At 59.8% G+C, this 57,520-nt stretch carries 51 protein-coding genes and 2 pseudogenes (1 of these 53 only partly in view); 27 read left to right on the forward strand and 26 right to left on the reverse strand.

Going from position 1 to position 57,520, the window contains the following annotated elements; all coding sequences use genetic code 11:
• Positions 1-216 precede the first annotated feature (216 nt).
• The 4 genes from AC5V87_RS09790 (at position 217) to AC5V87_RS09805 (ending at position 2,150) form a co-directional block, all read left to right on the forward strand.
• Entirely contained in the window at positions 217-525 is a 309-nt protein-coding gene (locus AC5V87_RS09790) for a hypothetical protein (RefSeq protein WP_495370815.1), read from the forward strand.
• Between the two features lie 265 nt (positions 526-790).
• On the forward strand, positions 791-946 hold the full coding sequence (locus AC5V87_RS09795; RefSeq protein WP_456840321.1) for a hypothetical protein: 156 nt from the start codon (positions 791-793) through the stop codon (positions 944-946).
• A 450-nt stretch (positions 947-1,396) separates the two neighbouring features.
• On the forward strand, positions 1,397-1,669 hold the full coding sequence (locus tag AC5V87_RS09800) for a hypothetical protein (RefSeq protein WP_456840320.1): 273 nt from the start codon (positions 1,397-1,399) through the stop codon (positions 1,667-1,669).
• A gap of 61 nt (positions 1,670-1,730) precedes the next feature.
• Positions 1,731-2,150: a hypothetical protein gene (locus AC5V87_RS09805; RefSeq protein ID WP_456840319.1), complete on the forward strand. Its 420-nt coding sequence runs from the start codon at positions 1,731-1,733 to the stop codon at positions 2,148-2,150.
• Between the two features lie 520 nt (positions 2,151-2,670).
• Here AC5V87_RS09805 and AC5V87_RS09810 read toward each other — a convergent pair.
• From AC5V87_RS09810 to AC5V87_RS09820, 3 genes are all read right to left on the reverse strand, one after another.
• Entirely contained in the window at positions 2,671-3,315 is a 645-nt protein-coding gene (locus AC5V87_RS09810) for a hypothetical protein (protein WP_456840317.1), read from the reverse strand.
• 15 nt (positions 3,316-3,330) lie between these two features.
• Positions 3,331-4,041, reverse strand: coding sequence for a metallophosphoesterase family protein (locus AC5V87_RS09815; RefSeq protein WP_456840316.1), 711 nt, complete (start codon positions 4,039-4,041; stop codon positions 3,331-3,333).
• Positions 4,042-4,396: 355 nt separating this feature from the next.
• The gene (locus AC5V87_RS09820) at positions 4,397-8,536 is read right to left on the reverse strand and encodes a hypothetical protein (protein WP_495370816.1); all 4,140 of its coding nucleotides are present in this window, start codon (positions 8,534-8,536) and stop codon (positions 4,397-4,399) included.
• Positions 8,537-9,162: 626 nt separating this feature from the next.
• Between AC5V87_RS09820 and AC5V87_RS09825 the strand changes: the two genes are divergently transcribed.
• Positions 9,163-9,774 carry a transglutaminase-like cysteine peptidase gene (locus AC5V87_RS09825; protein ID WP_495370817.1) on the forward strand — a complete coding sequence of 204 codons (612 nt, stop codon included), beginning with the start codon at positions 9,163-9,165 and terminating at the stop codon, positions 9,772-9,774.
• Here the strand turns inward: AC5V87_RS09825 and AC5V87_RS09830 are convergent.
• From AC5V87_RS09830 to AC5V87_RS09840, 3 genes are all read right to left on the reverse strand, one after another.
• A complete protein-coding gene (locus AC5V87_RS09830) occupies positions 9,732-11,078 on the reverse strand; it encodes a hypothetical protein (protein ID WP_495370818.1) in 1,347 nt (448 codons plus the stop codon). The genes AC5V87_RS09825 and AC5V87_RS09830 overlap by 43 nt on opposite strands.
• Positions 11,079-11,253: 175 nt before the next feature.
• Positions 11,254-11,556 (reverse strand): hypothetical protein, encoded by a 303-nt coding sequence (locus tag AC5V87_RS09835; protein ID WP_495370819.1) that lies wholly within the window; start codon positions 11,554-11,556, stop codon positions 11,254-11,256.
• A 68-nt stretch (positions 11,557-11,624) separates the two neighbouring features.
• Positions 11,625-12,233 (reverse strand): hypothetical protein, encoded by a 609-nt coding sequence (locus tag AC5V87_RS09840; RefSeq protein ID WP_495370820.1) that lies wholly within the window; start codon positions 12,231-12,233, stop codon positions 11,625-11,627.
• Between the two features lie 267 nt (positions 12,234-12,500).
• On the opposite strand from AC5V87_RS09840, the gene AC5V87_RS09845 reads away from it, so the two are divergent.
• Positions 12,501-13,949, forward strand: coding sequence for an undecaprenyl-phosphate glucose phosphotransferase (locus AC5V87_RS09845; protein ID WP_495370821.1), 1,449 nt, complete (start codon positions 12,501-12,503; stop codon positions 13,947-13,949).
• A gap of 304 nt (positions 13,950-14,253) precedes the next feature.
• Positions 14,254-15,324, forward strand: a complete 1,071-nt coding sequence (locus tag AC5V87_RS09850) for a polysaccharide biosynthesis/export family protein (RefSeq protein WP_495370822.1) — start codon at positions 14,254-14,256, stop codon at positions 15,322-15,324.
• A 143-nt stretch (positions 15,325-15,467) separates the two neighbouring features.
• Here AC5V87_RS09850 and AC5V87_RS09855 read toward each other — a convergent pair whose 3' ends face one another.
• Entirely contained in the window at positions 15,468-16,346 is an 879-nt protein-coding gene (locus tag AC5V87_RS09855; protein WP_495370823.1) for a hypothetical protein, read from the reverse strand.
• 221 nt (positions 16,347-16,567) lie between these two features.
• Positions 16,568-17,458, reverse strand: coding sequence for a glycosyltransferase (locus AC5V87_RS09860; protein ID WP_495370824.1), 891 nt, complete (start codon positions 17,456-17,458; stop codon positions 16,568-16,570).
• 138 nt (positions 17,459-17,596) lie between these two features.
• Between AC5V87_RS09860 and AC5V87_RS09865 the strand changes: the two genes are divergently transcribed.
• The 9 genes from AC5V87_RS09865 to AC5V87_RS09905 all read left to right on the forward strand — a co-directional run bounded on the left by AC5V87_RS09865 (position 17,597) and on the right by AC5V87_RS09905 (position 28,309).
• A complete protein-coding gene (locus AC5V87_RS09865; protein WP_495370825.1) occupies positions 17,597-18,829 on the forward strand; it encodes a glycosyltransferase in 1,233 nt (410 codons plus the stop codon).
• Positions 18,829-20,013, forward strand: a complete 1,185-nt coding sequence (locus tag AC5V87_RS09870; protein WP_495370826.1) for a glycosyltransferase family 2 protein — start codon at positions 18,829-18,831, stop codon at positions 20,011-20,013. The genes AC5V87_RS09865 and AC5V87_RS09870 overlap by 1 nt, the downstream gene beginning before the upstream one ends.
• On the forward strand, positions 20,000-21,163 hold the full coding sequence (locus tag AC5V87_RS09875) for a WecB/TagA/CpsF family glycosyltransferase (protein ID WP_495370827.1): 1,164 nt from the start codon (positions 20,000-20,002) through the stop codon (positions 21,161-21,163). The genes AC5V87_RS09870 and AC5V87_RS09875 overlap by 14 nt, the downstream gene beginning before the upstream one ends.
• Positions 21,164-21,272: 109 nt before the next feature.
• Complete coding sequence (locus AC5V87_RS09880; RefSeq protein ID WP_495370828.1) at positions 21,273-23,699, forward strand: polysaccharide biosynthesis tyrosine autokinase; 2,427 nt, start codon at positions 21,273-21,275, stop codon at positions 23,697-23,699.
• 9 nt (positions 23,700-23,708) lie between these two features.
• Positions 23,709-24,458, forward strand: coding sequence for a hypothetical protein (locus AC5V87_RS09885; RefSeq protein WP_495370829.1), 750 nt, complete (start codon positions 23,709-23,711; stop codon positions 24,456-24,458).
• Between the two features lie 113 nt (positions 24,459-24,571).
• Positions 24,572-24,991, forward strand: a complete 420-nt coding sequence (locus AC5V87_RS09890; RefSeq protein WP_495370830.1) for a hypothetical protein — start codon at positions 24,572-24,574, stop codon at positions 24,989-24,991.
• Between the two features lie 100 nt (positions 24,992-25,091).
• Complete coding sequence (locus AC5V87_RS09895; protein ID WP_495371871.1) at positions 25,092-26,108, forward strand: ABC transporter substrate-binding protein; 1,017 nt, start codon at positions 25,092-25,094, stop codon at positions 26,106-26,108.
• Between the two features lie 38 nt (positions 26,109-26,146).
• Positions 26,147-27,547, forward strand: a complete 1,401-nt coding sequence (locus tag AC5V87_RS09900; RefSeq protein WP_495370831.1) for an O-antigen ligase family protein — start codon at positions 26,147-26,149, stop codon at positions 27,545-27,547.
• Between the two features lie 138 nt (positions 27,548-27,685).
• Positions 27,686-28,309 carry a hypothetical protein gene (locus AC5V87_RS09905; protein WP_495370832.1) on the forward strand — a complete coding sequence of 208 codons (624 nt, stop codon included), beginning with the start codon at positions 27,686-27,688 and terminating at the stop codon, positions 28,307-28,309.
• A 191-nt stretch (positions 28,310-28,500) separates the two neighbouring features.
• Here the strand turns inward: AC5V87_RS09905 and AC5V87_RS09910 are convergent, their stop codons facing one another.
• Both AC5V87_RS09910 and AC5V87_RS09915 read right to left on the reverse strand, forming a co-directional pair.
• Entirely contained in the window at positions 28,501-29,502 is a 1,002-nt protein-coding gene (locus tag AC5V87_RS09910; protein WP_495370833.1) for a hypothetical protein, read from the reverse strand.
• An 80-nt stretch (positions 29,503-29,582) separates the two neighbouring features.
• Complete coding sequence (locus AC5V87_RS09915) at positions 29,583-30,857, reverse strand: O-antigen ligase family protein (protein ID WP_495370834.1); 1,275 nt, start codon at positions 30,855-30,857, stop codon at positions 29,583-29,585.
• A gap of 250 nt (positions 30,858-31,107) precedes the next feature.
• Here AC5V87_RS09915 and AC5V87_RS09920 point away from each other — a divergent pair, with 250 nt between their 5' ends.
• Positions 31,108-32,970 carry an acyltransferase family protein gene (locus AC5V87_RS09920; protein ID WP_495370835.1) on the forward strand — a complete coding sequence of 621 codons (1,863 nt, stop codon included), beginning with the start codon at positions 31,108-31,110 and terminating at the stop codon, positions 32,968-32,970.
• A 201-nt stretch (positions 32,971-33,171) separates the two neighbouring features.
• The gene (locus tag AC5V87_RS09925) at positions 33,172-34,497 is read left to right on the forward strand and encodes an oligosaccharide flippase family protein (RefSeq protein WP_495370836.1); all 1,326 of its coding nucleotides are present in this window, start codon (positions 33,172-33,174) and stop codon (positions 34,495-34,497) included.
• Positions 34,498-34,507: 10 nt separating this feature from the next.
• Here the strand turns inward: AC5V87_RS09925 and AC5V87_RS09930 are convergent, their stop codons facing one another.
• The 7 genes from AC5V87_RS09930 to AC5V87_RS09960 all read right to left on the reverse strand — a co-directional run bounded on the left by AC5V87_RS09930 (position 34,508) and on the right by AC5V87_RS09960 (position 41,261).
• Positions 34,508-35,191, reverse strand: a complete 684-nt coding sequence (locus tag AC5V87_RS09930; RefSeq protein ID WP_495370837.1) for a class I SAM-dependent methyltransferase — start codon at positions 35,189-35,191, stop codon at positions 34,508-34,510.
• Between the two features lie 101 nt (positions 35,192-35,292).
• Positions 35,293-36,336: a glycosyltransferase family 4 protein gene (locus tag AC5V87_RS09935; RefSeq protein WP_495370838.1), complete on the reverse strand. Its 1,044-nt coding sequence runs from the start codon at positions 36,334-36,336 to the stop codon at positions 35,293-35,295.
• A gap of 27 nt (positions 36,337-36,363) precedes the next feature.
• A complete protein-coding gene (gene rfbA / locus AC5V87_RS09940; protein WP_495370839.1) occupies positions 36,364-37,263 on the reverse strand; it encodes a glucose-1-phosphate thymidylyltransferase RfbA in 900 nt (299 codons plus the stop codon).
• A gap of 4 nt (positions 37,264-37,267) precedes the next feature.
• On the reverse strand, positions 37,268-38,167 hold the full coding sequence (gene rfbD / locus AC5V87_RS09945; protein WP_495370840.1) for a dTDP-4-dehydrorhamnose reductase: 900 nt from the start codon (positions 38,165-38,167) through the stop codon (positions 37,268-37,270).
• Positions 38,168-38,170: 3 nt separating this feature from the next.
• Positions 38,171-38,728, reverse strand: a complete 558-nt coding sequence (gene rfbC, locus AC5V87_RS09950) for a dTDP-4-dehydrorhamnose 3,5-epimerase (protein WP_495370841.1) — start codon at positions 38,726-38,728, stop codon at positions 38,171-38,173.
• A 23-nt stretch (positions 38,729-38,751) separates the two neighbouring features.
• Positions 38,752-39,858 carry a dTDP-glucose 4,6-dehydratase gene (gene rfbB, locus AC5V87_RS09955; protein WP_495370842.1) on the reverse strand — a complete coding sequence of 369 codons (1,107 nt, stop codon included), beginning with the start codon at positions 39,856-39,858 and terminating at the stop codon, positions 38,752-38,754.
• A gap of 338 nt (positions 39,859-40,196) precedes the next feature.
• Complete coding sequence (locus AC5V87_RS09960; protein ID WP_495370843.1) at positions 40,197-41,261, reverse strand: acyltransferase family protein; 1,065 nt, start codon at positions 41,259-41,261, stop codon at positions 40,197-40,199.
• A gap of 266 nt (positions 41,262-41,527) precedes the next feature.
• Between AC5V87_RS09960 and AC5V87_RS09965 the strand changes: the two genes are divergently transcribed.
• A complete protein-coding gene (locus tag AC5V87_RS09965; RefSeq protein ID WP_495370844.1) occupies positions 41,528-41,884 on the forward strand; it encodes a hypothetical protein in 357 nt (118 codons plus the stop codon).
• A gap of 80 nt (positions 41,885-41,964) precedes the next feature.
• On the opposite strand, the gene AC5V87_RS09970 is transcribed toward AC5V87_RS09965, so the two are convergent.
• The 3 genes from AC5V87_RS09970 to AC5V87_RS09980 form a co-directional block, all read right to left on the reverse strand.
• Positions 41,965-42,204, reverse strand: coding sequence for a hypothetical protein (locus tag AC5V87_RS09970; protein WP_495370845.1), 240 nt, complete (start codon positions 42,202-42,204; stop codon positions 41,965-41,967).
• Positions 42,205-42,280: 76 nt separating this feature from the next.
• A complete protein-coding gene (locus tag AC5V87_RS09975) occupies positions 42,281-43,435 on the reverse strand; it encodes a hypothetical protein (protein ID WP_495370846.1) in 1,155 nt (384 codons plus the stop codon).
• Between the two features lie 471 nt (positions 43,436-43,906).
• Positions 43,907-44,152, reverse strand: a complete 246-nt coding sequence (locus AC5V87_RS09980) for a hypothetical protein (RefSeq protein WP_495370847.1) — start codon at positions 44,150-44,152, stop codon at positions 43,907-43,909.
• 211 nt (positions 44,153-44,363) lie between these two features.
• On the opposite strand from AC5V87_RS09980, the gene AC5V87_RS09985 reads away from it, so the two are divergent.
• From AC5V87_RS09985 to AC5V87_RS09995, 3 genes are all read left to right on the forward strand, one after another.
• The gene (locus AC5V87_RS09985) at positions 44,364-44,771 is read left to right on the forward strand and encodes a hypothetical protein (protein WP_495370848.1); all 408 of its coding nucleotides are present in this window, start codon (positions 44,364-44,366) and stop codon (positions 44,769-44,771) included.
• 705 nt (positions 44,772-45,476) lie between these two features.
• Positions 45,477-46,019 carry an SGNH/GDSL hydrolase family protein gene (locus tag AC5V87_RS09990; protein WP_495370849.1) on the forward strand — a complete coding sequence of 181 codons (543 nt, stop codon included), beginning with the start codon at positions 45,477-45,479 and terminating at the stop codon, positions 46,017-46,019.
• Positions 46,020-46,275: 256 nt separating this feature from the next.
• The gene (locus tag AC5V87_RS09995; RefSeq protein ID WP_495370850.1) at positions 46,276-47,598 is read left to right on the forward strand and encodes a UDP-glucose dehydrogenase family protein; all 1,323 of its coding nucleotides are present in this window, start codon (positions 46,276-46,278) and stop codon (positions 47,596-47,598) included.
• Between the two features lie 670 nt (positions 47,599-48,268).
• On the opposite strand, the gene AC5V87_RS10000 is transcribed toward AC5V87_RS09995, so the two are convergent.
• From AC5V87_RS10000 to AC5V87_RS10010, 3 genes are all read right to left on the reverse strand, one after another.
• Complete coding sequence (locus AC5V87_RS10000; RefSeq protein WP_495370851.1) at positions 48,269-48,463, reverse strand: hypothetical protein; 195 nt, start codon at positions 48,461-48,463, stop codon at positions 48,269-48,271.
• A gap of 271 nt (positions 48,464-48,734) precedes the next feature.
• The gene (locus AC5V87_RS10005; protein ID WP_495370852.1) at positions 48,735-49,034 is read right to left on the reverse strand and encodes a hypothetical protein; all 300 of its coding nucleotides are present in this window, start codon (positions 49,032-49,034) and stop codon (positions 48,735-48,737) included.
• Between the two features lie 162 nt (positions 49,035-49,196).
• On the reverse strand, positions 49,197-49,850 hold the full coding sequence (locus tag AC5V87_RS10010) for a hypothetical protein (RefSeq protein WP_495370853.1): 654 nt from the start codon (positions 49,848-49,850) through the stop codon (positions 49,197-49,199).
• Between the two features lie 130 nt (positions 49,851-49,980).
• Between AC5V87_RS10010 and AC5V87_RS10015 the strand changes: the two genes are divergently transcribed.
• Together AC5V87_RS10015 and AC5V87_RS10020 are read left to right on the forward strand one after the other, a co-directional pair.
• Positions 49,981-50,337, forward strand: a complete 357-nt coding sequence (locus tag AC5V87_RS10015) for a hypothetical protein (protein WP_495370854.1) — start codon at positions 49,981-49,983, stop codon at positions 50,335-50,337.
• Positions 50,338-50,593: 256 nt separating this feature from the next.
• A complete protein-coding gene (locus AC5V87_RS10020; protein ID WP_495370855.1) occupies positions 50,594-51,484 on the forward strand; it encodes an aldose 1-epimerase family protein in 891 nt (296 codons plus the stop codon).
• A 147-nt stretch (positions 51,485-51,631) separates the two neighbouring features.
• Here the strand turns inward: AC5V87_RS10020 and AC5V87_RS10025 are convergent.
• Together AC5V87_RS10025 and AC5V87_RS10030 are read right to left on the reverse strand one after the other, a co-directional pair.
• Positions 51,632-51,874, reverse strand: a pseudogene (locus AC5V87_RS10025) (MBL fold metallo-hydrolase); the annotation flags it as partial.
• A gap of 78 nt (positions 51,875-51,952) precedes the next feature.
• Complete coding sequence (locus tag AC5V87_RS10030) at positions 51,953-53,113, reverse strand: acyltransferase family protein (protein WP_495370856.1); 1,161 nt, start codon at positions 53,111-53,113, stop codon at positions 51,953-51,955.
• Positions 53,114-53,318: 205 nt separating this feature from the next.
• Here AC5V87_RS10030 and AC5V87_RS10035 point away from each other — a divergent pair.
• Positions 53,319-53,408, forward strand: a pseudogene (locus tag AC5V87_RS10035) (DNA-binding response regulator); the annotation flags it as partial.
• An 82-nt stretch (positions 53,409-53,490) separates the two neighbouring features.
• On the opposite strand, the gene AC5V87_RS10040 reads toward AC5V87_RS10035, so the two are convergent.
• On the reverse strand, positions 53,491-54,294 hold the full coding sequence (locus AC5V87_RS10040) for a lytic transglycosylase domain-containing protein (protein WP_495370857.1): 804 nt from the start codon (positions 54,292-54,294) through the stop codon (positions 53,491-53,493).
• Between the two features lie 235 nt (positions 54,295-54,529).
• On the opposite strand from AC5V87_RS10040, the gene pgm reads away from it, so the two are divergent.
• Together pgm and AC5V87_RS10050 are read left to right on the forward strand one after the other, a co-directional pair.
• Positions 54,530-56,176 carry a phosphoglucomutase (alpha-D-glucose-1,6-bisphosphate-dependent) gene (pgm, locus tag AC5V87_RS10045; RefSeq protein WP_495370858.1) on the forward strand — a complete coding sequence of 549 codons (1,647 nt, stop codon included), beginning with the start codon at positions 54,530-54,532 and terminating at the stop codon, positions 56,174-56,176.
• A 305-nt stretch (positions 56,177-56,481) separates the two neighbouring features.
• A protein-coding gene (locus tag AC5V87_RS10050; protein WP_456840262.1) for an aromatic ring-hydroxylating dioxygenase subunit alpha crosses the window boundary here: on the forward strand, positions 56,482-57,520 show its 5' portion. 11 nt of this gene lie beyond the right edge of the window; 1,039 of the gene's 1,050 nt are visible here — the first part of the coding sequence; its start codon is at positions 56,482-56,484; the stop codon falls past the right edge of the window.

Here is a 57,520-nt window from a genome sequence, read left to right on the forward strand (position 1 = left end):
TTGATGTTCCAGGCCTCGCCGTCTTTGCTCTGTTGGCTCTCTACCGGTCGTTGCTGACACAGTCGCCCCGATGAACTACTCTGCGGTTCGAATAGTCAGACCATCGCAATGCTCGCTATGAGACCAGATTTCGGCGCCATGATTGCGTTGGTCGTGACGATCCATGCGTGGTGCGGTCAAGCTTGGGCCGGCGACGGGATATCAACGACTGGTTCGATGGCCGAAAGCCAGGCTAGTGATCCCGTCGCATCCCCCGATAGTCATATTTCCCGTCAAGATTGGAAGCGCCGGATCGAGCAAGCTCGCTCGCGGGCTGAGCAGGCACGACGGGAGTGGCGGCAAAATGCGCCGTTGCGAACGTTCGTGTCAGATCCGCCGGAGAAGATCGCCACTGAACGGGTGCTGAGCGATGACACGCTGCAGCCGGGCGACATCGTCTCGACGGACAAGGGCTTCTTTGTGTTTCTCGGGCGGTCGGGAGCCGACCGACAGGCTGCGGATTTCGCGCCGATAGCTCCGCGCTAGCTTGCTCGCGGCGAGATACATTTCTCGCTCGCACTCACGCCTTGCAACATCGTGCTGATCGAGACGAAGCGAATCATCGCGCGCGAAATCGTGACGCTCGTGTCCACTCTGGTTCACAATCGATCAACTCATGATGGGCGCATGCAACGTCATCCCCGGTGAATTCTCCCTCGATGGAGTCCTGCACCTCATCTCATGAGGACGCGTCACGAGATCGTCGAATTCATTCGCTTATGATCGTGCAAACAACAATGCGAACACGCAGATGCTTCAAAAAGCTTGGACGACGCTGCCTCTCACCAAGATCAAGGAACGGGCATTCGAAGGCGCGTTCTTCAGTGTTGTGCTGATCGCGATGGCCGGCTGGGTCTATTTCATCACGCTATTGCTGCTGAGATTGATCCTGTGGTTCGTCGGCTGACTGCATGCGGATGATCGATCCTCAAGCAGATGGCTGCCCAACATTTCTCGCGCGTGAGAACGAAATCAGCAGAGCTCATCATGATGTCGACAAATCTGAAGGATGAGAATCCTGCGTCTGGGACAAGGAAACGTTCCGCAAATGGAAAGATTTCCCAATGACATCGGTCTTGATCGTAGGCTTGATCTTCTTCGCCGGCTTCGGAGTTGGCTATCTCGCGCGTGCCTGGCGTTCGCGCAAGCGCAAGCACATGCGCCAACTTTACGCGCCCTATCGCGCGCCGACATCCCGGCCGGCCGCGCGGCGAGCATTTTGAGACTAGACAACTGGAAGACAGCTAGCGTGATGACAGCATCCGTACGGAGCGACTGGGCGGCGCCCGCGTGTGGGCCTATGGCTGCCGGCTTGGCACGCTAAGCGGACCGTGGATCTGGGAAGGGGCGGCGCGTCATGACTGATCTGAGGAACAATGCACCGCGGCGATATTGCGTGGATGCGGGCGGGCGACGAGTTTTGATTGGGCTGACCCTTGAAGAGACCTTCGAGTTCGAACGGCTGGACAGCAAACCGGTTGCCGACCTATCCGAGGGCCAAGTTCTCCGCGACGGGAAGGTCCCGTGGCCGGCAGCCGGCGAGCGGCGTTGGCAGGAGCTGTACGCCAAGCACGACGGAGCCTGGAAGGCGTGGTTGGTGCAGAACCGTGGTGAACGGGCCAGGCTTTAGGCTTTATTAACTATCCCGGACCCATTTTCTGGTCTGGCGCTTCCAATCGGAAAATGAACGCATGTTCCAGCTGTTCTTGCGGGGTCGCACCCACAACTTCTTGAGAGGCCATAGCCGGGGAGAGCAGGAGTTTCGTGCACGTTCGCCCGAACGCGACATGGAAACGGATCGCTCCCGGATCGGGGCCATCATGACAGCGATCGAAGATGCGCTGCACGCTGCCGAGCGTGAGCAGTCAGGCCTGAGCCGCCGCGTGGAAGACGTGCTCGCGCGGGCTGCCGTGACGTTCGGCAATGGCGATGACGAGTATCTGGAGCGCGAAGACCTGGACAATCACCATCAGGATCTCTTCGACAAGGAGATCCTGAACGGGCAGCGCAGGCTCAAGGAGCTGGGCTCCTCAATCGCGCACTTCAAATTCCTGAAGGCGGCAATGCTGAGCCGCTTTCCGGAGTTCAGGCCACCCACCGGCGCAAATTAGCTAGACTGCACCGCAGCCATTGAAGCCAACGGCAAATCGGAGCCCTGATAGCGCCTCAACCGGCGTCTGCGCTCAGGCAGCGAATCTGCGCGCCTTAGTATTGAAGTACGCGCTCCGGGAATGCGGGATTTGCATAGCGCGCGTATGTGCGAACGCGACCGTAGTAGTAGTGAGGCTCGTCCCGGGTTCGCGGATCAAAAGCGTAGGAATATGCCTGTCCGAGCGAACGATGCCGGACATGGACCACGATCGGGCAGCCGCAGCGCGGACCGCAATAAGGGTTGGGGCCGCGATCGATATAGGGAACAGCCGTAGCGTGACGAACGGCGACTGGCGGAACGGCGTAGTCGGCGGCGAGAGACGGTGAGGCGACGGCGGTCAGGCTCGTCGCAAGGGCGAGAAATCCGAAAAGAGATCGCATGGCTGTATTTCCCCAATTGGGACAATCTTAAACGTTCTCGTCCGAACCGGCAAGTTGGTCTCTGGACAGCCGGGTATCGTGCAATAAACGGACAAACTTCTAGCTGCGTAGCGCGCCGACAAAGGAGGGGTCGACCGCCTGCACGGCTTGCTCCAGGAAGACTTTGCCCTGCTTGGAGGCTTGCCGGTAGGCCCTAACGAGCGTCGCCCTCAATTCCGGGCGGCGCGTCAACATCAGGCGCACGTCGCCTCGCGCGAGGTCCGCAAGCTCAAGATCGAAAAGTGCATCGGCAGAGGTCGCGGTATAAAGCCGCAGCGGCATCAAACGAGCATCATTCGCCCCCGTGATGTAGGCCATCCTGAGCGCGCCGACCACCGCCGGACCACTGGGGTCACGTTGGGCTTCGAGAAGGGCTAGGGTCAGCCATAACTCGGCGTCATACGGCGTTACGGACAGGGCCGATATGACGCGCAATCGGGCATGATCGTTCCTCGGAGAGATTTTTCCATCCCGAATGGCATGTAGTGCTTCGATGAGCGTGTGATTGCTTTCGAGGTCCGATCTGAAGGGAATGCCACCGGGCCAACCGGGAGCTTCGTGCAGCTGTACCGACAGCTTGGGATCGTCAGGAAAAACGGGCCGCGCACTCGCAGCCAATTCCGCGGCGCCAGAGACGAAGCCGTAGCATCCTACGAGCAGCGACAAGGCAATCAGGCTGATCCGGAAGAGCATCGACGAACCCATGGCCGAGCATTGCGCTCAAAGCGCCAGGAGACTATGCCCTTGAATAGTCAACAACGTCAAATTGCCGGTTGCATAGGCGCCCGTGTCGATATTGATCCGGTTAGGACGGATATCGGGCTCCTGAACCGGTGTGTGTCCATGGACGACGTATTTGCCGAAAAAGGCTTCGCTTCGTAGAAATTCCTCTCGGATCCAGAGGAGGTCGTGCTCCTGCTGACGTGCCAGCGGGACGCCCGGTCTGACGCCGGCGTGAACGAAGAAGAAGTCCCCGCAGACAAAGCGAGGGCGCAGACCTTGAAAGAATCGATGCTGATGAAGCGGAATTCTTGCTGACAGCTCCTGGATGAGTTCGGCTTGTTCCGCTGCGCTGGGGTTGAGAGAGGGTTTGAGGCCGTAGGACGCCAGCGTCTGCAGGCCGCCGAACTGCTTCCATTGATCGAACTGGGCGGGGTCTTTCAGGACATCCAGCAGGAACTCCTCGTGATTGCCCTTGAGAAACACCGACTCATGCTTGCGGCCTCGTTCGATCAAAAGTTCGATGGTGCGGTACGAATCCGGGCCACGATCGATGTAGTCGCCGAGAAAGACATGGATCGGCCGCATCGAGCCGATCGTCGTGAGATCCTTGTCGATGACCGTAAACATCTGCTCGAGAAGATTGGCGCATCCGTGGACGTCGCTGATCGCATAGATGCGGATGCCATTCGGCAACCTCGGCTTCGGCATTTGCGCCTTCGAACGGGGCCATTTGATCATAGCGACTTGGGGACCTGTAACGCCTGCAGGTAATACGATTCGGATAACGCGACCGTACCTCCCATCCTAAACAGATTCAGTAAGCAATTGTGCCCAAGTGGTATGAGCCGGTCCTATAGAGGGTATCGGAAAGGGCGGGAAGTGCGCCAAACGTCTCATTCTCGAGCCGATGGGCAATCAATCTGGCGCTATCTTGCGGGCATCTACCGGGGGCGGTTTTCCGGTCTGTTCGTGCCGTGATCCGCGTGTCTGGCCGGCGGCGACAAGCATGCATCGCCGGCCATGAGCTTGATGTTCGCCCGGTCTTCATTCGCGTTTAGCGGCCCTACACCATCACCAGATGATCGCGGATCCAAGCGGCGTCGTGGCGTAAATCGGCCAGCTGCTGAGTGGTCGCTTCCTCGACCATGGCGATAGAGGCGGTGTGTCCGGCGGCGTCCACCACGTAGCCTCCATACTGCTGATAGGCTCTCGCAACCGCCAAGCCCTCCGGCGTCAGACCAGCGTGCTCGACATCAAGGTCGGTTGGCAGGGCGAAGTGGGCTCCGACCGGGATTGTACCCTTGTAGGTGTTGACGCTCCCGCCATCGGCCGCCACGGCAGGGAAGACGAACTGGTCGAGTTGGCTGGTCCCTGCCTTGAGTTGGGTCGGGTCCAGTTCGATGGCCATGGCGTGGTTGATCGAAAGGCTATTCAACTCGTCGGTCGTGATGAGGCCTCCGAGAAGAGACGCACCTGATGCGCGGACTCCCGCGCCGACGCCCACTGCGGTTCCCCATCCGGTGCCGTTCAGGTCACCTTCAACGAGGTAGCTCGCATGCCAGGTCTGGCTTGCCGAATCGTAGCTGGCTTTCCACGCCTCCCAATAGTGGATGCCGTCAGGATCGGCAAAGACGACCCAGCCGTCGCTGGCATGCGTCGGCGTCAAATTGGTCGGTGTCGTAATCTGCAGCGTTCCGTGCGACGAGAAGCCTCCACCCACGGTTGCCTGGTTCAGAACGTCAAATGTCCACTTCATGCTCGGCGCATCCGACGGCGTGGTGAAGAAGACGTTCTCCGATTGGACCCAGGTGTTGGCGAGACTGGTGCTTTTGAATTGCTGGTTCTGAATCGCGTTCGGATCGGAGTAGTGGACGTTCAGCTCGCTGATGGGCGTATTCCAGAGGCTGCCCGCCGAGAAGAAGTGGTGCCCGGAAAGCTCGAAATCCTGCTGATGAGATATCAAGTCGGCCTTGCTGAGCCCGGAGAATGTCAGCGTGTTGCCGTGCCCGTCGTCGATGACAGCGCCGGCGGCGGTGTCCGTCGTGTGATTCTGCAGCATGTCGGGCACGCTGGTAAAGGCGGTCGAGTCGATTTCAACATGATCGCTGCCGAAGTCAAAGGAGGCGATCGTGTCGTGACCGAAATCGAACTTGAAGACCAGCGTCTCGGACCCGCTGCTGGTGAAGCTCTCGTCGGCACCACTCGAGTAGACGGTTCGGGTATGCGTGCCGTCGAGAGCGACCTGGTCCTTTGACTTGAGAAAGCCGGTGGCGTCATACACGTCATGTTCGGAGACGTAGGGCGTCGCCGCTGCGTTCGTCAGGTAGACGTCCTTGCTGTTGTCCGCGTGAAGCACGGTCTCCTTGGTGAGTGTGGCCTGACCGTTCACCACCGTATAGAGCTTAGTGTCGGAGATGTCGGCCGAGCCTTTCGGATACGTCAAGACGTCGCTGCTCAGGACGGCATGGCTGGAGACATTCGCATAGGTTCGCGTGTCCGTAGTGCCGTTCGTGTCGATGGTTACCTCTGATTTGAGGACGCCTGTCGTGTCGAAATAGTCGATTATCTTGGTGCCGTCTGCACTCGAAACGTACGTGTAGTCGAGAGTGCCGTCGGCGTGGGTGCGCGCCGCGCTCATGAGGACACCGGCGGCGTTGTAGACGTCGTGCTCGGCGACGTAGGTCTTGCCGCTGATGTTGGACAGATAGACGTCCTTGCTCTTGTCGGTGTGTACGACGGTCTCGCTGGTGAGAACGCCGTTGGTGTAGGCAAGCGTATCCGAGGAGCCGTCTGCCTTCACAACGCTGCTGGACGTCAGCAGGCTGCCATTGGCGTTGTATTGAAGGGATGTCTTGGTGCCGTCTGCGTCCAGTGCGTAGGTGAAGTCGCGGGTGCCGTCGGCATGGGTGCGGATGGTGTTGGTGAGAACGCCGGCGGCGTTGTAGACGTCGTGCTCGGCGACGTAGATCTTGCCGGTGATGTTGGACAGATAGACGTCCTTGGTCTTGTCGACATGCACCACGGTCTCGCCCGTGAGGACGCCGTTGGTGTAGGCGAGCGTATCCGAGGAGCCATCCGCCTTCACGATCGAGCGGGACGTTATGGTGCTGCCGGCGGCGTTGTATTGGAGGATCGTCTTGGTGCCGTCTGCGCCCAGAGTGTAGGTGTAGTCGAGCGTGCCGTCTGCGTGGGTGCGCACCGAACTGGTGAGAGCGCCGGCCGCATCGAAGACGTCGTGTTGAGCGACGTAGGTCCTCCCGGCGATCTGCGAGTAGTAGACGTCTTTGCTCTTGTCGGCATGGATGACCGTTTCGCCGGTGACGACACCATTGGTGTAGGCGAGGGTGTCCGAGGAGCCGTCTGCCTTCACGACGATGCTGGACGTCAGCAGGCTGCCACTGGCGCTGTACTGCAGGGACGTCTTGGTCCCGTCCGCGCCCAGAGTGTAAGTGAAATCGCGGGTGCCGTCGGCATGGCTGCGCACAGCGCTGGTGAGCACGCCGGCGGCGTTGTACACGTCGTGCTCGGCAACGTAGGTCTTGCCGGTGATGTTGGAGAGATAGACGTCCTTGGTCTTGTCCGCATGCAACACCGTCTCGCTGGTCAGGACGCCTTTTGTGTAGGCGAAACTGTCCGACGAGCCGTCGGTCTTCGTGATCGTGCGGGACGTCAGCGCGCTGCCAGTGGCATCGTACTGTAGTGCTGTCTTGGTGCCGTCAGCGCCCAGGTTGAAGGTGTAGTCGAGCGTGCCGTCGGCGTGGTTGCGCACCGAGCTGGTGAGAATGCCGGCCGCGTTGAAGACGTCATGTTGAGCGACGTAGGTCCTGCCGGCGATCTGCGAGTAGTAGATGTCCTTGCTCTTGTCGGCATGGATGACCGTCTCGCCGGTGACGACACCGTTGGTGTAGACGAGGGTGTCCGAGGAACCGTCCGCCTTTGCAACGCTGCTGGACATCAGCAGGCCGCCATTTGCGTTGTACTGCAGGGATGTCTTGGTGCCGTCCGCACCCAGAGCGTAGGTGAAGTCGCGGGTGCCGTCGGCATGGGTACGCACCGTGCTGATAAGGACGCCGCCGGCGTTGTAGACGTCGTGCTCGGCGACATAGGTCTTCCCCGTGATGTTGGAGAGATAGATGTCTTTGCTCTTGTCGGCGTGGACGACCGTGTCGCTGGTGAGCACCCCATTGGAATAGACGGAAGTGTCGGACGAATTGTCCGCACGTACTATCGCACGGGACGCCAGGCTGCCGCTGGCATTGTATTGCAGCATGGTCTTGGTGCCATCTGCGCCTAAAACGTACGTGTAATCGAGAGTGCCGTCGGCATGGGTGCGCGCCGCGCTAACGAGCACACCGGCAGCGTTGTACACATCGTGCTCGGCGACGTAGGTCTTGCCGGTGATGCTGGACAGATAGACGTCCTTGCTCTTGTCGGTGTGTACGACGGCCTCACTGGTGAGAACGCCGTTGGTATAGGCGAGCGTGTCCGAGGAGCCGTCTGGCTTGGTGACCGCGCGGGAGGTTACGGCGCTGCCGGTGGCGTTGTATTGGAGAGCCGTCTTGGTGCCGTCGGCGCCCAGGCTAAAGGTGTAGTCGAGAGTGCCGTCGGCATGGGTGCGCACCGAGCTGGTGAGAACGCCTGCCGCATTGAAAACATCGTGCTGAGCGACGTAGGTCTTGCCGGCGATGTGGGAGTAGTAGACATCCTTGCTCTTGTCGGCATGGACGACCGTTTCGCCGGTGACCACACCGTTGGTGTAGATGAGCGTATCCGAGGAGCCGTCAGCTCCTACAATGCTGCTGGACGTCAGCAGACTGCCGTTTGCGTTGTATTGCAGTGACGCTTTGGTGCCGTCGGCGCTCAGCGTGTAGTTGAAGTCGAGGGTTCCGTCCGCATGGGTGCGGACCATGTTGGTGAGGACACCCGCAGCGTTGTAGACTTCGTGCTCGGCGACGTAGGTCTTGCCGGTGATGTTGGAGAGATAAACATCCTTGCTCTTGTCGGCATGCACTACGGTGTCGCTGGTGAGGACCGCCTGTCCATTGACCGTCGTATAGAGCTTCGTGTCGGACACGTTGGTCGAGCCGGCCGGATATTTGATCACGCTGCTGGAGAGAACGCCGTTCGTGTAGGTCTGGGTCTGCGTCGACCCGTCCGCGAGCTTGGTCGTTGTCGATATAACCGTAGGAGTAGTCGAGGCCATTGGAACCCACCCATGTGTCGAGGCTGATGGATGTGTAGGGCCGAAGACGTCTCTATCGCGCGAAGTCTATCGATGGGTTCTGATCGGTAGAAGCAACCAGACATTAATCGGAAACCGCCAGTCCCGTATTTTGCCCGGCAGTCGTAGTCTTGACTTGCACGATCGCTGCGCGCCGCAACATTGCGCTGGTGTGAGCCGCGCGTTCGAGCCACCAACCGATGCGCGCGCCGAAAAGAACTGCGTCCTATCGTTTTGCTCACATGGGGAACCGTTAGCGCACACTTGCCAAATGGCCGCCTCTCCCCGGGGAAAACGAGGTTCCTATCGCGCGCTCCGGGTTGCAAGGGTGTCTTGTTGACGGATCATGGTCCGTCTCGGAACGGCGGCAGCAGAATTCGTCAGGGTTACCGCATTCCAAAGCCCCGCCGAATTGGCGCCGAGTCTTCGATGGGCGACGACCGCGAGTATTTTCTCGATTTCGGTTCGTCTCGAGCTTGCAGTGGAGATTGGTAAATGACTCGTGTCGAAGAACGAGACCGTTTGATTCCATTTGATTGGTCGAACGGCGCAGAATCTCAAATCGTTCCATCTAGCGTGCTCCTCAAGAGTGTTGTGGGGAGTCAAGCATGCGTAAGATTTCAGCCTGGGTGGTCACGGGGGCCGCCGCGATCGCCCTCGGGTTTCAGCCGGTTCAAGCTGGTCTGTTGGGAATGCCGATGGGACTGCAGTCGGCTATCCAGCACATCAAATTCGAAGCCAATGCGTTGGCTCCGTTCGCGTACACGCAATTCTGTGCTCGATATGTCGATGAATGTCGCAAGCGCCCAATGTTCCGCGGCGGTCCGGTGAAGCTGACGGCCGAGCGATGGGACCAGCTCAACGAAGTCAATCGAGCGGTCAACAGGGACATCATCCCTGAGCGCAACGAGCTTGGACTAGCCGGCGAGACTTGGCTGATCGGTCCGGATCGTGGTGATTGCAACGACTATGCGGTCACGAAGCGCCATCAACTCCTGGCTCAGGGTTGGCCGGCCCGCGCTCTGCTCCTGAGCGAGGTGGTCACCAATTCCGGGGAGCATCATCTCGTTCTCGTCGTTCGCACGAAGAATGGCGATCTCGTGCTCGACAATTTGAGCCCGAGTATCAAGCCCTGGTCCCGCGCACCCTATCGCTGGGTTCGAATTCAGACGCCAGATCACAACAGATTGTGGGCCACGATCGCTTCGCGTCGGGTATGAGCCTTAGTTGCGGCGCTCGTGCGGCCCATGCTCTGCGCCACTCCGATCCCGATCGTGATGGTTGCGAGGATCTGAACGGCGGCATTCAGGAGACCGCTGTCGAGGAACGCCTCGCAAAGCAGGACAATCAGGCCGGCAGCAGCCGTGGAAGCATAACGCGAGTCGCGTCCGCGCCGAACGGCCCCTCGGAACATCACGCCAAAGACATAGGCAACCATCAGGACGATGAAAGCCAACGCCGGTTTGCCCCACTCGATTGCCATTGTGGCCGCGGCGGATGGCAGTTCGATAACCGGCGTTGCTTCGAAATCGCGATAGACGGGCTCGAGCGACTGGAACGTTCCGACCCCATTGCCGAGTTGCGGCGCGTCCGCCATCATGCGCTGCGCCATTGAACGCTGCGCTGCGTTCGCCGCCTGCGCCAAATCAACGATCGTCCACGACGCGATCCCCTGAAGGCGCGTGATCGCTGTTGCGGCCACGATCGCTGTGACGATCGCGAATAGAACGAGCGCGGGCCACCATCCGACCTCAAGATGGCGGCTCGCGGCCACGAGGATGAGTGAGACAACTCCCAGGGCCACTGCTGTCGTCAGACCAATGGAAGCAAGACTGGCCAAGGCGGCGAGTGAGATGCCGAGCCCAACGAGAACGAGTGCGAACTGGACCAGCACTGTCGTTGACACGCCTTGCGCTACGCCGCTGCCCCAATTCCTTCCGATCATCATGATGATCGTTGCTGCGTTCATGAGGACCGACAGTGCACCCGCTGCAGCGAAGGCGGAAGCTGCGCCGTCCGTCGACGGGATCAGGCCGGGAACGCCTCCAAAGCGCGAGATCAGCACCATCGCCGACATGAAGGTCGTTACCGTACTCAATGCATAGAACAGCGTTTCAGCCCGGTGCCGGTCTCGCGTGACAATCACCGTAGAAATAAAAAGCGAGAGCATGGCCAGGTAGACCATAAGGCTTCGTAGTGTGTCGTCCGGTGAAATGCTGACTCTCCCGGCGACGGGCTCGCCAAGGGCTACGGTCGCCATCCTCCAAATTGGATTGACGAGCGCAGGAAAGGGAAGGGGCGTCACCTGGAAGATCATCCATAAAGCGGGCAAGGCGAGCGAGAGCGCCAGCGGACTTATGAACCGAGCTGCACCGGATATCTCGGCCTGTTCTCTCGTGGCTGCGCATACGAGAATCATTGCAGCTGCAGCAGAAACGAGCTGCTCGACCAGAGAGATACGAATGGTTGCCAGCGCGGGGCATGCAGCCAGCACGATGATCAAAAGGCGAACGGAAATCTGCAAGCGAAAATTCTTCGTGCGAGAGTCGGGCAGACGCTATGGGCCGGTGCTTATCGCACATCGAGCGAGGTGTGCCAAATACGCGGATCAGATCCCGACCGATTGGCTTTCGGTTGCGACTCTGCGGATGTCGTGCGCGTCTAGACGTGGAGGGCAGCGCACCGCTCGAACGGAATGATCAGCGGTTTGGCCGCTGCCTGTACAACAGAGCGACGGCCGCAGTGCGCGATCTCGTCGCAGACGGCGTTCTCAATACGGCGAGGACGTGACGGCCGACCAAGCCGAAGCCGTAGCCGATTTGTGTGAGCGCGCCGGCCAAAAAGGCCTGCGACAATGTCGACGCGAAATCCTCGCCATGCAACAGCGCGAGCAGTGTGGCCGCCATGGCCGCGAGCAGAGTAACTGGCACGAGTATCCAGACGCGAAAGCGCCATGCGAGCACCGCACCTACCAGAAATGAAAATAAGGCGACCGGAACCATTTTTGTCTCCCGGCGACCACCTTTTCACCTGGTTCCCTAAGAATCCGTGAAGCTTGGCAAGAGGGCTTCTAGCGCAGCGCGCAGCTTGATCGCAGCGCCCGCATGGCATTGCCCAGTCCTGCGAGGGGAATGATCCCGCGGGTTGGCGTCGGCGTCGTTGCGATCTCTACGTTGAGCTCCGGAAACGTCTGCCAAGGGCCAGCAGCGAGTGCGGATGCGCTCTGCGGTAATACGATCGACTCTGCGCTTTGGTTGACTGTTGCCTCGAGTTGAACTCGATCAGATCCCGCGGCCAGGGTGACTTTTGGGTGGCTTGCGCGAGGCTGTTGTTCCAGCAGGGTCAGCATCACTTCCGTCCCGAACTCTGCGCAACGCAGGCTCAATCCGGCCAGATTCAGGTCCGATCTTGTCGTGTCGGCCGTGCGCATGATTGCGACGATATCCGCACCGCCATTTGGATTGCGCGTCTTGACCAACCGCCAACCTCCATCGAGAGACGTCAATTGGCTCGACGAGTTCAATTGCTGCGATACCGCATCGTCGCAGCGCTGACGCTGGTCTGGATCAGCACCGGGCACGCAACTTTGAGGAAGACGCGTTGAGTCAGCGGATGCAGAGCACGGGAGCGCGATCGCGACCACGAGAAACAATTCGCGGAACATCTTGAAGGTTTCCAACTTGAAGGCTTCGAACCAGACAATTGCCCATTGCGGGCCTTGGCCTTGACGAGCTGATGATCAATTTGGCAGTACTCGTATCATACAAACTTGATGCATTGCGCTGCGCAATCTTATTGCATTGCAGCAAAAAATGTTGTTTCTAACCGTAGTTAATCTCACGTTACGTCTTTGTTGCGGGAGGCGATCTTGATCCCCCACAGTCCGATGGAGCGGGACGCACGCGGGTGCGGGCCAGCGGAGCGTGCGGCCTTGGAGACCTCCGCAATGCAATACCAAACGTTGCCAGGGACGAATTCCGGAGGAGGGCGCGTCAAGATCCCTTACTCCGCCCTGCAATATCTGCTCGCGCTGGCCGACGCGTTCCTGATCGCGTCCGCTGCCGTCGTCGGCGGCGGCCTTTACCAGCTTGTCACGACCGGCGAGTTCAGGAACGCAGACCAGTTGCTTGGCGCTGGCCTTACAGCTGCGTTGCTCTATGTGCTGATTGGTCAATCCGGCGGCTTCTACGATTTGCGCATCGCATTCTCCAAGAGAAGTCGAGACGCCGGGCGCATTTTCGCGCAATGGTCCATGGTCGGCTTGCTGCTGACCCTGCTGGCGTTTCTGATGAAGACCGGGGCGGTTTTCTCACGCGGCTCGATCATCTGCTTCGGCTTGCTTGCCCTGGCGCTGCTTTTGGCCTGCCGCCGCTTTTCGAAACGATTCGTCGCAGCTGCTGTCGCCGACGGCCAGGTGCAGGGCAGGCGTGCCATCGTCATCGGAACGCGGGAAGAACTTGCCGCGCTTGGGGTCGAAGAATTGCTTGAACGCTTCGGTTTGACCGAGATGGCGCGCGTCGTCTTTTCATCGGATCGCAACGGCGGATTTGCGATGACCGAGGAAGAATCGTCGTTGCTCGATCGCGCGCTGGCAATTGGCCGCGAGTCGGCGGTCGACGAAATCGTATTGGCGCTGCCGTGGACCGATACGCGTAAGCTCGAATTGGTGCGGGACCGCCTGAGGGTGTCGCCTCTCCCGGTGCAGTTGGTGCCAGACAGGCGAATTCGTGCGCTGGCTGAGAATCCGTCCTATCGCCTGCGTCGATCTTTATCGATCGAAATCCAGCGCGGGCCGCTGTCGCGCGCGGAACAGTTTTCGAAACGAGTGGTCGACATTGTCGGCGCATCGCTCGGTCTGATCATTCTGGCGCCGCTCATGATTTTGAGCGCCATCGCGATCAAGCTAGATTCTGCCGGCCCCATTTTCTTCCGCCAGCGCCGCAATGGCTTCAACGCCAAGCAGTTTTCGATCTTCAAGTTTCGCACCATGACGGTGATGGAAGACGGGGCTGCGGTGGTTCAGGCCAAGCGCTTCGATCCTCGCGTGACCCGCGTCGGGCGTGTTCTGCGGCGGTCGAGCATCGACGAGGTCCCTCAGCTCTTGAACGTCCTCACCGGCGAAATGTCGCTGGTCGGACCTCGACCGCATGCGTTGGCGCACGACAACCATTACGGTGACCTGCTGGCGGAGTACGCATTCAGGCATCACGTGAAACCTGGAATAACCGGCTGGGCGCAAGTTCGCGGGTATCGCGGCGAGACCGCAAGGGTCGAGCAAATGAAAGGCCGGGTGGATTGCGATCTCTGGTACATCAACAACTGGAGTCTCGCGCTCGACCTGAAGATTTTGATGCTCACCTGCCTCGAGGTCACCCGTCGGGGTAACGCGTACTGACCACATAACAGGCAAAAAATGGGCTGCGCTTAGGCAACTTTTGTCTGAGCGCGATGACGGTCATCTGTGCGGCGTTGCCGATGTAGCTGCGGCGCAACAACCTCAATCCAATTAAAGCAGATCGATAGGGATTACGTTGACTCTGTTGAGGATTCAGCCCACTTCTCGGCCCGGATTACCATTGGGGTTGGGCGTGAGATCCAGCATTACTTTATCGGCATTGCTTTCGGTCGTTCTGCTGTGTTCGACAGGTTGCGCGATCATGCCCAGCTCTGGTCCCGAGGACCACGTCATCAAGAGCGAGGTGACGAAGGCGGGGCCTGAGTACGGGCTCGTCAAGCTCACGCCGACCGTCGTCGACATTCTGAAGGAATATGGTCCGGGCGCACTGGCCGGCACCTTCCCCGACAAGTCACCCCCGCGCAGCATCAAATTCGGTATTGGCGACGTCGTTTCGGTGACGATCTTCGAAGCGGCCGCCGGCGGTCTCTTCATCCCCGCTGAAGCGGGCGTCAGGCCCGGCAACTTCGTCCAGATTCCAAATCAGAACGTCGATACCGCCGGCAACATCACGGTGCCGTATGCCGGCGCCGTCAAGGCGGCCGGTCGTACGCCCAGCGAGATTCAGCAGGACATCGTCAAGGCGATCGGTAATCGAGCCATCGAGCCGCAGGTCGTGGTCGCCTTGATCACGCAAAACACGTCGCTCATCAGCGTGCTGGGCGAAGTCAACACGCCGGCCCGCCTGCAAGCGAACGCCGCTGGCGAGCGTGTGCTGGACGTGATCAGCCGCGCCGGCGGCCCGAAGGGGCAGGGCTGGGAGACCTGGGTCACGCTCGAGCGCAATGGCAAGCGTGCAACGGTGCCGTTCGGCGCTCTCGTGTATCAACCCGACAACAACGTGTGGGTCCACCCAGGCGATACCATTTACGTCTACCGCGAACCCCAGATCTTCCTGGCGTTCGGCGCGGCGGGACAGCAGGGGCAATTCCCGTTTGACATGTGGAAGATCACCATGGCGCAAGCCATGGCCAAGGCTGGCGGATTGCTTGATACGCAGGCCGAGCCCGCGGGTGTGTTCGTGTACCGCCGTGAACCCCGGGAGCTCGCCGAACGATTGGGCGTGGACTGCTCGAAGTATGTCGGCCCGCTGGTCCCGGTTGTCTACAATGTCGATTTCCGAGATCCCGCCGGCTTCTTCCTGGCGACCAAGTTCGACATGCGTGACAAGGACGTCCTGTTCGCGGCAAATGCCGCAACCTACGACACCGCGAAGTTCCTGCAGTTCGTGCGCCTGATCGTGGCGACCGCGAACGACACGGTCGTGACGGCTAACAACGTGCAAGTGCTCAGGATCAACTCGAAGGGACTCTGATCCCTTCGGGCGGCTCGAGTCTGAACTCCATCAGCGGCGATCGAATATCTTTCGGCAACAAAAAGCGCCGCCGACATTTGTCGGCGGCGCTTTTTGTTGAGCCTATCCGATTTCCTTCCTTCGGTCGGCCTCTCGAGGCGCCGCTAATGAAGCGGCTGCAGTTCGGAAGGTCGCGGTGCAATCCTCTCGCCGGGTCCTCCAACGTTGTCGGGGCCGCTGTTCGTGACCATCCGGAGCTGGGCCAGGATCTTCCGCTTGTCGCGTTGCAGATTGTCAGTCTGTTCCTTGCGGCATCCGGTTTCTGTGACGGCGATCATGTTGGTTCGAGCCGCAGCATCGACGACATAGCCCCCATAGGTCGCGTAGGCCCGCGCCAGGGCCATTCCCTCGGGCGACAGACCAAGCTTGTTAAGATCGACGGATTGAGGAATCGCAAAAAGAGCGCCCATCGGGACGCTGCCCGAATAGGTGTTGCGGCCATCATGGTCGGTCGTAGTCGCCGGCCACACTTTCTGCTCTGCGACGGTCGCGCCTCGCCGCAACTGGGTTGGGCTGATGACCATGGCCAATGCGTGCGGAATGATGCCTTGGTCGAGTTCATGGCAGCGAACGAGGCCACCTAACAGCGATCCGCCAAACGCCCGAATGCCTTCGGATGCGCCATCGCGGCTGGCTTTCCCCAAGCCGTACAAATCCGTCAGCACAACATAGTGAGCGCGATAGACGTTGGCCGCGGGATCATACGAACCCTTCCAGACTTCGTACGCGTAGTGCCCGTCCTCGGTAATGATCGCGGCATACCTGTCGGTCCCTCCCAGGAATTGAATATCACGAGGCGTTTTTAGCTCGAATGATCCTCCATTCACCGGCGACGAGAATAACCAGGGACCCGTCGCTGAGCGTCCCTTGTATTCCCATCGCATCACTTGATCGTCGGCCTTCTGTCTATCTATCTTGAGAAGGTCTACCCCGATCCAGGCGTAGGAGGCCGCATGACCGCCGACACTCTCATTCCTGATCATGGCGGTCTCAGTCTCTTGAGGATCCTGGAAGGAGGCTCCCTTTCCGAGAGGCGTATTCCAAAAACTCGCATTCGAGAAAGGCTGCAGTCTCGGATCTCGACCCGACCCGGCTCGTACCTCACCGTCGAGGAACGCGGCCGAAAAGCCGCAAACGAGCAGGACCGCACTCAAACCAAATCCAGATACTTCGCGTCGCATCGCTTGCCTCGACGTTGTTGGCCTTATGCAACGCTCTTTCGCGCATATCCGCGTGCCATGACCAAGGCGTTGCGGATTGTTGCGCGTAACATCTTCGCGAGAAGCGCAGGCGTGGCGCCCCATTGAATCATGCATCTCCAATCGCCGAAGCTCGGTATGGTGCCGTAGAAGGGAGAGAAGAGCTGCATGAAGAGATACGGTTTGAGATGGGCGGGGGCCTTGTCGTTCTTCTGCATTATTCTCTCGAAGGCCTCGTATCGCTTCTTGGCGTTCTTGGAGATGCGGTCGCGGCCGTCGTCGACGTAACAGACGTAGCTGCAATCAGGAACGAGACGTGCGGGTCCGTATCTTCTCACCAAGCGCATGAAAAGCTCGAGGTCCTGCAAGGCGGGCATATTTTCGTCAAACCCGCCGACTTCCGCGAGGTGCTGGGTAGGGCAGAAAATCTGGTTGCCGATGAAGTTGTGGTGGAAAAGATCTTCGTAGCTGACCTCGTCCTTGCGGTCGGTGGTTGGAGAAGACCATTTGCCGTCAGTCATCACGCTTTGCGTGAACAATCCCGAAATGCGGTTCGCTTGGTCGCCGAGATTGCTCCAGTAGTTCAGAAGAGTCTCGATCCGAGTCGGCGTGAATTCGTCGTCATCGTCCAATCCGGTGATAAATTGTCCGGTCGCGACGTTTATGGCGCGGTTTCGTGCGGCGGGCGCTCCTTTTGCCTTATCCGCGTGGATTACCGTGAGGCGAGGCTCGCTGGCCCGAAGACCGTCGAGATACGCGCGCGTGTCGTCCGTGGAGGCGTCGTTGACGACGATGATGTCAAGATCGCTGTGTGTCTGTTGTATGACAGATCTGAGCGCACGCTCGAGAAGCAATCTGCGATTGCGAGTTGGGATATATATGCTGACTTTAACCATCTTCAGGCACCGCAACGAGTTGCTCGCGCGCGCAAGCCGCGGCGATAACCAATTTCTAAGGAATCCGCCTTGATCCCGCAATGATTTGGTATTTTATCGCAGTGCGAGAAGCCTCGGTCGACGAAGGGATTTTGAAGCGTGCCTGAACTGAAGTCGCCGCTCCGGAAGCGTGTGGCGTATCTAACAAGCCAATATCCCAAAGTCAGTCACAGTTTCATCCGGCGTGAAATTCTCGCGCTTGAGCGGTTGGGCTGGGAGGTCCATCGATTTGCCTTGCGTGGTTGGGATGCGGAACTGCCGGACGTTGACGATCGGGCGGAACTGGAGCGCACTGCTTACGTTTTGAACAAGGGCGCGTTGTCCATTGCATGGGCAGTTGTGGCGATGATGCTTGCTGCGCCCGGCGGATTCTGGCGATCTTTGACGATGGCAGTGGCCTTGATGCGGCGAAGCGATCGTCCCTTCTTTCTTCACGCCATATATTTGGCCGAGGCGTGCTGGTTGGCGCGGGAACTTGCAAGACTTCAGCTTTCGCATCTTCACACCCATTTCGGCACCAATCCCACTGACGTCGCATTGCTCGTCAATTGCCTCACAGGAATCTCTTTCAGCTTTACCGTGCATGGCCCCGAGGAGTTCGACCGGATTGTTGGGATCAACCTGAAAACCAAGGTCGAGCGGGCGAAATTCGTCGTTGCAATCAGCTCGTTCGGACGCGGCCAGCTGATGCGTCTTATTCACCCGAGTGGGTGGGATAGGATCAAAGTGGTTCACTGCGGGGTCGACGAGCGTTTCTTGATCAGCTCTGTGCTGGCCAACGGCGCGAACAGATTGGTGTGCGTGGGACGACTCTGCGAGCAGAAGGGGCAGGCGCTACTGGTGTCAGCAGCTGCACGATTGGCAGGCAGGGGTGCCAGCTTTGAGCTCGTGCTCGTTGGGGACGGGGAGAATCGCCCGATCATCGAGCAGTTGATCAGGGATCACCAGTTGCAAGGCAAAGTTCGTATCATTGGCTGGGCGGATGGTGAGGCCGTGCGTCGCGAGATACTTGATGCCCGTGCGTTCGTTCTGCCGAGCTTCGCGGAAGGGCTTGCGGTTGTCCTGATGGAGGCGATGGCGCTCGGTCGCCCTGTTTTGACGACGTACATTGCTGGTAATCCTGAACTTGTCGTCCACGAAGAAAATGGCTGGCTGTTTCCTGCCGGCAGCGAGGACGAACTGGCCGATGCCATGCACCGTTGTCTGAATGCGCCCCTATCGATCCTTCAAGCCATGGGCGAGCGAGGCGCTCGCGCCGTTGCCGAGCAGCACAACGTGCAGACAGAAGCGGGGAAGCTGAGCGCGCTGTTCGCCCACGCTCTGGAAACATGATGTCCGTACTCATCGTCTGCGCGAGCGTTGCGATAGCGGTTGCTATCGCCGTTCCGATCCTCGTTTTTGCCATCCAGATCTTCGCTGCCGCTGGAACAGGGCAATTGTCTCCGCGAGAAGCCGATCGCGCGGGTTTCGCCGTCATCGTCCCCGCGCACGACGAGGAACAAGGAATTGCGTCAACCTTGCAGTCGATCCGTCGAGAGCTGACAGATCTGGACCGCTTGGTGGTTGTCGCAGATAACTGCTCTGATCGAACCGCCGAAATCGCGGCCGCGGCGGGCGCGGAGGTCACCTCTCGCAATGACCCGATGCATCGTGGCAAGGGATTTGCTCTGGATCACGGTTTGCAGTTTCTGACGCGAACCGGAGCTCCCGAGGTGGTGATCATTGTTGATGCGGATTGTCAGGTCGCGGACGGAGCGCTTTCGCGCATCGCGGCACTTGCAGCGTCAACAGGGAGGCCGGTGCAGGCGGCCTATCTGATGACGCCCACGCGGAGCGGCGATCTTTCCCCAATCCGGAATCTTGCCTGGTTCACGAAGAATTATGTGAGGCCACTCGGCTGGTTGCAGCTCGGCTTGCCGACACAGCTAACAGGATCCGGTATGTCGTTCCCGACGCATCTGCTTGGGCCAGTCAGCCTGGCAACCGATGAATTGGTCGAAGATCTCACCTTGGGACTCAAACTGGCACTGCTGGGGCGCGCGCCCTTGTTCTGTCCCGAAGCCGTTGTGACGAGCCAATTTCCGGAAGACATACGCGCAGAAAAATCACAGCGGACGCGCTGGGAACACGGGTATCTTCATTCGATTATAACGCACGCGCCGCGGCTGTTCGGCGACGCGATCAAGCGCCGCGACTTGAACCTCCTTGGCTTGGCGCTGGACCTGATCGTGCCGCCGCTGTCGCTGTTGATGGTTTTGACAGTGGCATCGCTGCTCCAGGGAACCCTGGTATTCTTCTGGACCGGCACTGCCGCACCATTCGCCGTCAGCTTTGTCTCGACAGCCGTTTTCGTGCTTGCCGTCATGCTGTTGTGGTCTCGCTTCGGGAGGGACTTCTGCTCACTCGAGGATTTGCTGAAAGTGCCAATCTATGTCGTGGCGAAGATACCGCTATACCTGAAGTTCATTTTGAATCGTCAGCGCGTCTGGGTAAGAACCGATCGTGACTCAAGATAGCCGCAAAATTGCAGATGTGTCGGAACGCGACCTCAATCCGGTGCGCGTTGACTTCGGCCGTCAGGTGTATTGCCTGTTCGGCATTCCGGTCGATGCGCTTTCCCTCGAGGAGACGATTGCCGAGTTGAGGCAGTCTGTGGCGAGGAGGGATCGCTGTGTTTGGTCGACGCCAAACCTGAACCATCTCACCTCATGTCTGAAGAGCCCGGAATTTCGGGATATTCTTGGCAAGAGTCAGCTCTCGACCGTCGATGGAATGCCGCTGGTGATTCTATCGCGGATGCTTGGGATCCCCATTCCGGAAAGGGTCCCGGGATCGACAGTTTTTGACAGAATGATGTCGGGTGCGGCCGGACCTATGAGAGTGTACTTCTTCGGGGGACCTGAAGGTGCCGCAGCACGTGCCTGCGAGCGGTTGCCGCAGTTGTCGCCCTGCTTGCGGAGTGCGGGCAGTTTTTCCCCGGGCTATGGCTCGATTGAAAGCATGAGCCGAACGGACATTCTCGATGACATCAATCGATCCGGTGCCGACCTGCTGATTCTGGCGCTCAATGCCAAGCGCGGCCATAGCTGGATCAGCCTGAATTCGCCCCATCTCAACGTGCCCGTCATCGCGCATCTCGGGTCCGTCATTAACTTTGTCGCGGGAACGATACGACGCTCGCCGGAGTTTCTGCAGAAGACGGGCCTGGAATGGCTCTGGCGGATTTGGGAGGAGCCCTATTTGGCGGCCCGGTACGCCAAGGATTTCGTCGATTTGGCGAAGCTCTTGGCGACAAAGGCATTCCCGCTTTTGCTGCTCGGCCCTTTGCTCAAGCTTGCCGGCTCGGGTGCAGGGCCGCTGGGTGTGACCGTCACGGCCCGAGACGGTCGTGCCGTGATCGGGCTGAAAGGAAGCACGAGTGCCCTTGATCTCGACGGTCTGCGCAAAGCACTCGATCAGTATCAGCACTTTCCAGGTGAACTCGTCGTATGCCTGAGAGAGGTCAGCTATGTCGATCCTGCTTTGCTCGGCCTGTTGATCGTTGCCAGAGGAGGACGTCTCGAAAAGGGGCTTCGGGTCCGGTTTCGCTCGCCTCGGCGGCTTGGGGCCCGATTGCTCGTCCGTCTCCACTGCGCCGATTATTTGATGGACCCGGCCGACGATTGACCTTCGCCAACAGCCTGATTATATTTGAGAAATAGCTGCCCGATGCGATTCACGAAGTACTTGCCTTTGCCGAACGCCTCACATTCGTCGTGATGCCTATGGTATTTTAGTGCAGCGCAGCATCGCTTTCCTCAAACAACAAAGTACTCCGCGCATGCTTCATAGCCGATTGCCTTCAGTCAACGTCGAGGCTCCGGAGCCCGAGCTTCTGTCGATCAGCGATGCCATTCTGGCGTTGAAGGGGCTGGTCTCGCGGCAGCTTCCCTTGATGATCTTCGTTTTCCTGGCGTGCGTGTCTCTTGGGCTGCTCTACGTGATCACCGCGCAGCGAATGTATACGAGCACTGCGAATCTGATCATCGACAGCCGCAAGATCAACCTGATGCAGCAACAACAATCGGCTGCAGCCGACGCGCCGATCGAATCGGCGATGATCGACAGCCAGGTCGAGATCATCAAGTCGGATACGATCGCCCTCTCGGTCATCAAGGACTTGCGCTTGGTCGACGAACCCGAATTTACCGGTGATGGCGGCGGGCTTGTCGGCAATGTCCTGGGCGCCGTTCTTTCTCTGTTTTCGAGTCCCACGCCGCCGTCCGAGTATCAGCAGTTGCGTAAGGCGCTCAGTCGCTTTCAGAAGAACCTCGCCGTTAAACGCGTGGGGTTGAGCTACGTCATCGAGATATCCTATCGATCGACATCCGCGGAGCGCGCCGCGCAGATATCGAACGCGGTGGCGGAGGCCTATATCGTCGACTCTCTCGAGGCGAAGTACAACGCGTCTCGCCGGGCCGCGGTGTGGCTCCAGGATCGCATGAAGGAGCTCCGGGCTCAGGCCTCGGCTGCCGAGCGCGCCGTTGCCGACTACAAGGCCAAGAACAACATCGTCGACGCGGGTGGTCGACTGCTCAGCGAGCAGCAGCTGGCCGAGATCAACAGTGCGCTGACCACCGCGCGGGCGCAGCGTGCGGAAGCACAGGCCCGGCTCGAGCGTATCACGGCGATTCTGAAGTCTGATGACGAAGACCGCAACGTCATTCTCAATGATCTCGCGACCGTGGCTGACACGATGCAGAATCCGGTCATCGTCAAGCTGCGTCAGACCTATCTCGACTATGCGGCGAAGGAATCGGACTGGTCGAATCGCTACGGCGCGAACCATCTTGCGGTCATCAATCTGCGCAATCAGATGCGCGAGATCCGGCGGTCGATCAAGGACGAGCTGAGGCGAACGGCCGAAAGCTTCAAGAGTGATCTGGAAATCGCGAAATCGCGCGAGGAGGCCAGCCAGAAGAGCCTCAACGACGCGATCAGCCAATCCAACGACACCAGCCAGGCCCAGATCGTGCTGCGCGATCTAGAAAGCAACGCGCAGAGCGCGCGTGCTCTCTCCGACAATTTCCTGCAGATGTACATGGTATCGGTACAGCAGCAGTCCTTTCCGATCACCGAAGCTCGCGTGATCACGCCGGCTGCAATATCGCTGAGCCCATCGTCACCGAAGACCTTGCTCGTGCTCCTCGGCAGCGTGCTCGTCGGCGGCTTGTTTGCTGGAGCAGGTGCGTTCATCAGGGACATGATGGATCGCGTGTTCCGTACGGCGCCGCAGGTTGAAGCGATGCTGGGTATGAGTTGTCTTGCGGTCGTGCCGCGCGTTCTGCCGGAAGAGTTGCCCCAGACGGGCTGGAGCAAAGTGAGAACTGTGGCCAAACTGGCCTCTGGTTGGCGCCAACTGAGGGGCTGGAGCGAACCCGAGCAACGGGTCGTCCCTTCGGAGTATCCTGCGGGTGCTCAGCTTCAGGGCCGACAGATGAACGTCACTGAGACCATGTCCGGCGTCGTGACCCGCGCACCATTCTCTCGTTTTGCGGAAGCTATGAGAGCGATCAAGATGGCAATCGATTTGAGCAGGGATGAGGCGTCCTGCAAGATCATTGGCATCACATCGTCATTGCCTAATGAAGGTAAATCGACGATTGCCGGCGCCATAGCGCAGGCGAGCTCCATGAGTGGCACGCGCACGCTTCTTGTGGACTGCGATATCCGCAACCCATCGCTGACCAGGCGCTTCTCCCCGGATGCGCAGGCAGGGCTAATCGAGCTTGTGCTCGGTCAAGCGGAGCTCAAGGAGCTGATCTGGACTGACAGTCAGTCCACGCTCCATTTCCTGCCTTGCGTCATCGCATCACGATCGTCGAACTCGGCCGATTTGCTGGCCTCGGCTCCGATGGAAAGATTGTTCAAGGCGCTCCGAAACCACTACGATCTCATCATCGTCGACTTGTCTCCGCTCGCGCCCGTTATCGATGTGCGCGGCACGTCGCGTATCGTGGACCACTATGCTCTGGTGGTGGAATGGGCCGAGACCAAGATCGACGTCGTCAAGCGTTGCCTCGACGAAGCACCGAGTGTGCAGAAAAAGCTAATGGGCGTTGTGTTGAACAAGGTAGATATCGGAGCGCTTGGTCGCTACGATTCGTACCGCGGTGATTACTATCGAAATCGCTATTACCACCGTTACGGCTATGTCGATTAAAAAGGATCGTTGCGCCTGCTGCTCACCGTTAGGCTTCTTGCGACCTGTACTTGTCTTCTGGCCGGGGGGTGGGGTGTTTTTTTTCTCATCCACCCCGATCACGAGACGCGTCTGAACGGATTCGCTACGCGAATTCTCGCTTCGGATCGTTTCGATCGGCTTGAGGCATTGCTGCCCGAGCTGAAAGCCGCCGAACTGCGGATCCCTTGCAACCCAATTGAGCTCCGTAGCGATTTGATCATCCGTACCCGTCTGTACGAGGAAGCGGTGGCCGCGGCTGACCCGAAGCGGGCAGATCAACTGCTCATGGGAGCGCGCGAAGCACTCGACAAGGCGATCACATGTGCTCCGACCGAAGGCTTCCTCTGGTTCATCCGGTACTGGATACGGATCAATCAGGGAGCTCCGGCCGGACCGGAGCTTGCCAGCCTTGCGATGTCGTACCGGCTGGCCCCGGTCGAGGGATGGATAGCCGTCCGTCGAAATGTCTATTCCCTTGCGGTTTATGAGTTGTTGGCGGAAGATCAAAAGAGTGCCGTCCGCACCGAATTTGCCGCATTGGTGAACTCGGGCTTGCTCGCTACCGCCGTGCGTAACGTTTTGGGGGCGGGCTGGCCTATTCGCGATAAATTGCTGTCGGAGCTGGAGTGGACGGATCCGACCATGCGATATCAATTTGCGCGCATGGCCCGTGCTGAAGGTGCGGATCTTGCGGTGCCCGGAGTGAAGTTGCGCGACCCCTTGGGACGGCAGCAATAATTTGGAATGTGATGCGGAAGATGCGCGCACTAATGCTTGAAAAGACGATGGCTCGAGCCATCGGACCGGTCCTCTCTTTGGCTGGTCGCACGAATTGCTTGCGCGAGATCTTGATGGCATTTGTGCTGGGCACGATCTGCCTCGGAGGCGGGCCAGCATTCGGACAGGCAAGTCTCGCCAACGAACCTTTGTCCGAGGAAACGGTCGGTGGCTCCGGTAAGTTCGCGACGAATTCTCCGCTGACGCAGCCCAAGAGTTTCACGGTCTCGCGCCCCCGCAGCCTCGATCCGACCGGTAAGCCATGTCTCACCGTGTCACCGACGGCCGAAAGTCAGACGCTCAACAAGAACGTCTACAATCATATCCTCATTCTCGACAATCACTGCGGCAAGCAGATCCGGATTCGCGCCTGCTACTACAAGACCGATAGCTGCACGACGATGTCGGTTGGTGGTTATCGGCGTCAGCAACACATCCTCGGAATCTTCTCGTACTCCGATTTTCAGTATTCATTTCGCGAATATGCCAACTAGGCGCCATGGAAGACCAAGGCGGGACGGGTCACGGCGTGCCCACGGCAGGCCCTTACGATCCATCTCGCGGAGATTCTTTCCGCGTGCGATGTTGTTGGGCGTGCTCGTCGGGCTCATGTCCTTGGTCGCGGCCTCTCTCTTGGTCAGAGAATCATCGCCGATCGCAGTCAAGGAAGCTAAATCGGCTTCTCAAGCGCTGATTATCAAGTGGAATGGTCCTCTGACCGAGGCTGCCGCGGGCCTCGTGCTCGGTATCAACGATGGCCTTTTTCAGAAGGCTGGGTTGTCTTCACGCCTCGAGGTCGGCGTTGACGACGACGACGTGGTGAAGGCCGTAGCTGCTAGCGATCGCCTCATCGGGCATGTTTCCGCGATGGCATTTCTGCGAGCGCGCGCCGCAGGCATGCCGATTGTCGCGATCGCCGGCTCCTATGTTGCCAGCTCAATTCGCCTGTTCGCGCTGGACACGACCGCCTTGCAGACCCCCTCGGATTTGCTTGGCAAGACTCTGGCTTATAGGGCGTCGAGCGAGGTCGGGTTTGTCGTCGAAGCGCTCATCAGCCGAAACGCCGTGCAGCGCAGCCTGGTCAAGGCGACCGAAGCCACCGGCACGGTGGAACAGCTCATGGCTGGTGCTATCGATGTTCTGGCCGGCTACCTCGAAGTTGAGGGCGCGGAGTTGCGCCGGCTCAATCTTCCCCATCGTGTGCTCGATCCAGGTGCCTTCAAGATCCACATTCCGGGGACGGTCTACATCGTCTCGACGCAGATGCTGGCAAGGTCGTCCAGTTCGGCCGAAACCTTCGTCTCCGCGCTTCTTGCATCCTGGGCGCGAGCCGATCTTGATCCACGTCGAACGGCTACGCTCGTTGCTGCGGCGATTGGGCGCGCAGCGACGCCAGAACGCGCGATGACCATGCTTGAGCAGCAGCGCGATCTGATCAGGCCCTTTGGAGCGCGGATGGCCGAACTCGATCTGGGGCGATGGCAGGAGTTTCAGAGGCTGCTGCTGCAACAGCGTGTGATTTCAGACCCGGTCGATCTGCGCGCGGCCATCGACTTCTCGCTCGTGCCGGACGTTTATCGTAGGCAGCCGCGGTCGGTTCAGGCCGATTAGCGATGTCTGGACGGTCGCAAATACGTGCTGGGCGGCAAGTGGCTGCAGCTGAAGAGCAGACGGCTGCCGCAATCGAGATACCCCTCAGCGAAAGATTGGCAACCTACGCTCTCGGGCTCGTGCTCGCTGCAGTGCCGCTGATCTTTGGCTCGGTGCAGAACAACGTGCTGGCGGTTTGGGTCACCCTGCTGGCGGCAATAGCCTTGTCTTGCGTGTGGCGCAATGTCTGTGGCCTCGCCGTGCTTGCGGTGTTCGCTCTTGTGATCTGCTGCTGGCTGTTGGTGGTCACGCTGCAGCTCATCCCGCTGCCGCCGTCTCTTGCCGCGCTTGCCCACCCGATCTGGCGCGAAAGTTCGGCGCTGCTCGGCACCGAGCCGACGGCTCGTATCAGTGCTGTACGCGACCTGCCGAGCATTGCAGCCGGAGCGCAGATCGCAAATGCACTCGCACTGTTCTGCGCGATTTGCCTTGGCCGGAGCAGGTGGTCTGCGGCCTTGCTCCTCGAGATATTCGCCTGGTCCGGCCTCTTCTATGCGGTGTATGGAATAGTCAGCTTTCTTACTGCGCCTGATCATGTGCTCTGGCTCGAGAAGGTGGCCTATCGCAACGTCCTGACGACGACTTTCATCAACGCCAACACGGCTGCTGTGTATCTGGGGGCAAGCGCTTTGGCGTGGCTGCTGCTTTGCGCGCGGAGCCTGAGGCTCCCCGAGGTCTCGCGACGTCACATCATCAGGGCCTTGTTCGAACGTCCATCCCGTCGAACGTTGATCTGCTTCGTTGCTTTCTTCTTGACGCTCGCAGCCAGCTTCATGACGGGCTCGCGGCTCGGCACCAGCACTACCCTTCTGGTCATCGCCGGAGGCGCGCTTTCGTACTACCGTGTCTGGGTCCGCAGCTGGCGGGCCGCCGCGATGGCCGTTGTGACCATTGTCGGTGCTGCTGTCCTGCTGAGTTCGGTCTTGGGCGGATCGGTCAACGCGCGATTCGATACCGGAGGGCTTTCCGGCGGCGGACGGGCGGAGGCCTACGGATCGACGCTTAAGATCATCCGGGAATATCCTCTTCTCGGGACCGGGCTCGGCACATTCACGTGGGTTTTCCCCGAATATCGCAGCCGCGAAGTGCCTATCGGGGGGGTATGGGATCGCGCCCACAGCACCCCGCTTGAGCTCGCAGCCGAAATGGGGCTGCCGTTCGCCGGGCTGATCGCCGCCGTTTGGGCCGCTGTGATGGTCGCTCTGGCGCGCGCCATGATTCGTCGCCGGCGCGACCGCGTGTTTCCCGTGATGGCTTTTTGGGCCGGAACGCTCGGGCTCCTCCATTCGCTCCTAGACTTTTCCCTGCAGATTCCTGGATTTTCCATAAGTATCATGGTGTTGCTCGGAATTGGATTGGCCCATTCGTCCGGCCGGAGCGACCGGCTGTCGGTTCCATGATCTCTGGACGGGTCGATCAAAATGTGCTATCTATCTCAATAGGTTATTAATAATTGCGGCAAGCGCCGTTTGACAGTTTGGTGTCTAAGGACAATGGCAGCATTTCTTGGGGATTTTCGCGTTCGTTTGAGGGGGGTGATGTCAGCGGTGTTCCTGCTGGCGGTGGTCGGAGGGGCTCAGCAAGCCTCCGCAGCTTGCAGTCCGGGCGCCGCGTCCCCTCAGAAGATTGCCGATTTCACAGCAAATCCTTCATCGCTTTTGGGAACCACCGGTTCGTCGCGCTCGCCTGGAGATGTGACGGCTGATGTCCGGGATCTCGTCATCAGCGACCCCGCTATGCTGCCTTTGGTCATCGGCCTCTTGAAGACGGATCCGCTTCCGAGTTCTGAATTGCAGAAGGCCATCGGGACCGGACTTGGGCTTGCGGCAAACCAGTGCATTCGCCCCGACCCCAACTTTGCCAGCGACATCCAAACGCAGATCGTCGGCACGAACTCGGCCGATGCCAAGCAGCAATACGCGGCCATTACCGGGAACCTGCTGATCGGCAGCGTTGGCGGCGGCGCGGGCGGCTTCTCCGGCGGTGCCAGCGGTGGCCAAACGGACCCATTGACCAATCGGTTTGGCGGGTCGAGCACCTTGCAGACTTTCCTCGCAAACAGCGTCACCAACCCGTCCAACAACTTTTTCAGTGGCGGTACCACGGGTCTGGGCGCGTCGAACGGCACCACACCGGCCAGCGTAAGCAGCTCGAGACCCTAGGCATGATCCGGAAAAGTGCGTAGCGGTTTTCCGGAAGATCATGCTCGAACAATTACCTAAAGCGCGATGGTAATTCATCTTCATGTCATCGCGCTTTAGAAGGCACGCTTTCAGCTAAGAGCGCCTTGCCGGTCGGGCAAACCGGCAGCTGCTTGGGCTTGGCCACTGGGGCGGATCTACGGACCTGACTTTTAGCGTCGGATTTCCGGGCTTTTGGACGGAGTTCCCAGGCCGATCGTCGTGGAGATGCGCCCGATGCGTTTCTCCACGGAGCTTCGAAGCCACCGTAGGCGCCGAGCGGTTCTCTGCCTTGTCAATGCGACCAGTGTCGATGCTTTGAGATGCATTGGAATGGCGGCGACAGCGCAATTTCGCTCGAGCGCGATCCGCGCGTGGTAATATTCCGGCGAGAAACGGTAGTCGCCGGCGAAATGGCAGATTGCCGGAGTGACAAGGCCCTCCGCCCTCATGAAGCTGCACTGGCCCTGCGTCGGGTCGATCGTCAGCTTCCCGCGCAGGCCCACGGGAGTTCGCATCAAGCGGCCGAGGTCGTCGTATCCTGAGATGCCGTGCTGCGCCATCGCAAGGGCATAGGCGGGTTCGTCGCCGGGTCCCGTTGAATCGAAGGCCTTCAGCCCGTAACTGGCGGGATCGTTCTGGATGCGTCGCGCGAATTCGAAAACCTTCTCGCTGAGAGCCGATTTACGGAAAAAGTAAACACCGCCGTTGAATTTGGGCAGAGATCGCAAGTCGAGGCGATGCATCAGGCCCGGCAGATCCAGGAAATACTCGTCCGCGTCGCCCGCGCGAAGATGTCGTTGCACGACCGGGCTGAAGTCGAAACTGCGGACCTCGTTCAGCTCGTGCTCGAACGGCCGCGCCGCGATGCAATCGGCGTCGATGAACAGCGTGTCCTCGAAAGGCGAATACTGGTCGATGTACATCTTCTGGCGCACGCCACGCCCCAGTGATTGCCGCGCCGGTACGAGGTGGTCGTAAACTCCGGCAAGCCTTCCCGTCTGATCATCCGTGACGACGGCAATCGGATATGCCGGCATGTTCGCCTTCAGCGAAAGGCCGAGGTAATAGGCCTGGTCGATGTAGTCCCGCGCGCCGATCGCCAGGGTCAGAAATCCGATGGCCGATCTCCCTGTGGGTTTCGCAAGGTCTCCTCCAGCGGGCAGGGAGTTCATGGTTGTTCCGCGTCGATTGGATTGCAGGGTTACGGAGCGATACACGATGGTGTCTTCGGTGCGATGACCGAGACTCCCATCTATCTCGGCTGCACTGCAGCTAAGGTGGGAGAGGGCACTTCGGCAAGTGAAGAGTGCTGTGTCGGCGTCGGCTTCAGAATCCCAAATCGCAGGGCGAAATCCGCTCCGAATATCGCCCACGCGTACCAATTGTATGACAAGTAATAGGGTAGGTTGTCCGAGTAGCTGATGATCAGGTTGACGGTGGCGAAGCCGATGATGATGTAGGCCGGGCGGATCGCGCGACGCCTATAGCGAAAAACCGCAACAATGACGCCTGCATAAAGCAGCACGTAGCCCGCCAACCCGACGACTCCGAGCTCGTAAATCGTCTGGATATAGGCGCTATGTGCCTCGATGGCATGATTGGCCAAAGGAAAGAAGCGCTCGGCGTTCTTTCCAAGTGTGCCAAGGCCCTTGCCCAGTATCCGCGCATCCTCAGAATCAGCCAACGCGCGTCCCCAGAGCAGCTGACGCCACCCGTAGGAGTTGACGACCACGTAGCCGCTTTGGATGTCCTCGAAGGTGATGGTCGGCTCGGCCCCGATGCCTTCAAGGCGCTCGGAAACGACGGGCACCAGCAAGACAAGCGGCGCTAAGGGAAGGACCACGAGCAACTTCCGATCCACGCCGATGGCGTAAATGACGATGAAGACGGCCATCGCAAGCCAAGCCGACCGGGTTTGGGTTGCAACCAGCAATGCAAATAGCACGAAAAGATAGGAGAACAGCGACACGCGCCAGAAGAAGAGGATACGGCGATGAAGCACCAGATTGTAGTACAAGATCGCACATATGACGGCGATCAGATAAAATGCGAAGACGTTCGGATGAGCGAAGGTGGATTGTATCCGTCCGCTCGCAAGTCCTCCGGCCGCCAGTTCATAGAAGGCCACCATAGTCGGAATGACGGATGAGTAGATGATGCAAAGCATCAGATTGGCGACGTCTTCTTTCGTTCTGAGCAGGATGAAGGCCGCAAGGAAGATCGCCGGGAATGTCAGCGTGCTCATCAACAGCTTTACGCTGTCGCCCAGGGACGTCGTATAAGCCAATGACAGGAACGCGACCGTGAGGTAAGGAGCCCAAAGCAGCAGGGGAATCCGACCAGATCTCGCACGCGAGCTGTAGAGCAGTGCCACAGCCGCGATGAAAAGTGCTGCAAGGTTGAACAGAGCACCGAGTGAAAAGCCACCTTCGTCGCCGCCGCTCGTCCTGCCCATCAGCTGAATGACGATCTCTGCGCCAGTACGCGTACCTATGAGCCAAAAGAGCGCCGCTCTTGCGAGATTCATCTATTCGTCGCCGATCCGGGGTAGTTGGTAGGTCGATCCGCCGTCCTTTTACCCGATCGGTGCTGCCCGTGCCAGCGCTGGAGGGCCAATCCTCGTACTCTCTGCATTAATCTTAGCACGTCATGCCGCTCATTTCGGCTTGCGTGCATGCAGGAACGATGTCCTCACTTGTGATGGTTCCGAAAACCATTCCACGGAAATGACAACTTTTGTCCACACAAGAGACCCGCGTATTTTTTCCCGGAATCTTATGCAGTACCGTGCTGACATCGATGGCTTGAGAGCTGTCGCAGTTCTTCCTGTTCTTTTCTTTCACGCAGGGGTCCCTTATTTCTCGGGAGGCTTCGTCGGGGTCGACGTCTTCTTCGTCATCTCCGGCTACGTCATCACCAAGGGGATTCGCGCGGAAATAGAATCCGGTCATTTTTCAATCGCCGGCTTTTATGAGCGTAGATTTCGAAGGATATTTCCCGCCCTCGTGGCCACGCTGTGCCTCACTTTTGCGGCAGCCCTTTTTCTCCTGCTGCCGCAAGAACTGGTCGATTTATCCAACAGCCTGATCGCTTCGGTCCTCTCAGTCTCGAATATCTATTTTTGGCGGAGCTCCAGCTATTTCGATGCGTCGTCGCTGTTTCGGCCGCTTCTGCACACCTGGTCGCTGTCCGTCGAAGAGCAGTTTTACATCCTGATGCCGCTCTCGATGGTGGCGAGCAGGTACTTCTTCGAGCGGACGTGGCGTTATCTGTTCTGGCCGGTCCTTCTGCTCTCGTTGCTGCTGAGTATCTCGGCGACCTACACCGCGCCAACCGCGAACTTCTACCTCCTGCCGACCCGCGCCTGGGAAATTCTGCTCGGGGCGATGCTGGTGCTCGCGCCGCCTCCAAGGCCGGCTCCCTGGCTGGCTGAACTATTGGCAGCCGCAGGCCTCGCGCTGATCGGCTTCTGCGTCTTCTCTTACACTGACGCGACACCCTTTCCGGGCGTGTCCGCATTGCTTCCGTGCATCGGAAGCTTTCTCGTCATATTCGCCGGAACCGATAACACGACGCGGATTGGACGACTCCTGAGTGTCCGGCCATTGGTGCTGGTTGGCCTGATCTCTTATTCGCTTTATCTCGTTCATTGGCCGATCACGGTCATGATGCGGTTCTATCTGTTGCAGAACCCCCAGGCGCTCCAGGTCCTGTTCATCATCGTAGCCAGCTTCGTCCTGGCCATTCTCTCCTGGAGGTTCATCGAAACGCCATTCAGGCGGGGCGGGGCCGTGATGACGCGAAAGGTCGTTTTTGCGTCTTGGGGCACTGCGGTCGCGTTCCTGGTGATGCTCGGATCCGTCGGCACGCTGTCCGCAGGATTTCCAGCAAGATTTCCGGACATGCAGGTGGCGGCCGCGGCCGGTCCCGGGCTGTGGCGAAATGGCGTCTGTTTTCTGGACGGATCGCAGACGTTCGAGAAGTGGGATGCGAAGACGTGCGCGCTGACCCACGGATACAGCGAGAACGTGCTGCTCTGGGGTGACTCGTTCGCCGCGCACTACGTGCCTGGCATCATCGCGTACGGCACGCAATTGAACGCGAACATCTATCAATACACTGCGGCTGGGTGTCCCCCCGTCCTTAAGTATTTCTCCTACAAGCTGCCGAACTGCCAAGCCTTCAACGCCCATGCTCTGGAGATCATCAAGCAGCTCGGCATCAGGAAGGTCATCCTGAGCGCGCGGTGGGGCCTTCTGACCACCCGCGGCGGTTTCGATCTCCGCGACACCATTCGACAGATCGAGGAAGCCGGTGCCGACGTCTTCGTTTTTGGCCAGTCTCCGGAATTTGGGATCGATACTCGCGCGCTTGCCGTCAGGCTGAAGGAGAGGTCGAACTGGTACGCCGCCAATTACGACGAAGACCTGGAGCAAAAAATAAGGCTACAATCAGAGGGGGCCCACTATATCTCCCCCTTTGATCTCCTGTGTGCAAAGACCCTTTGCGCCTTCAAGACGAGCGCGGGCCTGCTCTACATCGACTACGGCCACTTCTCGGAGAAGGGTAGCCTGGCGGCGGTCAAGTCCATCTTTCCGCTGATCTGGGGTATCGAGGCGAGGACCTCCGAGGCGCATTAACGCTTGGCTCAACGCGACGGTATCCGCCTTTCGGCCTCCAATTCGATGTGCTAGTCAGCGTTGTCCTGGCCGATCCGAGGCTCGCGCGAACGGAATCGTTTGCCGGATACTTGAGCTGGAAACCACCGGGGGCGGGATCATTGAACTCCCCTCACACCGAAGATTTCCAGCTAACCTGCGGAATTTGTAACGACGCCCAGCATGCCGCTCACCGATCTGATCCGAAGCTACTGGCGTCGACCACTTTTCCGTAATATCGCCGTCGTGTTGACCGGAACTGCTGCCGCCCAAGTTGTAAACCTCGCAGCTTCACCTATTCTCAGCCGGCTATTCGACCCTGCTGCATTTGGTGCGCTCGGCACCTTTATGGCGATCGCGGTGCTCGTCAACGCCGCCGCGTCCTTGACCTATTCTGCAGCCATCGTGCTGCCTCCCAATGATCGTGATGCCCTGGCGCTCGTGTGGGTGAGCTTGCTGTCGTCATTTGCCGTCGCTGCGGTGCTATTGCTCGGCATCGCGGCCTATCTGCGCGTGTTGGATCGCGTTGAGACGATCCAACTGCTCTTGTTCGTGCTACCTTTCCAGGCAATCTTCGAGGCTCTGCTCCAGGCGGCGCAGCAATGGATGATCAGGAAGAGGTGGTACGCCATTTCGGCGCGGGTCATCATTGCCCAAGCGGCCGCTGTCAGCCTTTCCAAGATACTGGTGGGGGCGATTTGGCCCACTCCGTTCGCACTGATCCTCGTCTCACTCCTCGCAAGCCCGTTTAGTTCGCTCGTGTTGCTGTTCTGGCTGAATACTGGCGGCCGAAGATGGCCAGCATTGGCCTCGCTGCCTCGCGTTCGTCGCGCGGCTCGAAAGTACTCGGATTTTCCGATGTTTAGGGCTCCGCAGACGCTCGTTAGCGCCGTGTCGCAGAGTAGCCCGCTTCTGCTGCTGGCTATGTTCCATGGACCAATCGCTGCAGGCTTTTTCTCCCTTAGTAACTCCGTACTGGGATCTCCCACCGCGCTAATGGCAAAGACGGTCAACGATATTTTCTTTCCGCGGCTTGCCGAACTCGCAAATCACGGCGAGGAAACGCGCCCGCTGCTCTTGAAGGCAACCGGCGCCCTCTGTGCGATTACGGCAGTGCCCTTCACAGTATTGATCTTACTAAGTCCGCAGATATTTGGTTTCGTTTTCGGCGCCAAGTGGACAGAGGCGGGCACGTACAGCCAATTTCTGTCGTTCTTCTTCTGGACCGGAATTGTCGCGAGACCCAGCTTTGCTGCGGTATCGGTCTATCGTGTGCAGGGCGCCTACCTGGCTTACGAAATACTGAACATTTTTGTCAGGTTAGGCGCGCTCTCAATAAATGTACTTGTCCAAACCAGCCCGATCGTACCAATAGCACTATTTAGCTTGGCCGGTTCTTTAGCCAACCTTGCCTTTCTGGGCTATGTTCTCTTCGTCGGGAAGAAGTTTGACGAGCGCAGGCCAAAGGCGCTCCCGGGGAAAAGCGCCGACCAGACGACCACTGTGTGATTTATATCGTTCAAACCGGTCGGACGCGGAATCCAATCTGCGAATACTGCGTGTCCGCCCACAGACCTAGCGTCACGAGAACCACAGAAGCAGCCGCAATTTGCGAGACTCTCTTTTTGAGGGGAGGGAGCCCAGTAACTCCCCCTCTGATGATGCTGCGAATACCCCGCAGCTCTTCGATGGCATAGTCGTTCTCAACGAACGCTCTCCTTAAGCTGCGCTCCGTGAAGAATCTCAGATGCGTCCGATCCAATATTCCTTCGTCGGCATACGGCCAGTCCTTTAGCAGGAGCAACTTGACCATTGCAGTGAAGTGGCGAATGTTTGGAACTGACCCGACTAACGTGGCTCCTGGCACCATCTTATTTTTTATGCTTCGCAGGAACTTGTCATGGTCGGGCATGTGCTCGATAACATCGTTACAAATTACAAGGTCAAAGAACCGATCTGGTAGCTCGTGACTCACTTGATCGAAAGTACCAATCAGTAATTTCGTGAAAAGCGGTGCGCCGATGGCTGCGGCTTTTTCGTCGGGTTCTACGCCCCACATTTGGTCGCCGCCCGCCAAGTAGGTGCGCGAGAAGCCGCCGGCGCCGCAGCCGATTTCGAGCGTCCTCGAAAAAGTGTGCGGAAGAAACTGAGCCATGTCAGGACGGGTGTTCAGAAAGTATTGTCTCACAGGAAGTTCGGCCATCCGGATTCCTCCAATGAAGGGATTGTCTTATCCTTTTCCTACCTTGGTAACAGCCGTACACACGTTATAACACGAAGGAAGCGCACAACGAGACCTGGCAGCTATCGATCGAACTTCCTCAGTATCTGTTGCATTGTGGGTGCGACCGCTTCGAAGGTGAAAGATCGTTCAAAGTTGAGCTTGGCTGCACTTCCTAGTTTGTTTCGCAAATCTTCATCATTCCAAAAGCGAGCGATCGCCTCTCGTAGCTCGTCGACGTCGCCTGGAGCCACAAGAAGGCCGTTTTCGCCGTCCTGAATGTAGTCGATGGTTCCTGGCCCTCGTGTCACGATTATTGGTCGACCGAACATCATGGTTTCGAGGAAGCTGACTTGGCCGGAAGCGGCCTCGACGTTCTGAAGCGGAATGACGATCACATCGGCGGCGCAGCTCAACCGGTGGCACTCTGCGAGCGGCAGACCGCTTCTATGCTCCACAAAGCTCGGCAACTCCACGTTCTCCATCGCCTTGGGTCCGGCGACGATAATCGTTCGATAGCCAAGTGGGCCTAACGCTTTTACAAGGCTACCGTAATCGCGGTTGGCCGTCCCCAAAGCCAGGATGAACCGGTCCGAGGCACGAGTGACGTTAGGAAGTGGCTTCATCTCCACGGAGAGCGGGACGTAGACGAATCTTTCGCGCGGCAGCCCGAGCCACTTTGAGTACATTTCGATCTCGGCGGTCGAATGCACTACAAAGATGTCAATGGCCTTCGCGGCAAAACGGGCAAGCGCCCCCTTGAGTCCGTCATAGGTCGATCCGAGATTGAAGCACCATGCCACGATTGGGACGTTCGAGAACATCAGACGCTTAATCAGGGCAAGGCAAATCGGCAGTTGTGGAAAGCTCGTGAGATAGCCGAACGATGCCCCAAGGTTTGATGGTTGCTTGAACCACGCCCGGAGGGCATGAAAGGCATAATCAGCCCACTCACGCAGGCCCGACAAGCGGCGCGATCGATCATGATCGTATCTCGACGGGATGACTTCAAACGTCAAATCCGGATCGTGGATATAACTCGGAATCCATCCGGTCGTCGTGGACGGGCTAAATGGTGTTAGAACTTTCCAGTGCATCGTCGGCTCAAATTGAAATTGGGCGATCATTGACTCGACGGCAATGCGCGGACTTGCTCAGGAAAGATGATGCTCTTGTGGCCACGCGCACACCCGCAGCAGATATTGCCCGTACGCGCTCTTGGCGACCGGCTTGGCCAAGCGTTCCAGTTGATCAACTGAGATCCAGCCTGAGCGGTAAGCGATCTCTTCGGGGCAGCAAATCTTGTAACCCTGCCGCTTCTCAAGCACGCGAACAAATTCTGCGGCCTCAAGCATGTTGTCGGGCGTGCCGGTGTCCAGCCACGCGAAGCCGCGGCCCATTCGCTCCACATGCAGTTGCTTCCGCTCGAGATAGGTCCGATTCACGTCAGTGATCTCAAGCTCTCCGCGGTTCGACGGCTTCAGAGCGGCCGCAATATTGACGACGTCTTTGTCGTAGAAATAGAGTCCTGTGACCGCCCAGTTTGATCGCGGTTCGAGGGGCTTCTCCTCGATTGAAACGGCCATGTTTCGCTGATCGAAATCCACAACGCCGTAGCTTCGCGGATCGTTTACATGATACGCGAATACCGTGGCACCGTCGCCTCGCTGACGCGCTTGGCGGAGGAGTGGAACCAAATCGTGGCCGTAGAAGAGATTGTCACCCAGCACGAGCGCAGATGATTGTCCTGCGACGAAGTCGGCGCCAATGATGTAAGCTTGTGCGAGTCCTTCGGGGCTCGGCTGCTCTGCGTAGCTAAACGTCATTCCCCATCTTGTGCCATCTCCTAGCAGCTGGCGGAACCGCGGCAGGTCAGTCGGTGTGGAGATGATCAGGACGTCTCGAATTCCGGCCAGCATCAGAGTCGATAAGGGATAGTAGATCAGGGGCTTGTCATAGATGGGGAGCAGCTGTTTCGAAGCAGCAGTCGTCATCGGATGAAGGCGCGTTCCGCTGCCGCCGGCTAGGATAATACCCTTTGTTGCTAATGCCATCGTCTCATTGCTCCTGCCGGAAGTCTTGCTTCACCAATCGTTCGACGCACGTTTGAAGGGACTTTTCCCAATGAGGGAGAGTTATCTGATGAATGTTCGCAAGTCGCGAGTTGTCGAGCCTTGAGTTTGCGGGTCTATGCGCCGGGGTCGGGTAAGCAGATGTAGGAATGGGTTTGACATGGGCTGCCGGCCCGCCGATGGAGGCGGACACAGCGAAAATAGCTTCGGCGAAGCCAGCCCAGGTGGTCTCGCCGGTGCCGGTCATGTGAAACGTCCCGCGGAGTTGCGAGGACGGGTCGGTCAAGAGATTTTGGACTATACTGATGACCCCCTGCGCCAGATCGAGCGCGCTGGTTGGTGCACCCTGTTGGTCGCTGACGACGGATATCTCCTCGCGTTTCGAGGCGAGCGAAAGCATCGTTCGCACAAAGTTTCGTCCGAACGGGCTGTATAACCACGATGTACGAAGGACTGCATGGTCTGCGTTCGCGTCCCTGACGGCGCGTTCGCCCTCGAGCTTGGTCTTTCCATAGACCCCCAGAGGGCCGGTTGCATCGTCTTCGCGATAAGGTCTTTCGAGCTCACCGCTAAAGACATAATCGGTCGATATGTGAACAATTGGAATCGAGAGTCGCGCGGCCGCGCGCGCCGTGGCCGCAGCGCCATCTACGTTGATTGCATGCGCCGCTGCCGCCTCGCTTTCGGCAAGATCGACGGCCGTGTAGGCTGCGGCATTGACGATGGCCGCGGGGCGCAACGCGAACAGAGCGCTTTCTAGATCTGCCGGCCGACCCAAATCCACATCCGGCCGTGCGACTGGGCAAATCTCCACGCCCCGCATCGGCGCACACTCAATCAGTGACTTGACGAGTTGGCCGTTTCGGCCTGTGACGACAATGCGCATAGCTCAATCGAAATAAATCGGCAGCGCCTTCAGCTGTGGCCAGCGGGTATCTTTCTCTGCGAGCAGAGCCTTGTCTCGCGGCATCTGCCAATCGATCGCGAGATCCGGATCATCCCAGGCAAGGCCACGCTCGTCCTTCGGAGACCAGTAGGCGGTTACTTTGTAGAGGACGACCGTGTCGGGCTCCAGCGTGCAATAGCCGTGGGCAAAGCCGGCCGGGACCAGAAGCTGTTTGCCGTTTTCGGCCGAAAGCACTTCCGAGACCCACTTTCCATAAGTGGGCGACGAGCGCCGCAAGTCGACTGCGACGTCAACGACGCTCCCGTGCAGCACGCGCAGCAACTTGTCTTGAGCGGTGGGGGGCGTTTGGAAATGGAGGCCGCGGATGGTGCCCGCCTCCTTCGAGAAGGCCTGATTGTCCTGAACGAAATTCAGTGTGATGCCTTGCTCGAAAAACCGCTGCTGGTTGTACGTCTCGCTGAAGTGCCCGCGGACATCGCCGAATGATTTGGGCGTGATGACCTTGACGGCCTCGATGGCGGTAGGAACGACGTTGAGCATGGTAAATCCTGGACGCTGAAGACCTAGACTGCGAGGCCAAGCCGCTCGCCTCGATAGGTGCCCGTCCTCACGCGTTCCCACCATGTCTTATTGTCGAGATACCATTGCACGGTTTGGCGCAATCCGCTTTCAAAACTGTGCCTTGGTTTCCAGCCCAGCTCTCGCGCAATCTTCGCAGCGTCGATCGCATAGCGTGCATCGTGGCCCGGGCGGTCTGCCACAAAGGTGATCAGCCGTTCGCGTGGGCCGATCGACGGATTGGGGGCGAGCTCATCGACCAATGCGCAGATCGCCCTGACAACATCGATATTTGTGGCCTCATTGTGGCCGCCGATATTGTAGCACTGTCCCGTGACACCTTTGTGAGCAACGAGCAGAAGTGCCTCCGCGTGGTCGTCCACATGAAGCCAGTCGCGGATGTTTTCACCCTTGCCGTAGACCGGCAGCGGCTTGCCCTCCAGTGCGTTGATGATCGTGAGCGGAATCAGCTTTTCGGGAAAGTGGTAGGGGCCGTAATTGTTGGAGCAGTTGGTGATCACGACTGGCAGGCCGTAAGTGTGGTGCCAGGCGCGAACAAGGTGATCGGACGCGGCCTTGGACGCGGAATAGGGGGAGTTGGGCTGATAGGCCGTCTCTTCGCTGAAGTAGCCGGTGGCGCCCAGCGAGCCAAAAACCTCGTCGGTCGAGATGTGATGGAAGCGAAAGCCGTCCTTGCGTTGCGGCAGCAGTTTCCGCCAGTAATCCAGGGCCGCCTGAAGCAGTGCAAAGGTGCCGACGACGTTGGTTTGAATGAACTCGGCGGGCCCGTCGATCGAGCGGTCGACGTGACTTTCAGCCGCAAGATGCATGACAACGTCCGGGGCGAACGCCGTCACAATTCGTCGCATGGCCGCAGCATCGGCGATGTCGGCTTGCTCGAAACGGTATCGCGGATTCGCGGAGACCGGCCGAAGCGAATCCAGATTGCCCGCGTAGGTGAGCTTGTCGACGACGAGGACATCACTCGACGTGGTCTCGATGAGGCGACGCACCACGGCCGAGCCGATGAAACCCGCTCCGCCGGTTACGAGAAATCTCTTCGGAGCGGAGTGGGAATCCAACGTCGAGTCCTTAGCCACGAACAGTTCCATTCTTGGTTTCAGCAGATACCCGGTGAGTGACTAAAAGTCCTTGCGGGCCACTCTGTGGCAAGTGCCCAAGAATTCTTCATCGTGCTCAAAATTCGGACTGAAATTCCAAGATGAAGATAGATTAGCTGATTATGCGCGAAGTCTATTGTCCCCGTAAAATACGAGCAAGTCATTTTTCCCGGCATAGCTAATATGACAAAATTCCGGAATCCTTCGTGATTTCGAGCCTCCGGTGCATGGGCCTGGAGCTGCCGCCTGCGTCGATGCCAACGACGATGGTCAGTGTGCCGGAATGAGCTCCGATCACGGCAGCCTTCATTGAGAGCTCCCGCCAAGCATCAGCTCGAACTGCTCCGCTGAAGCGAGGGGTCCATCTTCGCTTTGGGCTTGGACAATTGGGCGAGTAGCCGCGACGTCGGCCTCTCGATGGTCGAGTACACGATTAGTCCGCCGACGAGCGCAATTGCGGCGCCGATCGTCGCATAAAAAAGCGCGATCTCGCTGAAACCGTGAAAGATGCCGGCCCGTTTCGCGATCAGGTTGAAGATCAGGAAGAAGATGATGTGCGACAGATAGATCGAATAGGACGCATCGCCGAGCAGCAATCCTGCACGGCTCGGACTCTTCTGAGCGTCGGGTTCGAAGCTGAGCGCTGCTGCGACGACCAGCGCGGCCGGCAGCCCCCAAACGATCGCTCGTGAGAGCAGGCTTTCAGGGGTGTTCCAGGCGGACCAAACGATCGCAACGCTCGCAAGAAAAATCAGCGCAGTTGCCCAGGCCCTTGGGGGAATGAGTTTGGCTTCGTAGAGCCTCCCGATCACGCATCCGGCGATGAATTCGAGGAGGAGCGGGCTCGTATACGCGAATGACATGCCATTCCTAAAATCGAACAGCAGGCCAACGGCAACCAAAACGGCGAGGCACAAGACGACGGCCTTGAGCTGCGTCGACCTTGGCAGGGTCAGCGTCGCGGCAAAGACGCAATAGAAGAACATTTCGTACATCAGCGTCCAACCGAGGAAGTAGAATGCCGAAATCCGCTGGCTCAAATGCTCGTCAAACCACGGAATGAAGAATAGCGACCTGACCACATCCACCGGCGCAATCGGATTGTGCTTACTGGCCAATGTGACCAGAAGGTAGACCAGGGTGAAGATCCAATAGAGGGGAACGATTCGGATCAGGCGATGCCAGATGAATTCCCTCGGTCCGATTTGCCTGCGTCCTGTTGTCGTCCACATGATGAAGCCGCTGATCACGAAGAACAGATCGACCCCTGCTTCCCCGATCGATGCAGGTTGCTTCAATCCTGTCTCGAAGTAGGCCGGGCCGATGAAATGGTGAACAACAACGGCGCTGGCTGCTATCGCGCGCAAGTATTGAATAGTGACTATGCGGTGCACTACTGCTCCTGGGCCGCTGGGTAGCTTCGAGGCGGTGGGCTCTAGATATCACTGGATATCTGTGGGCCTCAACATGGCAAGCTGAAGACAGTCGGCGGCTTATGCCTATCTTGTCATAAATGGCAGGACGATTGGGCGGCTGGCTTTGGGGCGCGAAAGGCTGCCAGCAGGCGCTGCAAGCAGGACAAGATCATTGATCCCCGTGTAGGATGCTCATTGGCTGCGAGCCGTCCAGATTCGGCAACAGGTGCGTCGTGACTAAGTTCATGCTCCAATCGCTTGCACTTCTCGCGGGGCTCTCGCCCGCGGCGGCACTGGCCGGGGGGACATGTCTCCTGCATCCGGAGCCATTCAAGCTTCAGTCGGATATGGTTCGCTGGTCGTTCAAGATCGCTTCGGGCGGCCAGTGCATCCAGGGCTTGCGCTGGTCCACGATCATGATCGATCACATCGCCATCACGGAGATGCCCAAATCAGGCCAGGTCATTATCCAGGGACCCTCGTTCCGCTACTTGTCCAATCAGGGCGCTCGCGGAAGCGATTCCTTCAAGCTGAGCATCACGGGATCGTCGATGCGGATTTCGGGCAGTTCGTCGATCGAGGTCGAAGTAAGCGCCGAATAGGCTTGCTGCTGTTTGCGATGCTGCGCGTTCGGCGGAGAAGATTTCGGCTTGCTCTGAAGGGCGATCCCGCCACTGCATGCTCAGTGCGGCGGATTGGTCAGCCCACTGTTGTTGTTGGTATTGGGATTGGCCGAGACCGCGGGCGGCACGCCTTGACCAATGGGATTCTGGAAGGGATTGTTGCTCGGTTGGGTTGCGACCGCCCTGCGCGCGGACTGTTGCTGGCTCCTCTGCCCCTGTTGCTGCGTTCCCTGGGCCTCTGCCGCTGTAGACGTGCCGAGCATTGCTATGACGAGAACCGTGAGCACGGACGAACGCATTGTTGCCTCCATCGATCCGACGCGGTTAACCGACAGCTCCAACCTAGCTAGGCGTCGCGTTGCAAATTGGAAGGCGTCACGGCTTCTTGCAATCGGTATAGAGAACGCCGGTGGTCAGGACCACGCGCTCGATGCAATGCCTGGCATCGGTGATCTCTCCTGGGACCGTGAAATCGTAGGCCTGTCCCCTGAGGATCAGGGCGTACCGGCCCGGTGCCAATTCAAGCTCGGGATCCTCACTATGCAGCTCGTACATCTCGGGTGCGTTTGGGAGCGGTGATGAACGGAACGGGAACGACACGTTCCTGATCACCCAGGTCGCCTCGCCGTCATCCGGCCTCTTTCCGGCGGCCTCGGCGGAAAATTCCCGGGTGACCCTCGCCAGGATGCGAACCTCGGCCCGATCGGCGGCATTGGCCGAGGAATCGCGGCGGAACACGACGAATTTCGGGTGTCCATTCGGTAACACGGTCGGGCTCGGTGCCTTGAGCGCGGCCGATACCGCAACGCGAATATCTGGTGGCTTGCCGGGGAGGAGCGGCAGCTCCACGAGACGATTGTCGGCGACCGCGTAGATGCCGTAGTCCGTCGGCCGCAACGGATCGGGCTTCGCCGGGGGAGGCGTGGGCGCCGGTGCGCTCGCGGGCTGGACCGGCGGCGGGGAGGCAATTGTTGTTTCCTGAGGAGCGAGATCCCGAGCCAAGTTTTGTGTGAAGTGCCACAGCCGCTCCCGTTGCTGGACAGCGAGCAAAACGCCGCCGAGGACGACAAGCATCGCGGCAGTTCGTCGCATCAGTGCAAACTGCGGGCTTCGGCCGCGACCTGCCGCGTGGACCGGTCCGAGGCGCCAGGCTGGCTCCGGCGCCGTCGGCTGCGCCGCTGCGGCCTGAGCGGCAATAGAGCCTGGCAGCTGATCCAGTCGGGCCGGGCCCTCTTCGCGCTGAAGCTTGGTCGGCGAGGGCGCAATGAGCGGCTGTTGCTGCGAGAAGTGTTCAACGCCCCGGATTGCGGTCTCGAGCGCCTGCTGCGCGCGCTTGATATCCTTGGCATCCGCGTGCGTAAATTGCTCCAGCAGTTTGTAGCGGGCGAGGTCGTAGATGGCCTGACGCAAATGCTCGGGGTTGTTGTCCACCGTCTCGATCATGCGGGCGATGACGAGCGCGAATTGGATCTCCGTAGGAGCCTGGTCCGGCCGTTCGGGATCGTTGGGAATTAGGTCGCCCGAGGTCATCGCCTGGGTGGCATTCTTAGGTGCATGACGGTCAGATTAAACCAATCCGCCTGCCACGAATACGGCATTTTCGGCTGTATCGGCGCCATGCATCTCGACTAGAATGGCTGGATGCCGCGGATCAAGTGGTCCGGTCGTCAGAAAAGCTGTCGTGCGGGAACATTACATGGTCGCTAACCGGAAATCGCCCTTGATGCTACTGGCCGTGACGTGTCTTGCGGTCGGTGCCCTTCCAGGGCACGCATCGGCACTCACGGCCGAGCTTGCGCGGAAATGCAGTGCATTGACGGCCAAGCAATTTCCGCCGCGCGAGCCCGGCAACCCGGCAGCCGGCAGTGCAAAGGGGTCAGGGCGTGCTCAGCACGACTATTTCAACAAATGTGTCGTCAACAACGGCAGGATGGACGCTGAAACGTCATCCAAGTGAAACAGCGTCCCTCTGACTGCGGAATTGGGCCGGCCGCAGGCACGTCAGGATTGGCGTTGCGCAGATGAGGACGGCGTCTCTGGAGCAGGAATATTGCCTTCCTTCTCTATACAGTTCCTGAAATAGGCTTGGCGATCCCCGCTCATCCGCACCGAACCGGGGCGCTGATACGGATAGGCGATGTAGGAATAATGCATGCACTTGCGGGCCACCTCGGCGCTTGGACCGGCGGCCGCCGCGGTCGGAACGAGCGTACAGGCCAGCATGGCGAGATTGATTGCGATCCTCAATGTTTTGTCTCGCATCATGGGAGGGCAAGTGGGTTCGAACGAACCAGCCGAACCGGCTTTATAGCCGTTCGTTTCACGGTCTTGCCAGCGTCGTCTCGCAAACCTGCTAACGGGATTTAGCTTCACATTTACCAATGCGGGCCCTTTGCGGCCGGGCCTTACCGAACGTTAGCCCGAGTTGGCGCATCGTCCTCAAAAAAGGATGGCGCCAATGAAACCGTTCACTTTTCCCGCTCTCGTTATGCCGACGATCAGCGCTCTTCTCATCGGCCAAGCCAACGCAACGCCAAATTGCCTGCGAGATCATCAGCCCTATAAGCTCGCCGGCGACAGTATCGATTGGTCGATGACGATCAAGCCGGGCGCCAACTGCATTCAGGGCCTTCGCTGGTCGACCATGCAAATCTACAGCGTGTCCGTCGCGGAGCAGCCGAGGGGCGGCGAGCTCACATTGGTCGGTCCAGGGTTTCGCTATTTCGCCAACTCAGACTTCAAGGGGAGCGACAGTTTTGCCTTGGTGGTGGTGGGAAAGAACCGCCACGACGAGGGACGGTCGGTCATTCACATCAACGTCAGCGCCTCAAACGAGGGTCTCGTCGCCAATCTGGCGGGCTATTGAACTGAGGCTTGCTGGACCGTCGATCTGGCGTTAGTGGCTGGAGTGCCGCTGGAGCATTCAGAGCAAGGCTTCGTAGCGAAGTGCTCGAGCTGGACGCTGCTAACGCGCGCGCACGCTGCCGGATAGGCCGGCGCGCACGACGCCTCGTATGCGATACAGCTATGAAGAAGCGCGGCTTGCCAGTCTGCCTAGTTTTTTGGCTGCGGAACTTGAACAAACTTCATCTCAATGTGGCAATGTCGCTCTTCTGGAGCGAGGAGCCCGTTCACCGTCGAACAATTCGACCGATCGCGCGGGCGAAGGGTGAGGAACGGGCCCGTCGCGACCGAGTTGTGCAATTGCATAGCAATGCGGTGGCGAAAATGCGCCGTTGGACTGAGGAAGAGATCTCACGGCTGAGGATGCTGGCGCAGAAGCGGCGTGCATCTCAAATCGCAATTGAACTCGGCCGGTCAACCGGTGAAGTTCATCGCAAAGCCCGTGAGCTGGGTCTGTCTCTGCGTCTCCAATCTCAGACCAAGCCTCCGAGCCCTTGAGAAGGCCGCATCGCCGGCGTTGTTTGCCCCTTCAAAGCAAAAAGATCGTGGGCCACGGTGAGCGACGTTTGCGCTCAACTCCGTTCCAACGAAACTCGGCGCCCAACACATTCTCATTGCGCTGGCCGCCTTCGCCCCCGGAGTGATCTGGCAGGAAAAAGTCTGTCTCATGCGGTCGACGCAGACGCTCGCAAGAGGGATCGTCGGCGAACCGTTGTTGCGGCGCTGGTTTCCCCGAACTGCTCCGCGGCCGCGCAATACGGGCTTTGAGACGTTCCATCCACATGCCGACGTTATCGTGGTCGGCGAGAGCCTCACCGAGGCGGCGGAATGGCGCGCATGTTTTGCCGGTACGAGCATTGCGAATCGCGGTATCCGCGGCGATCGCACCGATGACATTCTCCAGCGAATGGACGCCATTCCTGCCGTCGGAGCACACATCCAGTCCACCATCACGAATGATCGAGGACGGTGTACGGTGGGATACTTGATGACATTCGTGCTCTCAATGAGCTGCTGCGCCCATGCCGGCAAGAACGGACTGACATTCATCGACTTGAACAAGTCACTGTCGTCTGCGGAGAAAGGTCTTATCAAGCAGTATACTTATGACGGAATTCACCGGCTCGGCCTGGGGTACCTACAGTGGAGGGGGCTATCGAGCGGCACGTCCGGTGAGAGGCGAGTGTCTGGGGCGCGTCGTTTCAGTTGAGGTCGGAGTAGCGTTCCTTCAGCAAGTAGCGGACTTCGTCGTGGCTTTCCTACGGCACGGCATGAGGCCCCATAGTGGTGCGCCATTGCGCGATTCTCTATCGTCCGGGCGCAGACTTGATCTTCCCGCAAGACAGCGCGGTTAAGGTTTATTCGGACTACTCCAGAACCTGCTCCAATGTTGGGCGTGCGAGCAGATAAAGAAGTGTACTAAGATGTTCGGTGGAACATCTGTCCCTATTGGAGCTGGGTTTTTCATGCGAATCGCGATGATCGGCACGGGTTATGTGGGACTGGTGTCCGGGGCCTGCTTTGCGGATTTCGGTCACGAGGTCACGTGCGTCGACAAGGACGAGAAGAAGATCGCCAGCCTTCATCGCGGCGAGATCCCGATCTACGAGCCCGGTCTGGATGAGCTGGTTGCCAGCAACGTCAAGGCCAAGCGGCTGGACTTCACCACCGATCTGTCGAAGCCGGTTGCCGAGGCCGACGCCGTGTTCATCGCGGTCGGCACGCCCTCGCGCCGCGGCGACGGCCACGCCGATCTGTCCTATGTCTACGCCGCCGCGAGGGAGATCGCGCAGGCGCTGTCCGGCTTCACCGTGGTGGTGACCAAGTCGACCGTGCCGGTCGGCACCGGCGACGAGGTCGAGCGCATCATCCGCGAGGCCAATCCTAACGCCGACGTCGTCGTCGCCTCCAACCCCGAGTTCCTGCGCGAGGGCGCGGCGATTCGCGACTTCAAGTTCCCCGACCGCATCGTGGTCGGCACCTCCGACGAGCGCGGCCGCAAGGTGATGGGCGACCTCTATCGTCCGCTGTCGCTGAACCAGGCACCGCTGATGTTCACCGCGCGCCGCACCGCGGAGATGATCAAATACGCTGCCAACGCGTTCCTGGCGACCAAGATCACCTTTATCAACGAGATCGCCGATCTCTCGGAGAAGGCCGGCGCCAACGTCCAGGAGGTCGCGCGCGGCATTGGCCTGGACAACCGCATCGGCACCAAGTTCCTGCATGCCGGTCCCGGCTTCGGCGGCTCGTGCTTTCCCAAGGACACCAAGGCGCTGATCAAGATCGCCCAGGACCACGACGTGCAGCTGCGCATCGTCGAATCCGTGCTGGCGGTCAACGAGAACCGCAAGCGCGCGATGGCGCGGAAGGTGAGCCAGGCGCTCGGCGGTAGCTTGCGCGGCAAGACCATCGCGGTGCTCGGCCTCACCTTCAAGCCCGACACCGACGACATGCGCGATGCGCCGTCGATCCCGCTGGTCACCGGCCTGATCGACATGGGCGCGACCGTCAAGGCGTTCGACCCGATCGGCATGGAGCAGGCGAAGGGTGAGCTGCCCAGCATCACCTATTGCGAGGATGCCTATTCCTGCGCGCAAGGCGCCGACGCGGTCGTCATCGTTACCGAATGGGTCCAGTTCCGCGCGCTCGACCTCGACCGGCTGAAGAGCGCCATGGCCCAGCCGGTCATCGTCGACCTCCGCAACATCTATCGCCCGGAAGAGATGGAAGCCGCAGGCTTCACCTACGAGAGTGTCGGGCGCCCCGCTCGGCTGAATGAGGCTTGACGCTGTCGGTTTGTCCCTGAACAGGGGTCTCGAGGGAGGTTGTCGCCGGCCGGTCAGGAGAGTCGCGCTGGCGCCGCGCACGCTATCTTGACGGCGCGTCTGACACATCTTGCGTTTTGGGTGGCGTTGCCAGTTTCGGCGCGGCTTTGGCGTTTTGCGATGATGTCGCCGATGCTGGTTTCGCCGTCGTGGAGAACGTCCGATCAAAGCAATCCCGCATCGCCTGGTCCGATGTCATGAGCATGCAGTTTGGGCCGGCCTGCGCGGAGTTCGATGAGATGGCGACGCACGCCACGGCCGAGATCAACAAGATGCGCATGACTCAAATCCTTGTGCGGTGGAAAAGCATGCATTGTAGCATTTGCCGTCGACTCTCGTCGAATCGACGAAGTCTGGTCGATAAATAGGCAACTCAACACACAGAGCTTCGCCCCGTTCATTGGGCAGGTGAACTTGCAGCTTGAGACGGGAACAGCCCTAGTCCCGCTCGCGGCCATGCGGAGCTGTTGGACCGTCAATCAACTCGAGGTGAAAGGGAATTCGATCAAGGATTGCAAATGGGCGACATATTGCGTCGTCCAATACGACGGCAGAGGTGTTGCAGATCAATTTCGCGCTTTGAGTTGTGCTCGTCGGCGTCGCGAGGGAACAGGCAGCTTATGACTGCGCTCTAGCCGAAGATCATCCAACTAATAGCGGCAAGCCCGGCGCGGATGATGACATATAGCCAGCCGATCATTGCGACAGCGACCGTGGTCAAATAGGCGGCTGCAAAGGCGCGGTCGCCGATCGGGGGTTTGTTGACTCCAAAGTCTTCGGTGGTGATGTCCGCGCTCAGACTTGTTCGATTGGCTGCATCCGACATGTCTCGCCTCCGACGCGTGAGTATCTCGCAGGAATATTGCGCCCACCCGACAGCAACGTGGAAAGCACGCGGCGGCAGAGAGGCAGAAGCGAGACGCGCAACAAGTCGTCTGATGCGTCGTCCCGCGTCTGCCTTGCTGAGGCGCGTTCCTGCAGGTTTACTCGGTGCAGTTGTCGTGCCAAGTTTGCGCTTTCTGGATGGAATGCGCTTTCCGACGACGATCTCACCGTAGGGCCACTCCACCGCCGCACCAGAGTTCCGCCGAAGATCTTCAGAAATTGCCCGGGTACAGCGACGCGCGCCATGGCACGTCGGTGGATACGGCTCCCATCGATTCCTCGACTGCTCTCGTGGTGAAATTTGAGCGCTCACGATTGAGTTTGCGAATTGGATCTTTACCAAGTTCCAATCCCGTCCCGCCTCTAGCGCGCCGAGGCTTGCAATCCGAAGGATGCTTGGCGCAGAAGGCGGTGTATTGAACCGGCGGCAGAGTGGGCTCGGCGTGCACACGCAAGATGCACAGCTGCACGAGCATGACCGAGAGTGATGCATACAGGAGGAGCTTTTGCATTCACTATACTCGCGCTGAAGCAAACAACGAAACCTGGCTCGAGATTGAGTCGAACGTTTGGCTGCGGCGGCGATGTCGCCCGAGGAACTCTGCGTGCGATCGATCAGGCCGCAGCGGAACAAGCGCGGCCACCAAATATATGTCGCGGAGCTCGAAAGTGAGCTACTCCAAATCGCCGTAGGCGAGACTAAGGCGAGCTTCGCATGCGCTCCGATCAAATGCGGACTTTTTTCGAAATTCCGCCATTCTGCCATGCATGCCGATCAGATCGGCAAATTCCTGAACAGTTTCGTAGTTGCGACCGACATAATCGTCGATGAGGATCGTGGTATCGGGAGTGACGCGGAGAAGTGCTTCCAGTGTGCACGCCACACGCATCCGCCCATCCACCAGGACCAGATCCGGCGTGAACTCTGGAGACGATCGCCAAGGTGCCTGCGGTAAGCGCTTCCACTTTTCGACGCGACCGGGCGTGGCCGTATCAAAAACCGGGAAGCCCCAATCTCGCGTGAACCCGATGTCAGGAGTCAGTATGCTCACGTGGGCATCTGTTGGCGGAAGTGCGGCTCTCACTGCCGCTGCGAAAACGCCATCCGTCTCGACGGACACCAGTTTTTTGACGTTCCGGGCGGCCTCGATCGTCGAACCCCCGGAGCCATATTCAAGGTAGGCCTGAGACCTGAGAACCGCCCATTGAAAGCGGATTAGTCCTTCCGGATCAAATGTTGGCGTGGGATTAATCGTGTAGCCGCGGAGATGTTTCTTCACGTTGAATTTGGCGGCATCCCAATAGTAGCTGAATCCATGCTCAGTCACGATTGTTTCCCTCGTCGCTTCACTACGGGAAGATTAGCGGGAGAAACGAGTGCGCGTCCACCACGTCAACGGCAATCGAATCTTGTCAGCGCGCTGTAAGCGCGAATGTTGTCTAGCCGTTGGCGGAGACATGAAGATGACGCCGTGGGCAACCATCAGCGGCAACGACAACCGGGCGATCTTCTCGCGCTCGGTCATATGCCGCTCACCATTGGTCCGTCTCCCATTCTTCGAAGGCTTGCGGCTTTTGAATGTATTGCCATTTCCCGTCTTTGCCGCGGCGGCGCCAGGTCGGGCACTTAAGCAGAGTCTTGCCGCCATCAACTGTCGGTCTCGGGAAGAGTGGAGGTTCGCACGGACGCCATTGATATTCATCATCCCGCTGGCCGCTTCGGCCCCCGAACCACCGTCGCCAGAAAAACATTGTGTCAGCCCCATGACAATCATCGGGGCCTATCAGAAGTTGCGTCGCACAATCAATGGCTGAATGTTGGGGCTTTCGGTAAGGCATGTAGCGCGGTTAACGCTCTTGCCGGTGAACGGTTCACTGCGTCAGCAAGCTGCGACCCGCAAGGAACGGCAAGCATATTGATCCAGCTGTACCTGCTATGGACATAACTCGGCTATAGACGAGCTCGATGGTCCCGCTTGCCACTTGCAACATCGGCAGGTCTCCACGGCTCGGTCAAATTCCCGAGAGTGGTGGATGCAATGACATATGACTTGCTCGCAGGAGCGTGCACATGACGAACGACACGCACACGATTCGCGCCGGCGACCTCACCGCAACCATCAAGGCCCACGGCGCCGAGCTGTGCTCGCTGAAGGACGCAAGCGGCCTCGAGTTCATCTGGCAGGCGGGGCCGGAATGGCCGCGCCATGCGCCGCTGCTGTTCCCGATCGTCGGGCGTCTTGCGGGTGACGAATTGCAGCACGGGGGCAGGACCTACCGGATGACCCAGCACGGTTTTGCGCGTGACAGTCGCTTTGCCTGGGCTGGGCGTGATACGACCAGTTGCACGCTGGTGCTCGAAGACAACGAGGCGACGCGCGCGCTCTATCCGTTCGCGCTCCGCCTGAAGGCCATCTATACGATCGACGACGCCGGCCTTGATCTCGTGCTCACGATCGTCAACACCGGCAAGGAGATGTTGCCGGCTTCGCTCGGCGGACATCCGGCCTTCAACTGGCCGCTGCAGGCGGGTGTGCCCAAGGAAAGCTATGCGCTGACCTTCGCCAACGCAGAGGCATCTGCCGTCCGCCGTCTCGATGGTGGATTGCTGCGCGCGGCAGCGGAGCCGAGCCCGGTCAACGGCACGGTGCTGCCCTTGTCCGAATCCCTGTTCGTCGACGATGCCATCATCTTCGACCGGATCGAGAGCAGTTCGGTCCGCTATGCCGCCGGGCAGGACGCATCCGCCGGGCCGTGGCTGAAGATGTCCTGGCGCGGCTTTCGCGAACTCGGCGTCTGGTCGAAGCCCTCAGGCGCGCCGTTCATCTGCATCGAGCCCTGGCGCGGCTATGCCAGCCCCAAAGGCTTCGACGGCGAGTTCGCCGACAAGCCCGGCCTGATGCAGATCGCGCCTGGAGCGGAACAGCGTTTGTCGTATCGGATCGAGATCGGATCGTCCTGAGATCGATGACCCGACGACCGGTTTCCAGCCGCCGAAGGTCGGTTCGCCCTGATCGCGCCAGGCGATGTCCTTGTCGTAGACCTGCGTGACCAGCGTGTTGACGAGCCGTTCGGTATCCGGCGGCCCGAAGATGCGCAGCTCGTCCTTGCGCCCGTGCATCCATGAATTGAGCATCACATCGTAGAGGTCGCCGATGTGGTCGAAATGGTGGTGGGTGAGAAAGACCGTGTTGATGGCGCCGAGCGGCACGCCGGCCTTGCCGAGCTGCACCATCACGCCGCGGCCGGCGTCGAACAGGATGTTCTCCTCGCCGAGCCGGATCAGCGTGGTCGTCGCCATGCGGCGCGGGTCCGGGCGCGGGCCGCCGGTGCCGAGCAGGATGACCTCCATGCGCCTTCTCCAGTGTGAAGCCGGGAGCGCACAGTAGATACCAAGGCTGCGGCGAGGCAAGCGGCGAAGGACGCGCGTTCAGTGCACGCCGGTCGCAGTGGCCGCGACGACGGGGCCGATGGCCGGGCGGGCGGACGCCGATGAGGTCAGGCGCTGCGCCAGGTCCTGGGTGTGCCGCTCGACCAGGTGCCAGGTCGCGCGCGCGAGGAGATAGCTGAGCGCGATGGTGACGAGGTAAGTCACCAGCAGCGAGGTCAGCCCGTCCGCGAATGGCCAGATCCGGTGCAGGCCCGAGATCACCGCAAAGTGCGACAGATACATCGAATAGGAATTGCGGCCGAGCGCCTCGATCGGCGACCAGTGTACCGCGAGGCGGATGCAGCCCGCCACCATCGCGCCGAGCACGAGGTTGATGATCAGATAGTTGAACTCGTGGGCGCCGGTCGCGCGATTGGCGAAGAAGGACAGCGCGATAAAGACGCAGAAGATCGCGGCGTCGGATCTGGTGAAGCCGTCGCGCAGCGAGAAGAACAGCGCACAGCCGATCAGGAAGACGGGCAGCTGGTTCAGGAAGCTGTAGTGCAGTGTGGTCCAGACGAAGGAGTCGTGGCCGGGGCCGTAATAGGCCGAGAACAGCTCGAAGGCCCACGGCTTGAACAGGCAGACATTGACGAGGTGCAGCAGAAGCGCGAGCGCGAGATAGAGACCGCGGCGCGATCCGAAGGCGACGATCAGAAGCGGGAAGACGAGATAGAACGTCATCTCCGCCGCGATCGACCAGTCGCCCGGCACCACGCTGTTGACGCTGTCGGGCCAGAAGCCGTGCAGGAACGTCGCGGTCAGGATCACCTGCAGCGGCCCGATTCCGTTGGGCGCGTTGTAGCTCGGTCCCGTACCGTTGAGGACGAGGTAGAGCGGGATCGCGAGCCAGAACAGCGGCGCGATGCGCAAGGCACGCCGGATGTAGAATTTGCGCGTCGGGCTCGTTTCGCCGGCGCGCTGCGTCCACATCAGGCACATCGTCATCGCGCTGACGAAGTAGAACACGTTGACGCCGGTCCAGCCGCACATGAAGGCGTAGTCGATTGCGTGGATGTTCGACGGAAATGACTGCGAGACGTGGATCGCGATCACGCCGAGGATGGCGAGGCCGCGCAGGAAGTCGAGCGTGTGCGAGCGACTGAGGTGCGCTGCGCCTCGTTCGGTTCGACCGGCAGCCGACCGGGCCTGCCCCTGCATAACGCCTGCTCCGTGGTTTCGCACACCTGCAAGCGGAGACAATAGAGGCGCGGCCGGCTTTTCCGAAGCCGAAGGCTGTCTTTACGTTAACCAGTGGTTGAATCGGGAGCCGAATGTACCGGATCGGCGCTCGGCCGCCCCGACGCCGCTTGGCGCAAGCCAGGGCGGGCGCGATGGTGCGCGGCACGAGAATTGTGGGCCAATTCGGCTGCGCCGCAAGCTGATCGGCAGCGGCAGGCCCGTGATCGCGACCGCCGGCGTCGGCTACAGGCTCGCACTCAGCGAGCGGCTCTAGAGCACGATCCGGAAAAGTGCGCAGCGGTTTTCCGACAAGATCATGCTCAAACATAACCTGAAGCGCAGGGGACGCATTGCCGTCAGCGCGAGGCGACCCGTTTCCACTTCGCTTCGATCCGCGCCTTGATGAGGCTGACCCTCGCTTCATGCGCGGCCCAATAGGCGCGGCTGGCGGCTGCCGTGCCCTGGCGGTAGCGCGCATAGACGTCCTTGGGACGCGTCGGCACCTTCTGCGCCGTCTTTGCTGCCTTTGCTGCCGCCGGAGGCGGATCCGGCACGGCCGCCGCCGGCGCGGGATCGAGCGCCGCAACGCTGCCTTCCAGAGCCGCCGAGTTCATCGCGACGAGACGGTTGCGGGCGCGGTTGCAATAGACTTGCGAGCGCGCCGTCATCGTTTCCTCGCCGTGACCTGCCCGATATTTCATCAGGGCGCGGCAGAGATCGCCGCCGGCGAGGCGCCATGCGCGGGCGAGATAAAGCACGCCGTAATGGATGTTGATATCAGGCTCCGCGAGCTCCGTATTGTTGCCGCGGAACCCGAGCATCGCGGCGGTTTCGGGCCGCACCTGCATCAGGCCGATCTCGCCGACGCTGCCGATCACGGCCGAATTGTACCCGCTTTCGACGAAGACGACGGCCTCTGCGATATCGGCAGGCAGGCCGGTCTTCGCGGTTTCCCGCTCGATGATTTTCCGGATCTCGGCACGGGACGATGGCGTTTCGCCGGCGCCGAGCTCCGTCATGCTCTCCGCAGCTGGCGTCGTGCGCGGCTCGTCCGGCGCGCCGTCCTTGCCATGCGCGCAGATCGGAATCGACAAAAGCAGGGCGACCGCGACGTATCTCCACGTCGCGCCGCGATTGAAGCGTGTCCGATCACGTCGCATGGGCCTGTCATAGGGCGTCGAAGTTAACAACGGGCTTCGGGAAGATGCGAAGACGGCCTCTCCGCGTCATTCGGGCCGCGCCACTTGGCGCGAGCCGGAATGAAGGATGAACGAGATGACGACTGCGCCCCGCCCAAGGAACGCCTCACCCGTCGCGTGTGTTGTGGTTTGGCGGACACCGGGTCGATGCTATGGTGTCCCGCTATCTCGATGACGACAGGACGAGGATATTTCAGTGGCTGATGTCAATCCCGCGGCGGGCAAGCTGGTCTCGCCGGACGCGCTCACCAACATTCCGCGGCTCGTGACGGCCTATTTCGCCGGCAAGCCCGATGCCGCGGATCCCGCGCAGCGGGTGGCATTCGGGACGTCAGGCCATCGCGGCACCTCGTTCAAGAACAGCTTCAACGAGGGCCATATCCTCGCGACCACGCAGGCGATCTGCGACTACAGACAAGAAAAAGGCCTCACCGGCCCGCTCTTCATCGGCATCGACACCCACGCGCTGGCCGAGCCGGCGCTGGCAAGCGCGGTGGAAGTGTTCGCCGCCAACGGCGTCGAGGTCATGATCGACAAGGACGGCGGCTATACGCCGACGCCCGTGATCTCGCACGCGATCCTCACCTACAACAAGGGCCGCACGTCGGGTCTCGCCGACGGCGTCGTCGTCACGCCCTCGCACAATCCGCCCGAGGATGGCGGTTACAAATACAATCCGCCGCATGGCGGCCCGGCCGACACCGACGTCACGGGTGTCGTCGAGAAGCGCGCCAATGCCTATCTCGCCGATGGCCTCAAGGGCGTGAAGCGCATCGACTACGCGAGGGCGCGCAAGGCCGCGAACGTGCACGCCTACGACTTCATCACCCCTTACGTCGCCGATCTCGGCAATGTCGTCGATCTCGATCTCGTCAAATCCGCCGGCGTCAATATCGGCATCGATCCGCTCGGCGGCGCCGCCGTGCATTACTGGCATCCGGTCATCGAGCGCTACGGCCTCAAGGCGACGGTGGTGAACGAGGCGATCGATCCGACCTTCCGCTTCATGACGGTGGACTGGGACGGCAAGATCCGCATGGACTGCTCCTCGCCTTACGCGATGGCGAGCCTGATCGCGATGCGCGACCGCTTCGACGTCGCGTTCGCCAACGACACCGACGCCGATCGCCACGGCATCGTGACGCGCAGCGGCGGCCTGATGAATCCGAACCATTACCTCGCGACCGCGATCTCCTATCTGTTCGCGCACCGGCCGAATTGGCGCAAGGATGCCGCGATCGGCAAGACCGTGGTGTCGAGCTCGATCATCGACCGCGTCGCGAAAAAACTCGGCCGCAAGCTGGTGGAGACGCCGGTCGGCTTCAAATGGTTCGTCGACGGCCTCGTTGGTGGCAGCTTCGGCTTCGGCGGCGAGGAGAGTGCAGGGGCCTCGTTCCTGCGCCGCGACGGCAAGGTGTGGACCACCGACAAGGACGGCGTCATCCTCGGCCTGCTCGCCGCCGAGATCATGGCCAAGACCGGCCGCGATCCCAGCCAGCTCTTTGGTGACCTCACCGCCGAATTCGGCGTGCCCCATTACGCCCGCATCGACGTTGCCGCCACCGGGCCGCAGAAGAACATCCTGAAGTCGGTGACGCCCGAGCAGCTCGGCCTGAGGGACCTCGCCGGCGATCCGGTCCGCTCGACGCTGAGCAAGGCCCCCGGCAACGGCCAGCCCTTCGGCGGCATCAAGGTCGAGACCGATTTCGGCTGGTTCGCCGCGCGGCCGTCCGGGACCGAGGATGTCTACAAGATCTACGCCGAGAGCTTCCGCAGCACCGAGCACCTGAAGCGGATCCAGGAAGAAGCCCAGGCGGGGCTGAAGAAGGTGTTCGGGGCGTAGCCACCAACGCGGCCGCTCCTCTTACCCCTTCCTGGAGGGGGCCGCGTCCGCTTGGCCCGCAGTCACCGCCGTCATTCCCCGCGAAGGCGGGGAATCCAGTACTCCGCGGCGGTCAATTTGTTCAGAAAACTTCCGCGGCGGAGTACTGGATCGCCCGCCTTCGCGGGCGATGACAGTGGAATTGGATCATCTGTATACACTTAATCACATTTGGGTATCATATTACGCCAATTTTGGCCTTGAACGATTTTCAGACCGGCGCTATTGTATACAGAACGAATACATAAGCCTCGGGAGCTACGCCCATGACAAAACCCTTCCCCATGAACGCCTGGTACGCCGCGGCCTGGGACGCGGAGGTGAAGCCGGCGCTGTTGCCCCGGACGATCTGCGGCAAGCATGTCGTGATGTACCGCAAGGCCGACGGCTCGGTGGCCGCGCTGGAGGATGCCTGCTGGCATCGGCTGGTGCCGCTGTCCAAGGGCCGGCTCGAAGGCGACACCGTCGTCTGCGGCTATCACGGCCTGAAATACAACGCGCAGGGCCGCTGCACCTTCATGCCCTCGCAGGAGACCATCAACCCGTCGGCCTGCGTGCGCGCCTATCCCGTGGTCGAGCGCCACCGCTACGTCTGGCTCTGGATGGGCGATCCGGCGCTCGCCGATCCCGCGCTCGTGCCCGACATGCACTGGAATCACGATCCGGCCTGGGCCGGCGACGGCAAGACTATCCACGTCAATTGCGACTACCGTCTCGTGCTCGACAATCTCATGGACCTCACCCACGAGACGTTCGTGCACGGCTCGTCCATTGGAAACGACGCCGTGGCGGAAGCGCCGTTCGACGTCACCCATGGCGAGAAGACGGTGACGGTGACGCGCTGGATGCGCGGCATCGAGGCGCCGCCGTTCTGGGCCAAGCAGCTCGGCAAGCCCGGCCTCGTCGACCGCTGGCAGATCATCCGCTTCGAGGCGCCGTGCACCATCGCCATCGACGTCGGCGTGGCGCCGACAGGCACCGGCGCGCCCGAAGGCGACCGCTCGCAGGGCGTCAACGGCTTCGTGCTCAACACCATCACGCCCGAGACCGAGAAGACCTGTCACTACTTCTGGGCTTTCGTGCGCAACTATCGTCTCGATGAGCAGCGCATCACCACCGAGATCCGCGAGGGTGTCTCCGGCATCTTCCGCGAGGACGAACTGATCCTCGAGGCGCAGCAGCGTGCGATGGACGAGAACCCCGACCGCATCTTCTACAACCTCAATATCGACGCCGGCGCGATGTGGTCGCGCAAGCTCATCGACAAGATGGTGGCGAAGGAAAATCCGCCGCCGCGCCTTCAGG

This window comes from Bradyrhizobium sp. SOJA106, from assembly GCF_059448745.1.

Coding starts and splice junctions, on each gene's coding strand:
- AC5V87_RS09815 (WP_456840316.1), bottom strand. CDS start 4,041: ATGCCGAAGCCGAGGTTGCCGAATGGCATCCGCATCTATGCGATCAGC.
- AC5V87_RS09800 (WP_456840320.1), top strand. CDS start 1,397: ATGACTGATCTGAGGAACAATGCACCGCGGCGATATTGCGTGGATGCG.
- rfbD (WP_495370840.1), bottom strand. CDS start 38,167: ATGCGCATTGTCGTCACAGGCCGAAACGGCCAACTCGTCAAGTCACTG.
- AC5V87_RS10040 (WP_495370857.1), bottom strand. CDS start 54,294: ATGCGACGTGATCGGACACGCTTCAATCGCGGCGCGACGTGGAGATAC.
- AC5V87_RS09990 (WP_495370849.1), top strand. CDS start 45,477: ATGCGGTCGACGCAGACGCTCGCAAGAGGGATCGTCGGCGAACCGTTG.
- AC5V87_RS09855 (WP_495370823.1), bottom strand. CDS start 16,346: ATGATCAGGAATGAGAGTGTCGGCGGTCATGCGGCCTCCTACGCCTGG.
- AC5V87_RS09890 (WP_495370830.1), top strand. CDS start 24,572: ATGGCATTTGTGCTGGGCACGATCTGCCTCGGAGGCGGGCCAGCATTC.
- AC5V87_RS09925 (WP_495370836.1), top strand. CDS start 33,172: ATGCCGCTCACCGATCTGATCCGAAGCTACTGGCGTCGACCACTTTTC.
- AC5V87_RS09995 (WP_495370850.1), top strand. CDS start 46,276: ATGCGAATCGCGATGATCGGCACGGGTTATGTGGGACTGGTGTCCGGG.
- rfbB (WP_495370842.1), bottom strand. CDS start 39,858: ATGGAACTGTTCGTGGCTAAGGACTCGACGTTGGATTCCCACTCCGCT.
- AC5V87_RS09910 (WP_495370833.1), bottom strand. CDS start 29,502: ATGAACTCCCTGCCCGCTGGAGGAGACCTTGCGAAACCCACAGGGAGA.
- AC5V87_RS09870 (WP_495370826.1), top strand. CDS start 18,829: ATGTCCGTACTCATCGTCTGCGCGAGCGTTGCGATAGCGGTTGCTATC.
- AC5V87_RS09810 (WP_456840317.1), bottom strand. CDS start 3,315: ATGGGTTCGTCGATGCTCTTCCGGATCAGCCTGATTGCCTTGTCGCTG.
- AC5V87_RS10030 (WP_495370856.1), bottom strand. CDS start 53,113: ATGCAGGGGCAGGCCCGGTCGGCTGCCGGTCGAACCGAACGAGGCGCA.
- AC5V87_RS09825 (WP_495370817.1), top strand. CDS start 9,163: ATGCGTAAGATTTCAGCCTGGGTGGTCACGGGGGCCGCCGCGATCGCC.
- AC5V87_RS09820 (WP_495370816.1), bottom strand. CDS start 8,536: ATGGCCTCGACTACTCCTACGGTTATATCGACAACGACCAAGCTCGCG.
- AC5V87_RS09920 (WP_495370835.1), top strand. CDS start 31,108: ATGCAGTACCGTGCTGACATCGATGGCTTGAGAGCTGTCGCAGTTCTT.
- rfbA (WP_495370839.1), bottom strand. CDS start 37,263: ATGGCATTAGCAACAAAGGGTATTATCCTAGCCGGCGGCAGCGGAACG.
- AC5V87_RS09835 (WP_495370819.1), bottom strand. CDS start 11,556: ATGGTTCCGGTCGCCTTATTTTCATTTCTGGTAGGTGCGGTGCTCGCA.
- AC5V87_RS09915 (WP_495370834.1), bottom strand. CDS start 30,857: ATGAATCTCGCAAGAGCGGCGCTCTTTTGGCTCATAGGTACGCGTACT.
- AC5V87_RS09975 (WP_495370846.1), bottom strand. CDS start 43,435: ATGACCTCGGGCGACCTAATTCCCAACGATCCCGAACGGCCGGACCAG.
- AC5V87_RS09845 (WP_495370821.1), top strand. CDS start 12,501: ATGCAATACCAAACGTTGCCAGGGACGAATTCCGGAGGAGGGCGCGTC.
- AC5V87_RS09790 (WP_495370815.1), top strand. CDS start 217: ATGGCCGAAAGCCAGGCTAGTGATCCCGTCGCATCCCCCGATAGTCAT.
- AC5V87_RS09905 (WP_495370832.1), top strand. CDS start 27,686: ATGTCAGCGGTGTTCCTGCTGGCGGTGGTCGGAGGGGCTCAGCAAGCC.
- AC5V87_RS09805 (WP_456840319.1), top strand. CDS start 1,731: ATGTTCCAGCTGTTCTTGCGGGGTCGCACCCACAACTTCTTGAGAGGC.
- AC5V87_RS10015 (WP_495370854.1), top strand. CDS start 49,981: ATGAAGATGACGCCGTGGGCAACCATCAGCGGCAACGACAACCGGGCG.
- AC5V87_RS10005 (WP_495370852.1), bottom strand. CDS start 49,034: ATGCAAAAGCTCCTCCTGTATGCATCACTCTCGGTCATGCTCGTGCAG.
- AC5V87_RS10020 (WP_495370855.1), top strand. CDS start 50,594: ATGACGAACGACACGCACACGATTCGCGCCGGCGACCTCACCGCAACC.
- AC5V87_RS09970 (WP_495370845.1), bottom strand. CDS start 42,204: ATGCGTTCGTCCGTGCTCACGGTTCTCGTCATAGCAATGCTCGGCACG.
- rfbC (WP_495370841.1), bottom strand. CDS start 38,728: ATGCTCAACGTCGTTCCTACCGCCATCGAGGCCGTCAAGGTCATCACG.
- AC5V87_RS09860 (WP_495370824.1), bottom strand. CDS start 17,458: ATGGTTAAAGTCAGCATATATATCCCAACTCGCAATCGCAGATTGCTT.
- AC5V87_RS09930 (WP_495370837.1), bottom strand. CDS start 35,191: ATGGCCGAACTTCCTGTGAGACAATACTTTCTGAACACCCGTCCTGAC.
- AC5V87_RS09985 (WP_495370848.1), top strand. CDS start 44,364: ATGAAACCGTTCACTTTTCCCGCTCTCGTTATGCCGACGATCAGCGCT.
- AC5V87_RS09965 (WP_495370844.1), top strand. CDS start 41,528: ATGCTCCAATCGCTTGCACTTCTCGCGGGGCTCTCGCCCGCGGCGGCA.
- AC5V87_RS10000 (WP_495370851.1), bottom strand. CDS start 48,463: ATGTCGGATGCAGCCAATCGAACAAGTCTGAGCGCGGACATCACCACC.
- AC5V87_RS09935 (WP_495370838.1), bottom strand. CDS start 36,336: ATGATCGCCCAATTTCAATTTGAGCCGACGATGCACTGGAAAGTTCTA.
- AC5V87_RS09795 (WP_456840321.1), top strand. CDS start 791: ATGCTTCAAAAAGCTTGGACGACGCTGCCTCTCACCAAGATCAAGGAA.